The sequence below is a fragment of the Agarivorans sp. JK6 genome (genome assembly GCF_045277145.1).
In the GTDB taxonomy this organism is placed as follows: Bacteria; Pseudomonadota; Gammaproteobacteria; order Enterobacterales; family Celerinatantimonadaceae; genus Agarivorans; species Agarivorans albus.
In genome coordinates this window covers 2,393,896-2,451,566 of the sequence record NZ_CP113525.1, presented here as the reverse complement: position 1 = coordinate 2,451,566, position 57,671 = coordinate 2,393,896, and the positions used below count along the sequence as shown (strand labels likewise).

46 protein-coding genes (2 of these 46 only partly in view) are annotated in these 57,671 nt (G+C 42.4%); 29 read left to right on the top strand and 17 right to left on the bottom strand.

Features of this window, described 5'->3' with window-relative positions; genetic code table 11:
• Both nadA and OV592_RS11400 read left to right on the top strand, forming a co-directional pair.
• A protein-coding gene (gene nadA / locus OV592_RS11405) for a quinolinate synthase NadA (protein ID WP_406608662.1) crosses the window boundary here: on the top strand, nt 1-356 show its 3' portion. It extends 703 nt beyond the left edge of the window; 356 of the gene's 1,059 nt are visible here — the last part of the coding sequence; its start codon lies off the left edge, out of view; its stop codon occupies nt 354-356.
• Between the two features lie 146 nt (nt 357-502).
• The gene (locus OV592_RS11400; protein WP_406608661.1) at nt 503-1,552 is read left to right on the top strand and encodes a GMP reductase; all 1,050 of its coding nucleotides are present in this window, start codon (nt 503-505) and stop codon (nt 1,550-1,552) included.
• A gap of 54 nt (nt 1,553-1,606) precedes the next feature.
• Here the strand turns inward: OV592_RS11400 and OV592_RS11395 are convergent, their stop codons facing one another.
• Together OV592_RS11395 and gap are read right to left on the bottom strand one after the other, a co-directional pair.
• Nucleotides 1,607-2,455: a D-hexose-6-phosphate mutarotase gene (locus tag OV592_RS11395; RefSeq protein ID WP_406608660.1), complete on the bottom strand. Its 849-nt coding sequence runs from the start codon at nt 2,453-2,455 to the stop codon at nt 1,607-1,609.
• Between the two features lie 65 nt (nt 2,456-2,520).
• A complete protein-coding gene (gene gap / locus OV592_RS11390) occupies nt 2,521-3,516 on the bottom strand; it encodes a type I glyceraldehyde-3-phosphate dehydrogenase (RefSeq protein ID WP_016403289.1) in 996 nt (331 codons plus the stop codon).
• A 316-nt stretch (nt 3,517-3,832) separates the two neighbouring features.
• On the opposite strand from gap, the gene malQ reads away from it, so the two are divergent.
• The 4 genes from malQ (at nt 3,833) to msrB (ending at nt 10,949) form a co-directional block, all read left to right on the top strand.
• Nucleotides 3,833-6,031 carry a 4-alpha-glucanotransferase gene (malQ, locus tag OV592_RS11385; RefSeq protein WP_406608659.1) on the top strand — a complete coding sequence of 733 codons (2,199 nt, stop codon included), beginning with the start codon at nt 3,833-3,835 and terminating at the stop codon, nt 6,029-6,031.
• A gap of 169 nt (nt 6,032-6,200) precedes the next feature.
• Nucleotides 6,201-8,411 carry a 1,4-alpha-glucan branching protein GlgB gene (gene glgB, locus OV592_RS11380; protein ID WP_406608658.1) on the top strand — a complete coding sequence of 737 codons (2,211 nt, stop codon included), beginning with the start codon at nt 6,201-6,203 and terminating at the stop codon, nt 8,409-8,411.
• 49 nt (nt 8,412-8,460) lie between these two features.
• A complete protein-coding gene (gene glgX / locus OV592_RS11375) occupies nt 8,461-10,560 on the top strand; it encodes a glycogen debranching protein GlgX (protein WP_406608657.1) in 2,100 nt (699 codons plus the stop codon).
• On the top strand, nt 10,557-10,949 hold the full coding sequence (msrB, locus tag OV592_RS11370; protein WP_406608656.1) for a peptide-methionine (R)-S-oxide reductase MsrB: 393 nt from the start codon (nt 10,557-10,559) through the stop codon (nt 10,947-10,949). Before glgX ends, msrB begins: the two co-directional genes overlap by 4 nt.
• Before the next feature lie 8 nt (nt 10,950-10,957).
• Here the strand turns inward: msrB and OV592_RS11365 are convergent, their stop codons facing one another.
• On the bottom strand, nt 10,958-11,785 hold the full coding sequence (locus OV592_RS11365; protein WP_406608655.1) for a DUF2989 domain-containing protein: 828 nt from the start codon (nt 11,783-11,785) through the stop codon (nt 10,958-10,960).
• A gap of 168 nt (nt 11,786-11,953) precedes the next feature.
• On the opposite strand from OV592_RS11365, the gene OV592_RS11360 reads away from it, so the two are divergent.
• A complete protein-coding gene (locus OV592_RS11360; RefSeq protein ID WP_338621355.1) occupies nt 11,954-12,235 on the top strand; it encodes a DUF1315 family protein in 282 nt (93 codons plus the stop codon).
• Here the strand turns inward: OV592_RS11360 and ansA are convergent.
• The gene (ansA, locus tag OV592_RS11355) at nt 12,232-13,242 is read right to left on the bottom strand and encodes an asparaginase (protein ID WP_406608654.1); all 1,011 of its coding nucleotides are present in this window, start codon (nt 13,240-13,242) and stop codon (nt 12,232-12,234) included. The two genes, OV592_RS11360 and ansA, sit on opposite strands and share 4 nt — an antisense overlap.
• An 83-nt stretch (nt 13,243-13,325) precedes the next feature.
• On the bottom strand, nt 13,326-15,152 hold the full coding sequence (gene sppA / locus OV592_RS11350) for a signal peptide peptidase SppA (RefSeq protein WP_406608653.1): 1,827 nt from the start codon (nt 15,150-15,152) through the stop codon (nt 13,326-13,328).
• Between the two features lie 156 nt (nt 15,153-15,308).
• On the opposite strand from sppA, the gene OV592_RS11345 reads away from it, so the two are divergent.
• The 3 genes from OV592_RS11345 to OV592_RS11335 all read left to right on the top strand — a co-directional run bounded on the left by OV592_RS11345 (nt 15,309) and on the right by OV592_RS11335 (nt 18,701).
• Nucleotides 15,309-17,330 (top strand): FAD-dependent oxidoreductase, encoded by a 2,022-nt coding sequence (locus OV592_RS11345; protein WP_406608652.1) that lies wholly within the window; start codon nt 15,309-15,311, stop codon nt 17,328-17,330.
• A gap of 210 nt (nt 17,331-17,540) precedes the next feature.
• Nucleotides 17,541-18,080: an NAD(P)H nitroreductase gene (locus OV592_RS11340; RefSeq protein ID WP_016403278.1), complete on the top strand. Its 540-nt coding sequence runs from the start codon at nt 17,541-17,543 to the stop codon at nt 18,078-18,080.
• Between the two features lie 6 nt (nt 18,081-18,086).
• Complete coding sequence (locus OV592_RS11335; protein ID WP_406608651.1) at nt 18,087-18,701, top strand: DsbA family protein; 615 nt, start codon at nt 18,087-18,089, stop codon at nt 18,699-18,701.
• Here the strand turns inward: OV592_RS11335 and OV592_RS11330 are convergent.
• Together OV592_RS11330 and asnS are read right to left on the bottom strand one after the other, a co-directional pair.
• Nucleotides 18,698-19,378 (bottom strand): DUF3334 family protein, encoded by a 681-nt coding sequence (locus OV592_RS11330; RefSeq protein WP_016403276.1) that lies wholly within the window; start codon nt 19,376-19,378, stop codon nt 18,698-18,700. The two genes, OV592_RS11335 and OV592_RS11330, sit on opposite strands and share 4 nt — an antisense overlap.
• 190 nt (nt 19,379-19,568) lie before the next feature.
• Nucleotides 19,569-20,969, bottom strand: coding sequence for an asparagine--tRNA ligase (gene asnS / locus OV592_RS11325; RefSeq protein WP_016403275.1), 1,401 nt, complete (start codon nt 20,967-20,969; stop codon nt 19,569-19,571).
• Between the two features lie 154 nt (nt 20,970-21,123).
• Between asnS and OV592_RS11320 the strand changes: the two genes are divergently transcribed.
• Nucleotides 21,124-21,495, top strand: coding sequence for a hypothetical protein (locus tag OV592_RS11320; RefSeq protein ID WP_406608650.1), 372 nt, complete (start codon nt 21,124-21,126; stop codon nt 21,493-21,495).
• Here OV592_RS11320 and bioA read toward each other — a convergent pair.
• Nucleotides 21,485-22,756 carry an adenosylmethionine--8-amino-7-oxononanoate transaminase gene (gene bioA, locus OV592_RS11315; RefSeq protein WP_406608649.1) on the bottom strand — a complete coding sequence of 424 codons (1,272 nt, stop codon included), beginning with the start codon at nt 22,754-22,756 and terminating at the stop codon, nt 21,485-21,487. The two genes, OV592_RS11320 and bioA, sit on opposite strands and share 11 nt — an antisense overlap.
• A 97-nt stretch (nt 22,757-22,853) precedes the next feature.
• Between bioA and bioB the strand changes: the two genes are divergently transcribed.
• From bioB to OV592_RS11280, 7 genes are all read left to right on the top strand, one after another.
• A complete protein-coding gene (bioB, locus tag OV592_RS11310) occupies nt 22,854-23,906 on the top strand; it encodes a biotin synthase BioB (protein ID WP_016403271.1) in 1,053 nt (350 codons plus the stop codon).
• Nucleotides 23,907-25,082, top strand: coding sequence for an 8-amino-7-oxononanoate synthase (bioF, locus tag OV592_RS11305; protein ID WP_406608648.1), 1,176 nt, complete (start codon nt 23,907-23,909; stop codon nt 25,080-25,082). It begins immediately after the preceding gene.
• Nucleotides 25,069-25,845: a malonyl-ACP O-methyltransferase BioC gene (gene bioC, locus OV592_RS11300; protein ID WP_406608647.1), complete on the top strand. Its 777-nt coding sequence runs from the start codon at nt 25,069-25,071 to the stop codon at nt 25,843-25,845. The genes bioF and bioC overlap by 14 nt, the downstream gene beginning before the upstream one ends.
• Complete coding sequence (gene bioD / locus OV592_RS11295) at nt 25,838-26,527, top strand: dethiobiotin synthase (protein ID WP_406608646.1); 690 nt, start codon at nt 25,838-25,840, stop codon at nt 26,525-26,527. Before bioC ends, bioD begins: the two co-directional genes overlap by 8 nt.
• A 91-nt stretch (nt 26,528-26,618) precedes the next feature.
• The gene (gene htpX, locus OV592_RS11290; RefSeq protein ID WP_406608645.1) at nt 26,619-27,491 is read left to right on the top strand and encodes a protease HtpX; all 873 of its coding nucleotides are present in this window, start codon (nt 26,619-26,621) and stop codon (nt 27,489-27,491) included.
• A gap of 208 nt (nt 27,492-27,699) precedes the next feature.
• Entirely contained in the window at nt 27,700-28,677 is a 978-nt protein-coding gene (locus OV592_RS11285) for an ABC transporter substrate-binding protein (protein ID WP_152785016.1), read from the top strand.
• Between the two features lie 16 nt (nt 28,678-28,693).
• Nucleotides 28,694-31,156, top strand: a complete 2,463-nt coding sequence (locus OV592_RS11280; protein ID WP_406608644.1) for a putative bifunctional diguanylate cyclase/phosphodiesterase — start codon at nt 28,694-28,696, stop codon at nt 31,154-31,156.
• A 13-nt stretch (nt 31,157-31,169) separates the two neighbouring features.
• Here OV592_RS11280 and OV592_RS11275 read toward each other — a convergent pair whose 3' ends face one another.
• Both OV592_RS11275 and mobB read right to left on the bottom strand, forming a co-directional pair.
• The gene (locus tag OV592_RS11275; RefSeq protein WP_406608643.1) at nt 31,170-33,308 is read right to left on the bottom strand and encodes an FAD-dependent oxidoreductase; all 2,139 of its coding nucleotides are present in this window, start codon (nt 33,306-33,308) and stop codon (nt 31,170-31,172) included.
• A 52-nt stretch (nt 33,309-33,360) separates the two neighbouring features.
• A complete protein-coding gene (gene mobB / locus OV592_RS11270) occupies nt 33,361-33,885 on the bottom strand; it encodes a molybdopterin-guanine dinucleotide biosynthesis protein B (protein ID WP_406608642.1) in 525 nt (174 codons plus the stop codon).
• A 119-nt stretch (nt 33,886-34,004) separates the two neighbouring features.
• Between mobB and OV592_RS11265 the strand changes: the two genes are divergently transcribed.
• The 4 genes from OV592_RS11265 to OV592_RS11250 all read left to right on the top strand — a co-directional run bounded on the left by OV592_RS11265 (nt 34,005) and on the right by OV592_RS11250 (nt 41,445).
• The gene (locus OV592_RS11265; RefSeq protein WP_406608641.1) at nt 34,005-35,699 is read left to right on the top strand and encodes an autotransporter assembly complex protein TamA; all 1,695 of its coding nucleotides are present in this window, start codon (nt 34,005-34,007) and stop codon (nt 35,697-35,699) included.
• Nucleotides 35,696-39,484 (top strand): translocation/assembly module TamB domain-containing protein, encoded by a 3,789-nt coding sequence (locus OV592_RS11260; RefSeq protein ID WP_406608640.1) that lies wholly within the window; start codon nt 35,696-35,698, stop codon nt 39,482-39,484. Before OV592_RS11265 ends, OV592_RS11260 begins: the two co-directional genes overlap by 4 nt.
• A gap of 39 nt (nt 39,485-39,523) precedes the next feature.
• A complete protein-coding gene (nrtS, locus tag OV592_RS11255) occupies nt 39,524-39,856 on the top strand; it encodes a nitrate/nitrite transporter NrtS (RefSeq protein ID WP_406608639.1) in 333 nt (110 codons plus the stop codon).
• 218 nt (nt 39,857-40,074) lie between these two features.
• Entirely contained in the window at nt 40,075-41,445 is a 1,371-nt protein-coding gene (locus OV592_RS11250; RefSeq protein ID WP_338621341.1) for a glycoside-pentoside-hexuronide (GPH):cation symporter, read from the top strand.
• Between the two features lie 72 nt (nt 41,446-41,517).
• Here the strand turns inward: OV592_RS11250 and OV592_RS11245 are convergent, their stop codons facing one another.
• The gene (locus tag OV592_RS11245; RefSeq protein ID WP_221077085.1) at nt 41,518-42,375 is read right to left on the bottom strand and encodes a tetratricopeptide repeat protein; all 858 of its coding nucleotides are present in this window, start codon (nt 42,373-42,375) and stop codon (nt 41,518-41,520) included.
• A 131-nt stretch (nt 42,376-42,506) separates the two neighbouring features.
• Between OV592_RS11245 and OV592_RS11240 the strand changes: the two genes are divergently transcribed.
• Nucleotides 42,507-43,316, top strand: coding sequence for a response regulator (locus tag OV592_RS11240; RefSeq protein ID WP_249483686.1), 810 nt, complete (start codon nt 42,507-42,509; stop codon nt 43,314-43,316).
• A gap of 12 nt (nt 43,317-43,328) precedes the next feature.
• Here OV592_RS11240 and OV592_RS11235 read toward each other — a convergent pair whose 3' ends face one another.
• A complete protein-coding gene (locus tag OV592_RS11235; protein ID WP_016403255.1) occupies nt 43,329-43,613 on the bottom strand; it encodes an HlyU family transcriptional regulator in 285 nt (94 codons plus the stop codon).
• Nucleotides 43,614-43,729: 116 nt separating this feature from the next.
• Here OV592_RS11235 and OV592_RS11230 point away from each other — a divergent pair, with 116 nt between their 5' ends.
• On the top strand, nt 43,730-45,139 hold the full coding sequence (locus OV592_RS11230; RefSeq protein ID WP_406608638.1) for a DNA recombination protein RmuC: 1,410 nt from the start codon (nt 43,730-43,732) through the stop codon (nt 45,137-45,139).
• A 2-nt stretch (nt 45,140-45,141) separates the two neighbouring features.
• Here the strand turns inward: OV592_RS11230 and malZ are convergent, their stop codons facing one another.
• Entirely contained in the window at nt 45,142-46,977 is a 1,836-nt protein-coding gene (gene malZ, locus OV592_RS11225; RefSeq protein WP_406608637.1) for a maltodextrin glucosidase, read from the bottom strand.
• Between the two features lie 184 nt (nt 46,978-47,161).
• On the opposite strand from malZ, the gene OV592_RS11220 reads away from it, so the two are divergent.
• A complete protein-coding gene (locus OV592_RS11220; RefSeq protein WP_406608636.1) occupies nt 47,162-49,027 on the top strand; it encodes a diguanylate cyclase in 1,866 nt (621 codons plus the stop codon).
• Here OV592_RS11220 and OV592_RS11215 read toward each other — a convergent pair.
• Entirely contained in the window at nt 49,024-49,722 is a 699-nt protein-coding gene (locus tag OV592_RS11215; protein ID WP_406608635.1) for a pseudouridine synthase, read from the bottom strand. The two genes, OV592_RS11220 and OV592_RS11215, sit on opposite strands and share 4 nt — an antisense overlap.
• Before the next feature lie 46 nt (nt 49,723-49,768).
• On the opposite strand from OV592_RS11215, the gene OV592_RS11210 reads away from it, so the two are divergent.
• Nucleotides 49,769-50,416: a single-stranded DNA-binding protein gene (locus OV592_RS11210; protein ID WP_406608634.1), complete on the top strand. Its 648-nt coding sequence runs from the start codon at nt 49,769-49,771 to the stop codon at nt 50,414-50,416.
• Between the two features lie 33 nt (nt 50,417-50,449).
• On the opposite strand, the gene OV592_RS11205 is transcribed toward OV592_RS11210, so the two are convergent.
• The gene (locus tag OV592_RS11205) at nt 50,450-50,953 is read right to left on the bottom strand and encodes a DUF3087 family protein (RefSeq protein WP_406608633.1); all 504 of its coding nucleotides are present in this window, start codon (nt 50,951-50,953) and stop codon (nt 50,450-50,452) included.
• 209 nt (nt 50,954-51,162) lie between these two features.
• Here OV592_RS11205 and OV592_RS11200 point away from each other — a divergent pair, with 209 nt between their 5' ends.
• Both OV592_RS11200 and OV592_RS11195 read left to right on the top strand, forming a co-directional pair.
• Nucleotides 51,163-52,326, top strand: coding sequence for an efflux RND transporter periplasmic adaptor subunit (locus tag OV592_RS11200; RefSeq protein WP_016403248.1), 1,164 nt, complete (start codon nt 51,163-51,165; stop codon nt 52,324-52,326).
• Nucleotides 52,327-52,336: 10 nt separating this feature from the next.
• A complete protein-coding gene (locus OV592_RS11195; RefSeq protein WP_406608632.1) occupies nt 52,337-55,462 on the top strand; it encodes an efflux RND transporter permease subunit in 3,126 nt (1,041 codons plus the stop codon).
• Between the two features lie 70 nt (nt 55,463-55,532).
• Here the strand turns inward: OV592_RS11195 and OV592_RS11190 are convergent, their stop codons facing one another.
• A complete protein-coding gene (locus tag OV592_RS11190; RefSeq protein WP_406608631.1) occupies nt 55,533-56,762 on the bottom strand; it encodes an HD-GYP domain-containing protein in 1,230 nt (409 codons plus the stop codon).
• A 194-nt stretch (nt 56,763-56,956) separates the two neighbouring features.
• Here OV592_RS11190 and OV592_RS11185 point away from each other — a divergent pair, with 194 nt between their 5' ends.
• Entirely contained in the window at nt 56,957-57,571 is a 615-nt protein-coding gene (locus OV592_RS11185; protein WP_406608630.1) for a flavin prenyltransferase UbiX, read from the top strand.
• Between the two features lie 47 nt (nt 57,572-57,618).
• Here the strand turns inward: OV592_RS11185 and fur are convergent, their stop codons facing one another.
• Nucleotides 57,619-57,671: the final stretch of a ferric iron uptake transcriptional regulator gene (gene fur / locus OV592_RS11180; RefSeq protein WP_016403243.1), read on the bottom strand. The gene runs 379 nt beyond the window's last position; 53 of the gene's 432 nt are visible here — the last part of the coding sequence; the start codon falls outside the window, past its right edge; it ends in the stop codon at nt 57,619-57,621.

Below are 57,671 nucleotides of genomic sequence, written 5' to 3'. Positions count from 1 at the left end.
ATATTGCAGATGCTGTTGGTTCAACCAGCCAGCTTATTGCCGCAGCCAAAACGTTGCCAAACCAAAAGCTTATTGTTGCTACCGATAAAGGTATCTTTTATAAGATGCAGCAAGCTTGTCCGGATAAAGAAATGATTGAAGCGCCAACGGGTGGTAATGGCGCCACTTGTCGCTCTTGTGCACATTGTCCATGGATGGCTATGAACGGCTTGAAGGCAATAGAAGAGGCGCTAATGGATGCTAGTGGCAAAGAAGTATTTGTTGATGAAGCCTTAATTGATAAAGCTTTAGTACCGCTAAATCGAATGCTAGGTTTTGCCAAGACTAACCAAATTAAGGTTAAGGGTAACGCCTAACCGTTTCTCTCTAAAAAAGCCTGCACGAGTTGCAGGCTTTTTTGTATCTAAACGTTGCGCGCAAAAAGCTGTATTAATGTTTTTATCATCAATAAAGATTTGCTATACTTTTTGGGTTTTGTGCCTAATAACTAGCAGAGAAGTAGATGAGAGTTGAAACAGATATAAAGCTGGGTTTTAAAGACGTTTTAATCAAACCCAAGCGCTCTACCTTGAAGAGCCGTTCTCAGGTTGTACTAGAACGGAAGTTTACCTTTAAACATACTGGTAGTCAATGGGAAGGTGTGCCTGTAATTGCTGCCAATATGGATACAGTTGGGACATTTGGTTTAGCAAAAGCATTGGCCGAGCACCGAATGATGACAGCAGTTCATAAACACTACACTATCGAACAGTGGTCGCAGTTTTTAGCCAGCATGTCAGCCGATAAAATTAAGTATCTGATGGTGAGTTGCGGTACTTCAGACGCAGATTTTGAAAAAACTAAGCAGATTTTGGCGCTGAATAGTAACTTACAATTTATTTGTGTAGATGTTGCTAATGGTTACTCTGAGCACTTTGTCGGTTATGTGCGTAAAATGCGCGAAACTTTTTCTGATAAAGTTATCGTGGCTGGTAACGTAGTTACCGGTGAAATGGTTGAAGAACTAATTCTTAGTGGTGCGGACATTGTAAAAGTAGGCATCGGCCCTGGCAGTGTGTGTACAACGCGCGTTAAAACTGGAGTAGGTTACCCACAACTATCAGCTATTATCGAATGTGCAGACGCCGCACATGGTCTTGGTGGTCAAATTGTCGGTGATGGCGGTTGTACGCAGGCTGGTGATGTAGCTAAAGCATTTGGCGGTGGAGCTGATTTTGTTATGCTCGGTGGCATGTTAGCAGCGCACGAAGAAAATGGCGGCGAAGTTGTAGAAGAAAATGGCAATAAGTTCATGAAATTCTATGGAATGAGCTCTCAAACAGCTATGGACAAACACACTGGTGGTGTAGCCGAATATCGTGCTTCTGAAGGCAAAACGGTGCTGCTACCTTATAAAGGCAGTGTACAACTTACCGTTCAGGATATTCTTGGTGGTGTTCGTTCAGCATGTACTTACGTTGGCGCGTCTGAGCTTAAAGAGCTGACTAAACGCACCACTTTCATCCGTGTGCAAGAGCAAGAGAACCAAGTGTTTGGCATTACTAAAGTGTAATTCTTAATCGGTTTGAAACTAAAAGCCCTAGGTGTAATGCCTAGGGCTTTTTTGTTAAGAAATAATTTGTTGTAAGCAGTGAGATTGCTTAGGCGCTAAACAGACCGGGGATTGAGTGATAGCCGTTTCAACACAGATAAACTGGCGATAGTCGCTAACATCATCCATTTGGTTCGCTAACTGTTCACCTGGGTTCCAAACAACTACGCTGTCATTACCGCTATGATGAATGTTTAATGAACGTTCACCATTAGTGATTAAATTGCTATCTGCTGACTGCAGATAAATACGATCTGTCTCTTCACTAAGTTTAAAACCAGCTGATTCAACCGTAACTTTTTGGGTTAAAGAATCAAAATGTTGGGTTCCAAGTGATCCGATGTGTAGTTTTTTTACATCTGTAATGAAATAACTGTGCAAGGCCCCGGTGAACTCAAACTTATTGTCACTGTTGTTCTTGGTGACTAAGTCTAAACAAAGATTATCTGTAAAGGTAAACAAGCAAGTTAATGCAATGCCTGGCGTAGCGCTATGATTTAGACTCAAACGAATTGAGCAGCTATCCTCGCTGGTATTGATTTCATCTAAACACCAAAGGCTTGTTCTAGCAAAGCCGTGCTTCGGAAGGCTGTCATCACCTAAGTTGCCAAAGCGTGGCCAACAGATGGGAACTCCGCCTCTAATGGCTTTCCCTTGGGTAAACAGACTATCATCGCTTAGCCAAAGGGTTTCTTCACCTGGGTTAGGGCGGTAAGAGACAAGATGAGCGCCTTGCTGGGCGATGAGTGCTTTCGCTTTTGGGTGATCAATCCAATAAAATTCCATGCCTTCGGTATTGCTTACTTCAAACACCGCGTTATCTATTTGCTTAACAACTTTTAGTTTAAGCTTTTCTAAGATCATGATTTTTACCTATAAAAAAAGCGACCCAAAGGTCGCTTTATTATTCTAGCTAAAAGCTACATATCTTATTTAGAGATGTGAGCGATTAGGTCTAGAACTTTGTTTGAGTAACCGATTTCGTTGTCGTACCAAGATACAACTTTAACGAATTTGTCAGTTAGGGCAACACCAGCTTTTGCATCGAATACAGAAGTTTGAGTTTCGCCGATGAAGTCTTGAGAAACAACTTGGTCTTCAGTGTAACCAAGTACGCCAGCCATTTCGCCTGCAGAAGCAGCTTTCATAGCAGCACAGATTTCTTCGTAGCTAGCAGCTTCTTTTAGGTTAACTGTTAGGTCAACTACAGAAACGTTAGCAGTAGGTACGCGGAAAGCCATACCAGTTAGTTTGCCGTTTAGCTCAGGAAGTACAACACCTACAGCTTTAGCAGCACCAGTTGAAGAAGGGATGATGTTTTGAGAAGCACCACGACCACCGCGCCAGTCTTTAGCAGAAGGACCGTCAACAGTTTTCTGAGTAGCAGTAGTAGCGTGAACAGTAGTCATAAGACCAGATTCAATGCCCCACTTGTCGTTTAGTACTTTAGCGATAGGCGCTAAACAGTTAGTAGTACAAGAAGCGTTAGAAACGATGTCTTGACCAGCGTAAGACTCTTGGTTTACGCCCATTACGAACATAGGAGTAGCGTCTTTAGAAGGACCAGTTAAAACTACTTTTTTCGCGCCAGCAGTGATGTGCTTACGAGCAGTCTCGTCAGTTAGGAAGATACCAGTTGCTTCAGCAACTACATCAACACTAATTGCGTCCCACTTAAGGTCTTCTGGGTTACGCTCAGCAGTAACGCGTACAACGTTACCGTTTACTACCAAGTTACCGTCAACTACTTCTACGCTGCCGTTGAAGCGACCGTGAGTTGAGTCATACTTAAGCATGTAAGCCATGTATTCAACGTCGATTAAGTCGTTGATGCCTACTACTTCAATGTCGCTGCGCTCAACAGAAGCACGGAATACGAAACGTCCAATACGGCCAAAACCGTTAATACCAACTTTAATTGTCATAGTGATACCTAATGTTCCAAGTGTTAACAGATGTAGAAATTGGTTGTAAACTTACAACATTTTTAAAATTGGTCAAGTTCAATCGCCAATTAATTTGCGCGATATCAATTAATGGTTTAAAAATGAGCAAGCTAACATTTGCAGGAAGAAGTATTAGCTTAGAAGTAAAAAAAAACAATCAATATCACTCAATCTCAGATAAAATTAATTTAGCGAAATTTGTGCTAGATCGATAAATCGAGCGTTAGGATGAGTACAATACACGCGCTAAAAAAACAATAATTAGTTAGATAAAAGCAATAACTCGGGAAATGTTATGTCAGATCAAATCATTGAACAGTTGGTAAAGCTTCGCGGCATTGAAACCAGCTACGTAGATGCTTGGGGAAATCCGGCGCAAGTCGTACCTGAAAGCAAATCGAAACTGCTAAGAGCGTTAGGTTACCCTGTAGACGATGCAGAGCAACTAGCACAGCGCTATGAAGAAGATGTACTAAATTACTGGCAAAAAGTTATGCCAGTAGTAAAGGTAGTACGTGTCGCTTCTGAATATCCATTAGAGATCCGTGTTCCTATCGAGTTAGCTAATAAAGCATTCACTTGGAAGTTGAAAACAGAGCAGGGTGAAGAATTCAAAGGGCAGATTACGCCTGTAGATGGTGAGTTAATCGAAGCTCACGCTATTAATGATGTTGAGTACCAAGCTTACATCGTTAACTTAAGCCTAGAGTTACCTATTGGTTACCACACTTTAAGCATTTCAGTTAAAGGCGGCCGTAAAGTTTTAGCTGAAACGCGTTACATCGTTGCACCTAAAGCTGCTTACATTCAGCCACAAATTGCTAACGGCAAAAAAGTATGGGGCCCAAGTGTACAGCTTTACTGCCTACGTACAGAGACTAACTGGGGTATCGGCGACTTCTCAGACTTACAGGTTTTAGTTAAAAATATTGCCGAGCGCGGTGGCGATTTTGTTGGTCTAAATCCGATTCACTCGCTATACCCAGCTAACCCAGAAGCAGCTAGCCCATATAGTCCTTCTTCACGTCGTTGGTTAAACATTGTTTATATCGACGTTGAAGCTATTAACGAATTTGCTGAGTCAGATGCTGCAGCCTTGGTTGCTAGCGCTGCTTTCCAAAACCGTTTGGAGCAATTACGCAGCAGCGAGTGGGTAGACTACACCGGTGTAACTGAAGCAAAACTTGAAGCTCTTAAACTGGTGTTCAAGCAGTTCCAAACTATTCAGAAAGGTCGCACTAAGCGCGCGAACGCTTTCCGTACATTTATTAAAGAAGGCGGCGAAAGCTTACAAGCTCAAGCTACTTACGATGCACTACAAGCTCACTTGTACGATAGCATTGGTAACGCCTGGGGCTGGCCAGCATGGCCTGACGAGTACAAAGAGTACCACCTACCAGCGGTTGCTGAATGGGTAAAAGCTAACCAAGAGGCTGTAGATTTCTACTTGTGGTTGCAGTGGATTGCCGACGAGCAATTAGCAGCAGTAGATGCAGTGGCTAAAGAATCGGGTATGGCTATGGGCCTTTACCGTGATTTAGCTGTAGGTGTAAGTGAAGGTAGTGTTGAAATTTGGGCAAACGGCGATTTGTATTCTCTAGATGCAAGTGTTGGCGCTCCACCAGATATTCTTGGCCCACTTGGTCAAAAATGGGGCTTGCCTCCAATGGACCCTGCAGTGCTAGAAGAACAGCAATACCAGCCGATGGTTGACTTATTCCGTTCTAACATGCGCTCATGTGGTTCTTTACGTATCGATCACGCAATGGCTCTATTGCGCTTATGGCTAGTTCCTGTTGAAGATTCAGCGGATAAAGGTGCTTACCTTTACTACCCAATTCAAGATTTGCTAGGAATTTTGGCACTTGAAAGTCACCGTAACCAGTGTTTAATCATTGGTGAAGACTTAGGTACTGTTCCAGACGGCATCTTCGAAGTTCTGCAAGAAAACGGTGTTCACTCTTACCGTATTTTCTTCTTCGAACAAGCTGAAGATGGTGGCTTTATTTCACCTGCTCATTACCCAGAGCAGGCAATGTCTGCGGTAACCACTCATGATATGCCAACCCTACGCGGTTTTTGGCATTGTGATGATTTAGCGTTAGGTCGTGAGCTAGGCATTTATCCAGACGAAGAAGTGCTACAAAGCCTTTACCAAGATCGTCATGAGAACAAACAAAAGCTGTTAGATACCTTGCACGGTCACCAAAGTATTCCAGATTACATCTCTCGTGATGTTAACTGGGTAGGCATGGATAAAGGCCTTAACTACGGTATCCAAGTACACATGGCAAAAGGTAGCTGTAACTTGTTATCTGTTCAGTTAGAAGACTGGATGGAAATGGACAAGCCAGTTAACGTACCTGGTACTTCAAGCGAATATCCAAACTGGCGTCGTAAGTTAACTTGGAACCTAAGTGACCTGTTTAACAACCACGATGTACAGCACTTAATGTATTCATTAACAGACGCTCGTAACAAAGCTAGCAAGTAAATTTGATGCATTTATAAACAAGCGCTCTTCGGAGCGCTTTTTTTTGCCTATGAAAATGTTTTCTATCTCACTTTACTACTGATTAATTGAGAAAAGCTCGAAGAGTTGCGCTAACCTAAGCATTAATGACCAAATCCCCTTATTCTCAGGACGTTAAGGTAAGTACATAATGAAACAATCTTTGTCTTCTCAGGTTTCTAAATTAGTTCAACAATTGTCCAGCGTGCGTTTAAGTGAGCCATTTAATGCTCTGGGTTTAAACGCAAAAGCCAAAGGTAAAGGCTTGGTGTTAAGGGCTTGGCAACCTGATGCAAAAGCGATAACTGTGATGTCGCTAAATGGCGAAGTTTTGGGAACTATGGGCCAGTTATCTCCTCAAGGCCTTTTCGAATTAGAGTTTGATGCTGAAGAGCACTTTGCTTACCAGTTAGAAGTTGAATATGCCGACAGCAAACTAACAGTAGTAGACCCATATCAATTTACCGACCTAGCTTATGATGGCTTAGCCACAATGACTCACGCGCCGCAAAACCTTTACCAAGTGTTAGGCGCACAAGTTAAAACCATTGAAGTGGACGGCGTTCAAGTAAAAGGTGTTCGTTTTGGTGTGTATGCGCCTAGTGCATCAAGTGTGAGTTTAATTGGTGATTTTAACCATTGGGATGGTCGCCGTCTGCCTATGCAGCGTTCACTAGATGGGCATTGGGTGCTGTTTGTTCCAGGATTAGATTCTGGTACCAAGTACAAGTACGAATTAAAAGATCGCCATGGTCACTCGCTGCCACATAAAACTGATCCTGTAGGTTTTAGCTCTGAGCAGTACCCGTCATTTGCCTCTGTGGTTTGGGACCATGACCAATATCAGTGGAATGACGATGAGTGGATACGCTCTCAAAATAACGATAAGCGTCACCAACCAATGAGCATATATGAAGTGCATCTTGGTTCTTGGCGTCGTAAAGTTGAGGCCACCGGCAACAACTATTTGAGCTATCGTGAACTAGCTGTTGAGTTGGTCCAGTATGTCAAAGAAATGGGTTACACCCACATTGAAGTATTGCCTATTTCCGAGTTCCCATTCGATGGTTCTTGGGGTTACCAGCCTATCGGTTTGTTCGCTCCAACGAGCAGATTTGGCAACCCAGATGACTTTAAATTCTTAGTCGACCAATGCCACCAAAATGGCATTGGCGTTATTGTTGATTGGGTTCCTGCGCACTTCCCAAGTGATTCTCACGGCTTAGCCCAATTTGATGGCACGCATTTATACGAATATGAAGACCCACGCCGTGGTTGGCACAACGATTGGAATTCATACATCTATGACTTTGGCCGCGATACCGTACGCCAATTCTTGGTTGCCAGTGCTCTAATCTGGTTAGATAAATTCCATGTAGATGGTTTACGAGTAGATGCAGTAGCATCGATGCTTTACTGGGATTACTCACGAGAAGAAGGTGAGTGGGTACCAAACGTAGATGGCGGAAATCATAACTACGAAGCTATTAGCTTACTTAAATGGTTCAACGAAGAAGTTTATCGCCAGTACCCACATGCTATGACCATCGCAGAAGAATCAACGGCATTTGCGGGTGTTTCTCGCCCTACATTTACCGGCGGCTTAGGCTTTGGATTTAAATGGAATATGGGTTGGATGCATGACTCTTTAACTTATATGCAAAAAGATCCTGCATTCAGAAAGTATCACCACAACGAAATTACCTTCGCCATGGTTTATAACTATGACGAGAACTTTGTATTGCCTATTTCACACGATGAAGTCGTTCACGGTAAGGGCTCATTGCTAGGGAAAATGCCGGGTGATGAATGGCAACAAGCTGCTAACCTGCGTGCTTACACCGCATTTATGTATGCGCATCCGGGTAAAAAGCTAAACTTTATGGGTAACGAGATTGCACAAGCTAGCGAGTGGAATCACGATTCAAGCCTTGAGTGGAATGTACTGGAATATCCTAAACACAAAGGGCAGCAAGAGTTAGTTAAACAGCTAAACAAAGTGTATCGCGAGCACCCAGCGATGTTTGAAGGTGATTATGACACTCAAGGTTTTGAGTGGATTGATCACGACGATTGGGAAAAAAGTGTGTTGGTATTCCAGCGTAATGCCTTAAATAGCCAACAAAAAGTAATTGTTGTGAGTAACTTTACCCCGGTACCTCGTGATAACTACCGTTTGGCTGTGCCAGAGCAAGGCCGCTACCGCATCATTTTGAACTCAGATTCAGAAATGTACTGGGGCGGCAACTATGATGCAGGGATTGAATTCCAATCTGAATCAGTTGCTAGCCATGGTCGCGAAAATTCTGTGATTTTAAACTTGCCACCGCTATCAACATTGTATTTAATCAAAGTAGATTAAATACATTGTTTATACCCCCTTGCTGGAGCGAGGGGGTAATAAGGTTTGCATGTCTACAAGAAGTCAATTAAAGCCTTTGCCTTTTAGCCTGAGTCATTTTCAGGTTTCCCCTGGAAGGGATTATCCTCTCGGCGCCACTCTCGACGAAAATGGTTGTAATTTTGCCATTCATGCCGGCGATGCGAAGCATATTGAGCTGTGCTTATTCGACGAACATGAAAATGAAGTTGCGCGCCTAGTCTTACCTGGCAAGCAAGGCGGTATCCGTTTTGGTTATGTGAAAGGTATCAAGGCAAATCAATATTACGGTTATCGTGTTTTTGGTGCTTATCAACCCGAGCACGGCAATTGGTTCGATCCAAGAAAACTCATTTTAGACCCTTACGCAAAAGCCATTACTCGTCCACTAATATGGGATAGCAAAGCCTACCAAGAAGATAATGCAGACTTAATACCTAAGTGTATTGTTTGTGATGATCACTTTGATTGGCAAGGTGTGACTAAACCTAATGTAGATCGCCAAGATATGGTGTTATACGAAACCCATGTTAGAGGGTTTAGTAAGTTAAATACCCAAGTCACAGAGCAACACCGAGGTAGCTATTTAGGTGTATCTGATAGCGCCAGTATCAAGCACCTAAAAGATTTAGGTATTACCTCCGTTCAGTTGTTGCCTACAGCTGCGTTTATGTCTGAACCCAGATTAAAAGGCCTAGGTTTAAGTAACTATTGGGGGTATAACCCAATACTATTTATGGCGCCTGAGCCACGTTATGCTAAATCAAATGCCTTAATTGAGTTCAAAACCATGGTGCGCGAGCTGCACAGAAATGGGATTGAGGTGATTTTGGACGTGGTGTTTAACCACACTGCAGAGTCTGGTGATGATGGTCCAACCTTGTGTTACAGAGGTTTAGATAACAAACACTATTACCTGTTTGAACGGATTGGAGATAGCCCAGACTATAGTCATTACGCCAACAATACCGGATGTGGTAACAGCGTTAGTTTAGATCACCCGGTTAGTTTGAGGCTAGTGCTTGATAGTTTGCGCTATTGGGTTGAAGAGATGCAGGTAGACGGCTTTCGTTTCGACTTAGCTGTTAGCCTGGGCCGCGAGAATAACCATTACACCTGTCAAGCTGCATTTTTTAAAGCGGTGGCTCAAGATCCTATTTTGTCTCAAGCGAAGATGATCGCAGAACCTTGGGACATCGGCCCTAATGGTTATCAATTAGGTCACTTCCCTGAACGCTGGATGGAGTGTAATGATCGATTTAGGGATACCAGCCGTGGCTTCTGGAAAGGTGAGCATGGTTTATTGGGCGAGATGGCGACTCGTATTATGGGGTCGCGTGATCTGTTTTTAGCCAGCCGCAGAAGTATTCATACTAGCGTTAACTATATTTGTTATCACGATGGTTTTACTTTAGAAGACTTAGTTAGCTATGAGCAGCGTCATAACCATGCAAATGGTGAAGAGAACCGCGATGGCCACGGCCATAATATTTCAGCCAACTATGGAGAAGAAGGGCGAACTAAAGACAAGAAGGTTTTAGCCTTACGTCGTAAACAAAAGCGTAATTTACTTGCAACGCTAATGTTATCTCAAGGTGTACCGCATTTTCTTGGTGGTGATGAACTTAGCCGAACTCAGCAAGGCAATAACAACGCCTACTGTCAAAACAATGAAATAAGCTGGTTTGACTGGAATTTGGACCGTGATCAACAACAGTTTCTAAACTTTTGTCAGCAACTTATGGCACTGCGCAAACGTTCTCGTGTTTTTCATTATTTGCAGCTGGAAAATGACAGCTACGAAAAATGTCATTCACAATTACATGGAGTGCGCTGGTATCGTCACGATGGTGAGAACATGCACCAAGAAGACTGGCATCAATCGCACGGTTGGGCAGTAGCAGTAGAAGTAAGAAACCTTCGAGAATCCAAAGAGCGTTGGTTATGGATTATAAATGCCAGTTCTCATGAAATTGACTTTGTGATCCCAACAGCCGAGGGTAAATCAATTTGGTGTCAGCAAATGGATACCGCAAATGAGCAAGCCATATTCGAAAAGAAACTTCGGGGCGTAAGTAGTGTCAAACTTAAAGCAAAATCAATGTTATTGTTGGAACAAGTAAAATCGTGAGTAAGATTGTAAAAGACGAGCAAGAATGGCATGCCTTGTTAGGTGAAATGGCTTACCAAGTAACTCGAAAGGGAGCCACAGAGCGTCCATTTTCTGGGACTTTGCTACACAATAAACAGCAAGGTGTCTATCATTGTATTTGCTGCAATCAGGCGCTATTTAACTCTGAATCAAAGTTTGATTCAGGTTGTGGCTGGCCGAGTTTTGATAAGATTGCAGAGAGTAGAGTCGTTACTTTTGTAAGAGACCAAAGTAATAATATGGAGCGGATCGAAGTGCGCTGTAGCCAGTGTGATGCGCATTTGGGCCATGTATTTAACGATGGCCCTACCGAGACAGGAGAGCGCTACTGTATTAATTCAGTCGCTCTAGATTTTACTGCTGAGTAAACTCGCAACTATAAACGGTATTGTCTTTTTTCTATTTGCTTAAAGATAATACCGGCTTCTTCCTTCAATACTTTCTGCTGTTCTTCTGAAAGCTTTAACTTGTGGTTAAGACCGGAGTAGTCTTGCTTGCTATGATCTTCGAATAAGGCCGCAACTTGAGCCCACAAATAGGCATGTCGGTAATCTTTTAGCGTCATGTATTGAGAGGTAATCGCTTCAGCATATTTGGCAGGTATTGTTTCTTCCTCACCAAACAACTTAAAGGAATTTTGCAGGATGTTGATAGTCTTTTTAGCGTCTTTGCCACTGTAGTAAATAGCTAATGTCCACTGTAAATCGGGGTGATTAAGCTGATTTGTTCCCTCAAGGGCAAGAAAGCGTTGTCCAGCTGCTTGATCGCGAAACTGTGTCCAGTGATACATCGACAAAAATGGGTAGTTAGACTCTTTAGTTTCAGCTTCTAGGCGCTCGAGCTCTTCAAGCGAAGTTAGTAAGCCGATTACTCGTTGAGTTTTACGAGACTTGTCGTATTTAGGTTCAATGCTGGCTGCTAGCTCAATGCAAAAATTATAGTCTCGGTAGTTTTTAATGAGCTGGTATTGGTTTATTTCACTCGCTTCATTCATTTCATTGAAGCGGCTAATGATCACCCCATTGCGCTCTTTTTTACACCAGCCATCGCGATTTAAGTCTTCACACAACTCTGGGTTGTTTTTACAAATGCTTTTAACAGAGCGGCTACCAAAGCCAAATAAATCAAATCCCGAATCGCAACCACTTAGTACTAGAGGTAGTACTAAAAAAAAACTATAGCCAAATGGCTTTACTAAAGACAAATCATTTCCCTGAATTCAATTTAAACAATGCTTTATTGGGCTAAGATTACCACAAATATTTTCCATATAGCTTCTCCTAATTTGCCCAGTTAAGTTAAGTGGTCAGAATATAGCTTGGCAGTGTTGTGTCGGTTTGTTAGTGTTCCCATAACATTATAGGAGTGATAAATGGATGTAGATAAATTGTTAGCTGCAATTAGCCCTGAGATTTACCAGAATATGCTAACGGCGGTTGAAACGGGTCGCTGGCCTGATGGCAAGCTAGTAACTGATGAGCAACGAGACCATACCCAGCAAATGGTTATCTTGTATCAGTCTAAACATAACCATCAGCCCCAGCATTTTACTGTTGGAACAGATGGTGAGTTAGTAATGAAATCCAAACAAGAGTTGAAACGTCAGTACAAAGAGGACCAAACTATTATTAGTGTTCCTCAGAATGACAGTTAAATAGAGATTTCGCCTCGAATGTCTTGGCAAAGTAACTCGCGAATTCGCTGGCTAGGTAGGTTCTTACTTAGCAAGTAATGTAATTTGGCCAGTGCTGCTTCGGTAGTCATATCACCACCACTCACCACTCCAGCTTTCGCTAACGCATTGCCAGTAGCATAACCGCCCATGTTTACTTTACCGGTTAAACATTGGCTAAGGTTAATAACAATAATTCCTCTATCGCTGGCCTCTTGTAATTGCTCTAACATTGATTGATGTTGTGGGGCATTACCTACACCGTAACTTAGCAGTATTAACGCCTTAACAGGTTGAAGTAGCAAATTTCCTATAACTTCAGTTGATATGCCAGGGTAGAGGCTAACTACCCCTATAGGCTGCGGCACAATGGGACTAATTTGCAGAGCGCTAATCCCCGTTGGTCGAATTTGCCCTGTGATAACTACAATATCAATTCCAGCCTTTAACAACGGCGGGAAATTAGGCGACATAAAGGCATCGAAACCGTCCGCATGCGCTTTAGTACTTCTGTTTCCCCGTAACAATTTGTTGTTAAAGAATAAGCATACTTCATGAACCGGGTAATACGCCGCTAGGTATAAGGCATTTAGTAAGTTGGTTTGCCCATCTGATCGCAATTCACTAAGTGGAATTTGCGAACCAGTAACAATTACCGGTTTGCTTAAGTTCTCCAGCATAAAGGATAGGGCTGACGCTGTGTAAGCCATGGTGTCGGTGCCGTGCAGCACTACAAAACCATCGTATTTTTCGTAGTTGGCTTGTATATCCTCAGCAATTAGTTGCCAATGCTGCGGATCCATATCTGCGGAATCAATTAGGGGAGAAAACTCATGTACCGTGAATTCGGGCATTTCATCGCGTTTGAACTCCGGCATCGCCTCTAGGCAATCGCGCATGAACCCGGCAACTGGCACGTAGCCTCTTTCGCTACGTTGCATGCCTATGGTGCCGCCAGTATAAGCAATATATATTGATTTTCGATTCATCAGACTATAATTCAAAGAATTTGTGAAATTATAGTCTGATGTTTGTCTAAAGTAATTAGCCGATTTTGTTTATTTAGTTTGGGTTAAAATTGTTCACATACCGCACAAAAGCTGTATTGACCAAGTGGGTCGCTAAACTTGTCTATTGCAGGCGCTTGTTCAGCAACTTGGTTAAACAATTGCCAATTAGGAACAGTATTAGCTAAAGCGGCACTAATATGGCTGTCAAAGAATTGGGCAATTAAGCGCTCTCTTGGGTTAAGCGGAGGGGTTAAAGTTTCTACTTGGTAAGAATCCAACTCGTTTATACTCGCTGCGTAATCAATTGCGTCGTTTAAGTCCCCTAATTGGTCAACTAAGCCGTTGTTTAGCGCATCTTGGCCAGTCCAAATTCGTCCTTCGGCGATCTTTTCCATGTCAGATAATGGAATGTCTCGCCCCGCAGAAACCAGCGATAAAAAATCGTGATATCCATGTTCAACATTAAGTTGAATAATCTCGGCCAACTCTTTTGGTAAGGGCTGGAAAGGACTAATCTCAGCGAGTGGGCTGGTTGCATAACCATCACTGCTAATGCCTAATTTGGCTAAGGCGTTTTCTAAGGTGGCAAACATACCAAAAATACCTATAGAACCAGTAATGGTTGTAGGACTAGCAAAGATTTGATCCGCAGTTGATGATATCCAATAACCGCCGCTAGCGGCTACGCTGCCCATGGAAACAACTACAGGTATTCCTTGTTCTTGGATTTGCTGCAATTTTTCACGGATAAGCTCAGAGGCAAATGCGCTTCCTCCAGGGCTGTCTACGCGCATCACTACTGCTTTAATCTGCTCATCATCCAATACTATATTGAGCTGGGCTAATACGGTGTCGGCTGCAATTACCTTTTCTTGTCCGCGGCCTCCAACAATGGCGCCTTGGGCAACTATGAGGGCGATTTTGTTTTCACTAGAAGGTTCATCTGCCACGTTTTGCAAATATTCAGCGTAATGGCGAGCTTGATAGCTATCACCTTCGTCATTTTCACCAAAAGTATCCACTAATATTTGTTTAGCTTGAGCGCGGGTAGTTAACTGGTCAACTAAACCAAATTTTTCTGCATATCTAGCCCCGTTGCCATCTACTGTTTTTAATCGTGCTAGCAAAGCGGATGGTTCAGGCAAAAGGTGATTGACCGATAGTTGACGGTTGTTAGCAACGGTATTTAGATAAGCTGACCATAATTGGTCCATCCAGCGCGCTAAATCCTGTTTTGCTTCATCAGACATATCGTTGCGTAGGTAAGGCTCAACAAACGATTTGTGGGTTCCTACACGGAACACATGGGTGGTGATATCTAACTTGTCGATGGCATCTTTAAAAAACAAACGGCGTGAGTTCATACCACGCATCAATACAGCGCCTTTTGGATTCAGTAATAACTGATCTGCAAAACTGGCTAAATAGTATTGGTGCTGGTCATAGTAGTCGGCATAAGCAATGATGGGTTTGTCGCTGTCTTTAAATCTTTTTAAGGCTTTGCCAATAATTGCTAATTTAGTTTGGCTGGTATTTGGCATTGCACCAAGCTCTAACACTAATCCGGTAATGTTGCTATCAATCCTGGCTTCATCAATGGCCTTAACCACATTGTGCAGGTCAATTTCTTTTTCTGTGTTGTTACCTAATAATTCGTTACTTAGCTCGGCCATCGGGTTAACACGTTGGCGCTGTTCTACTATTTGCCCATCTAACACAATTCTTAGAGCTGCAGCACTCGGCGGTTCAACGGGTTCTTGACTAACACTGCTTAATGCAATGATGACCATCACAACCATAAACAACAGAAACAAATTAACTAATAGAGAGCGTATGAAGTTTAAGGTTCGCCAGAAAAAGCGAAATATGTTCTTAATTAATTTAAACACTGTGGGTCACTTAATAATGTCAACAATAACTAAACGTTACCATAGTCATATAAAACAGGCACCTGCAAATATTTAAACAAATGTTTGAAACAAAGGTTTGGTTTGTATACTCTATTAACAGTTTCATAACATTAACCATGGATTGAGGTTACACAGATGACCAAGTACCCCCATTTACTAGCGCCATTAGACTTAGGTTTTACCCAATTGCAAAGCCGGGTTTTAATGGGGTCTATGCATACTGGTTTAGAAGAAGAGAAGGGTGGTTTCGAAAAACTTGCCGCCTTTTATGCACTAAGAGCAAAAGGTGGAGTAGGTTTAATTGTTACCGGTGGTATCGCCCCTAATTTTAGAGGTCGCTTAGCGCCAAACGGCTGCCAGTTAAGTTTTCCTTGGCAAGTAAAAAAGCATCGCACTATTACCGACGCGGTGCATAAAGAGGGCGGAAAAATCGCCCTGCAAATATTGCATGCTGGTCGATACGGCTACCATCCATTTAATGTGAGTGCTAGTAAGATTAAAGCGCCCATTTCCCCCTTTAAACCTAAAGCTATGAGCGAGCGGCAAATAAAAAACACCATTAAAGATTTTGCCAACAGCGCAAAATTGGCTAAGAAAGCAGGTTACGATGGTGTTGAAATTATGGGCTCTGAAGGGTACCTAATTAATCAGTTTATTTGCGCACGTACCAACCAACGTAGTGATGGTTGGGGTGGAAGTTACCAAAATCGTATTAAATTTCCCTTAGAAATTGTTAAGAAAACACGTGCTGCAGTTGGAGACGATTTTATCATTGTATTTCGCTTGTCGATGTTAGATTTGGTTGAAAAAGGCAGCACTTATGACGAAGTTGTCACCCTAGCTAAAGCACTTGAACAAGCCGGGGTAACTATTCTAAATACTGGTATTGGTTGGCACGAAGCGCGTGTACCAACCATTGCCACAAGTGTGCCACGAGCAGCCTTTGCTTGGGTAACAGAAAAGATAAAGCAACACGTTAGTATCCCCATGGTTGCAGTAAACCGAATTAATACACCCGATGTAGCAGAGAACATATTGCGGTCAGGGCAAGCTGATATGGTTTCCATGGCTAGGCCATTGTTAGCTGATCCCATGTTTGTAGAAAAAGCCAAGAATAATCAAGCGGCTCTAATAAATACCTGTATTGGCTGTAACCAAGCGTGTTTAGATCATGTCTTTAAACAACAGCGAGCGAGTTGCTTAGTTAATCCGCAAGCCTGTTATGAAACAGAGCTTACCTTTGAAAAAGACTCAAGCAGTAAAACTATCGCTGTTGTGGGAGCAGGGCCTGCCGGACTGGCATTTTCTTGTTATGCTGCGGAACGTGGTCATACCGTTACCATCTACGATCAAGGTTCTCAGATTGGTGGCCAATTTAACTATGCCAAGCAGATTCCAGGCAAGGAAGAGTTCTACGAAACCTTACGCTATTTTGCCAATAGAATTAAACAGTTAAACATTAAGGTTGAATTAGAAACTAAGGTTGATGCGCCAATGTTAGCTGGCTTAAACGCCGATGAAGTCGTAATAGCTACCGGTATTTCTCCAAGAACCCCTCCGATAGAGGGCATTGAGCACGATAAAGTTTATAACTACTTAGATGTATTAAGAGACCATAAGGAAGTAGGAGAGCGAGTCGCGATTATTGGCGCTGGCGGAATAGGCTTCGATGTTGCCGAGTTTTTGGTTGAGCAGAAGCCTTCGCTATCAACCAATGTTGGACGTTGGCTTGATAATTGGGGAATAGATAGCAGCATGGCAGAAGCCGGCGGATTAAAAGAGCACAACAATCATCCTGCTTTACGTAAGGTGTATTTATGTCAACGTAAAGCCAGTAAAGTGGGTAAAAACTTGGGTAAAACTACCGGTTGGATCCATCGAGAAACCTTGAAGAAAAACCAAGTAGAAATGCTAGCGGGCGTTGAGTACAAAAAAGTAGATGATCAAGGCCTACATATTTCTGCCAACGGCGAAGACTCGATTCTTGAAGTTGACCATGTGGTGGTTTGCGCTGGGCAAGAGCCGTTAAGAACCTTGCATGATGATTTAACAGCGTTGGGTGTTAACTCTCACCTCATCGGTGGAGCAGATGTAGCAGCAGAGCTTGATGCCAAGCGTGCTATTCGCCAAGGTGCTGAACTAGCGGCGCTTATTTAACTTAAGCCAATGCTGAACGAGAGCAGCTGTTTGCTTGGGGTTTTGTTTTACCCAATCTTGCAACTGCTTGAGTTGCTGTTGACGTATTTTGTTTAAATGTTGATGCCGCTCTAAAACCATTTCAAAAGCGCCTAAACCTGCGGGTACTTAGCTTTACTTTTAGCATAATTCGCGCACAATGGCGCTATATTTAAGTGGTTAAGGAAAACAATGAAAGCCTTAGATTTATTACTAAATCGTCACTCTTGCGCGCGTTTAGCTGCACCAGCACCAGAAGGTGCAGAGCTGGAAACCATTTGGAACGCTGGCCTTAGAGCTCCCGACCATGGAGGCTTAAGTCCTTGGCGTTTTATTCATGTTAGCGGTGAAGGCCTATCAAAGCTTGCGGGAATTTTTGAACAAGCAGCACTCGCAGAAGAGGGCGATGCAGAAAAAGCGAAAACCATGCCGTTTCGTGCTCCGTTAATAACTATTGTCATTGCCTCACCCAAAACCCATTCAAAGGTACCTGAGATTGAACAAGTACTGTCGGCCGGTTGTGCTGTGCATGCCATGCAAATGGCAGCCTATGCCCAAGGGTATAATGGTATTTGGCGAACTGGGCCTATGGCGTATAGCTCAATTGTAAATCATGAACTTGGTTTAGCCGAACATGAATCAATTGTTGGTTTTCTCTATCTAGGTAGCCCACAAACTAAGGTAGCGAAGCCAAGGGAATTACCATTCAAAGACTATGTCACGTGGTTGTAAATACTTATGGCTAAAAACCGACTGTATTACGTTCATGACCCTATGTGCTCTTGGTGCTGGGGTTATAAGCCAACATTGCTAGAACTTGAGCAGATATTGCCTAGCAATATCGAGTTGGTGTATTTACTCGGTGGTTTAGCGCCCGACTCAGATCTTGAAATGCCTACAGAGATGCAGGCTTTTTTGCAGCAAACTTGGCGGAAAATTGCCAATCAATTGGGCACTCAATTCAATTACCAGTTTTGGGAACTAAATACCCCAAGGCGTTCTACATATCCAGCCAATCGAGCAGTTCTTGCAGCGAAGCATCAGGGTGCTGAGAAAGCAATGATAGTTGCTATTCAGCAGGCTTATTATTTAGATGCAAAAAATCCCTCAGATCTATCTGTATTAGTTGGTTTAGCTGAAGGATTAAACGTAGACCTAGAGAGGTTTAAGACTGATATTTGCAGTGAAAAACTGAATGCTAATTTACTCGAAGAAATTCAGTTTGCTCGAAGCCTGCCTATTCAAGGTTTCCCATCTTTAGTGCTAGAGAAGGATAGTCACTTTCATTCGGTAGGTTTAAATTATAAAGATGCCCAAGCAAGCCTTGAGCATATTCAACAGTTACTGGCTTAAATACCTAGCTCGTCAAGTAAGTCTTGATCAATGGTTTGCGCTACGTCTTTTGGCTCTTGCTCTGCTTTCTTCTGTGTAGCGGCTTGCTCGATAAGATCATCCGGATCAACATCGTCTTCTGTTTCAAACTCATGAAGTTTAATAAACTCAGTTTTATCCATGGCTAATTCAAGATAGAAGATGTTGTTCTTAGCAGTGGTGAAGGTTACTCGTCTAGCTTGAGGTCGGTCCAAGTTTGTATCAATTGAGATTAAAACTTGCTTGTTTAAAGCCAGCATTTTGGGTTGGTTTTGAGTGAGTGAGGTTTGTAATTCTTTACCAATAACGCCTGTAAAGTAACCCACCATCTGATTCATTAATTCACCCATTACGTTACCCACTTCGTCAGCGGTATGTTGCTGAGCGAGCTCTGATTCTGGGATCCCCATGTGAAGCATGTAATTGCGGTAAATCTCCATGGCTGCATCGGCAGTAAAGTTAATAACCACTAAACCAGAGAAGCCGCCATCAAACAGAACAAAACAGCCAATATCTGGCTTTAAACAAGTCTTGTTTATCTTTTGCACCATGGCCGAATATTTAATTTCACTGGTGGTAGCCTTGCTTAATACATTGGTTACCGAGTTACACAAGGTAAGTAATACGTCTTCAGTGGTTACAACTTTTAATTTTTTCATGTAAATCCTTTTTAACTACTTCCCGGCCGCGCCGTGGTAATGGGCTTAAGTATGGATGATGAATACAAAGCTGTATAGCTTTGATTGCTATGGTATATGCAGCAAAGAGTTCGAGTGTGAGGATGATCTAGAAATAAAAAAGCCTCAAATAAATTGAGGCTTTTAGCGATATTTAGTGATTAACTAAATATTAGTATTCGGCATTTTTAGGTGCGCGAGGGAACGGTATTACGTCACGAATATTGCTTACGCCAGTTACGTAAGATACTAAACGCTCAAAGCCTAAACCAAAGCCTGAGTGAGGTACAGTGCCGTAACGACGCAGGTCGCGGTACCAAGAGTAGTCATCTTTATTAAGGTCTAGCTCTAGTAAACGGGCGTCTAGCACGTCTAAACGCTCTTCACGTTGGCTACCGCCAATGATTTCGCCAATGCCTGGTGCTAGAACGTCCATCGCTGCTACAGTTTTACCGTCGTCATTCTGGCGCATGTAAAACGCCTTAATGTCTTTAGGGTAGTTTTTAACTACCACTGGCGCTTTAAAGTGTTCTTCTGCCAAGTAACGCTCGTGCTCTGAAGACATATCGATGCCCCATTCTACGTCGTACTCAAACTTCTTGCCGCTATCCTTAAGGATTTGAATTGCGTCGGTATAGTCTACCTGAGCAAAATCGGCACTTACAAAGTTCTCTAAACGGCTAATAGCTTCTTTGTTGATACGTTGGGCAAAGAAGTTCATGTCGTCCATACGCTCATCAAGAACCGCTTTGAATACATACTTCAACATGTCTTCTGCCAATTTTGCTACGTCTTCTAAGTCAGCAAAGGCCACTTCAGGTTCAACCATCCAGAACTCAGCTAAGTGGCGGCTAGTGTTTGAGTTTTCCGCGCGGAAAGTTGGGCCAAAGGTATACACTTTAGACAAGGCACAAGCGTAGGTTTCAGCATTCAACTGACCAGATACTGTTAAGAAGGTTTCTTTGCCAAAAAAGTCCTGTTGATAGTCAATATCGCCTTTTTCACTTAGCGGTAGGTTGTTCATGTCTAATGTAGATACACGGAACATTTCACCAGCGCCTTCGGTATCACTACCGGTAATAATTGGCGTGCTTACCCAAACATAACCTTGTTCGTGGTAAAAGCGGTGAATAGCTTGTGATAAACAGTTACGTACACGGGTTACCGCGCCAATTACATTGGTACGAGGGCGTAAGTGAGCGTGTTCACGTAAGTACTCGATGCTGTGGCGTTTTGCCGACATTGGGTAGCTGTCTGGATTTTCTACCCAACCAAGCACTTCAACTTCTGTAGCTTGAATTTCAAATGATTGGCCTTTACCTGGTGATTCAACTACTTCACCAGTTACTACAACCGAACAGCCGGCAGTTAGTTTAACGACATCATTCTCATAATTGGCTAGGGTATTAGGTGCCACAGCTTGAACGGCGTCGAAACATGAACCGTCGTGAATGGCTAAGAAAGAAAGACCTGCTTTTGAATCACGACGAGTGCGGATCCAACCCTTAATTGTTACTTGTTGACCAACGCTGAACTTTCCGCCCAAAACGTCTGTCACTGAAGAATGCGTCATAGCAAACAACTGCTCCGATTTGATAGTGCTAATATTGTAAGGTGACCAATGTTACTTCTTAGGGCTAAAGACTCAAGTAAAAATTGATAAAACTCCGGAAATCGATAACTTATGTTAAGGAATTACGCTTGTTGGAATAAAGGTGAGTGGGTAAATGCGGCAAAATAGAAAAGAACGTCGAAAAGGGCCGGATGGTCTTCAAAAGCTATTTGTGATTATCTCATTGTTAGCGTGGACAATGTTTATTGGTTCTTTGGTGGTTTATCATTATGCAAGGCCAGAGATAGCTTACAGCGCTTTTCAAAGCACCGACGGGCAAGGATATAGAGACCACTGGATAGAGGAATTAAGGCAAGTATTCGTGTTTTTACTGTGGGGCTGTTGTGGCATTACCTTAGCGGGCATTTTTGTTAACTGGAGTCGCTCTCGCCGCAAAACAGACTATTTCAAAATGAACATGGGTCTGTTAGCGGTGATAGTTATCGCTATTTTGTTGTTCTATTACCTCAAGCTGTTTAGAGGCTAGTCACTACCTTATAAATAGCATCAGTCAACTTTTTAAGCTGGTTTGCTGAAATGGTGTAGGGCGGCATGATGTAAATTAGTTTTCCAAAGGGCCTTATCCATACACCGAGTTCCACAAATTTCGCTTGAATGTCTGCTAGATTCACCGCCTGCTTTGTCTCAACCACCCCAATGGCACCTAATACCCTAACATCTATTACAGATTCTAAGCTTAGGCACTGTTTAAGTTGTGTCTTAAGTGATTGTTCTATCGTCGCAACCTTAGTTTGCCAGTCTGAAGCAATAAGCAGGTCAATGCTGGCATTTGCCACCGCGCATGCTAGTGGGTTACCCATAAATGTTGGACCATGCATAAATACGCCAGCCTCTCCACTACAAATCGTATTAGCAATAGATTTGCTGGTGATGGTCGCGGCAAGGCTCATGTAGCCGCCCGTTAAGCCTTTGCCTAGGCAAAGTATGTCGGGCTCTATCTCTGCATGCTCGCAGGCGAACAGTTTACCGGTTCGACCAAAGCCGGTGGCAATTTCGTCGGCAATTAATAATAGCTGATATTGGTCACACAGCTTTCGTAGTTCTTTAAGGTATTGAGGGTGGTAAATACGCATACCGCCAGCGCCTTGAACTACCGGTTCTAAAATCACAGCCGCTATAGACTGATGATGTTGCTCGAGCATCTTCTGCATTGGGTGGATGTCTACTGGATCCCACGTTTCCTCAAAACGAGTTTGCGGCGCTTCGCAAAACAGATGCTCGGGTAAGAACCCTTGATAGAGTTGGTGCATACCGCCATCTGGGTCACAGACCGACATAGCGCCAAAGGTGTCGCCGTGGTAGCCGTTTCTTATGGTGGCAAATTTGGCACGTTTTTCACCTTTTGCATGCCAGTACTGCAACGCCATTTTTAATGCAACTTCAACGGCAACAGAGCCTGAATCACTAATAAACACCTGCTCTAAACTTGGTGGTGTTAGCGCAACTAGCTTTTTTGCTAGCTCTACTGCTGGCTTGTGAGTGAGCCCGCCAAACATCACGTGCGACATATTGCCAAGTTGGTGAGCGGCTGCCTGGTCTAGCTCAGGCACTTTATAACCATGAATACATGCCCACCATGAAGCCATGCCATCAACGAGTCGGGTGCCGTCTTCCAATACAATCTCGCAACCTTCGGCTGAGCTCACTGGATAACAGGGCAGTGGTTTAATAGAAGACGTATAGGGGTGCCATAAATGTTGTTGGTCGTAATCTAAATCTATGCTCATTATTTAACCATTAGTAAAGTTATGGGTTTTTTAAAGTTGACAGCGGCTTGGCTGTCGCTAGACTAGCGGATTATTATTTCTAAAGAAAGCTTCTCAAATGACTCAAGCACTCCGCCACGATTGGACCGTACAGGAAGTAAACGATTTGTTTGCTTTGCCATTTAACGATTTATTGTTTCAGGCTCAATGTGCGCATCGCGCCAATTTTGATCCAAACCAAGTACAAGTTTCTACCTTGTTATCGATAAAAACTGGCGCGTGTCCTGAGGATTGTAAGTACTGTCCACAAAGTGCTCACCATAAAACCGACCTTAAAACAGAACGTCTATTAGAGGTTGAACATGTACTGAGCGAGGCTAAAAAAGCCAAAGCAAACGGTTCCACTCGCTTTTGTATGGGCGCAGCATGGAAAAACCCTAAGCAGCGCGATATGCCTTACTTAGTGAAAATGGTAGAAGGTGTGAAAGAAATGGGCATGGAAACTTGTATGACCCTAGGCATGCTAGAGAAGCAGCAAGCTGAAGAACTGGCCGACGCAGGTTTAGATTATTACAACCATAACCTTGATACTTCACGCGAGTATTACCAAGAGATTATTACCACCCGTACTTACGACCAACGTTTAGATACACTAGATAACGTGCGCTCAGCAGGTATGAAAGTGTGCTCGGGCGGTATTATGGGCATGGGCGAGACAGCTACAGACAGAAGTGGTTTATTGGTTCAGTTGGCTAATTTACCTCGCCATCCTGAGAGTGTTCCCATTAACATGCTGGTAAAAGTGAAGGGTACTTTACTTGAAGATGTTGATGATATGGACCAATTTGAGTTTATTCGCTGCATAGCGGTTGCTCGTATCATGATGCCTCGCTCACATGTGCGTTTATCGGCAGGACGTGAAGAAATGAACGAGCAGGTTCAGGCACTATGTTTTATGGCTGGCGCTAACTCTATTTTTTATGGGTGTAAGTTGCTTACTACGCCAAATCCTGATGAAAACCAGGACATGCAGTTGTTTAAAAAGCTAGGTATTCGACCAGAGCCTGCAGCGCTCAAAAATGGTACTGAAGAGCAAGAAGAAGATCTTTACAAAACTTTGGTGAAACAGCAGCAGAAAAACAGCCCTTCACAATTTTACGACGCCTCGTAAATGGCATTTGAGTTTGTAAAACAGCAAGTAGAAAAGCGCAAACAGCAACAGTTGTTTCGCCAGCGCCGATGTCAATCTAGCGCTCAAGGGCGTTTGATTGACATTAATAACCAACAGTTTGTGAATTTCTCAAGTAATGACTATCTCGGTTTATCTCATCACCCCAGGGTCATTGATGCTTGGATAAAAGGTGCCGAGCGTTATGGCGTGGGAAGTGGTGGCTCTCCGTTGGTAACCGGTTTTCAAACAGCGCACTACCAATTAGAAGAAACACTTTGTGAATGGCAGGGACGTGAAGGTGCATTGCTATTTAACAGCGGTTTTTCAGCAAACCAGAGTGTGATTAAGGCTCTACTCAAAAAAAATGATGTGCTGATCCAAGATAAACTTAACCATGCCTCGTTGATGGAGGCTGGCGTATTGTGTGATGCAAACTTTAGCCGTTTTCAACATAACTCAGTAGGTCAGCTTGCTAAACGGTTAGAAAGCCAACAAGGTGAAAACTGTTTAGTGATCACCGAAGGCGTTTTTAGCATGGACGGTGATCAAGCACCGTTAAAGCCCATTAGTGATTTATGTAAACAACACAATGCTTGGTTAATGGTTGATGATGCCCACGGTGTGGGATGCCTAGGTGATCAAGGCAGAGGTTCTTCAGACCAACAAAATTTGACACCTAGCGATGTACAAATTCAAATGCTAACTTTTGGCAAAGCACTAGGTGTTTCAGGTGCAACGATTTTATGTGACCAAGCGCTTAAAGACTATTTGGTTAATTTTGACAAAAGTTATGTTTACTCAACAGCGATGCCGGCAGCCCAAGCTTGCGCAGTAACCGAAGCTATTCGGGTGCTGCAAACGCAACCAGAATTGCAGCAACTGTTAGCTGATAATATTGCACTGTTTAGATCGTTAGCAATCGAAAACGATATTGCAGTCGCTGATTCAAATACTGCTATTCAACCGATTATTATCGGTGAGGCTGACAAAGCATTAGCAATGGCCGAGTCGTTGCAAGGCAAAGGTTTTTGGGTCTCTGCAATTCGTCCTCCTACAGTGCCGGTAAACACTGCTAGGCTGCGGGTAACCTTAAGTAGTCATCACCAAGCACAAGATATTGTTGATCTTATAAATGCGATTCATGAAGTAAGTAAAGAAAATTATGGTTATCGATAAACAGCAGGTTGCTCGTCATTTCTCCAAAGCCGCTGATACTTATAATGATTATGCCGAGTTGCAACGCAGTATTGGCGAAACCTTATTAAGCTACTTACCTAATAAGTTTTATCCTCTAGCGATAGATTTAGGCTGTGGCACTGGCTATTTTTCACGTTCTCTAAAGGCTCACTCATCTCATGTTGTGGCCTTAGATTTGTCTTTAGCAATGGCAACTAAAGCAAAGCACTATGCTCAGCCATGTGCAGCGTTGGTTAGTGATGCCGAACACTTAGGCTTAGCTGATAATAGTGTAGATTTAGTGTTTTCAAGCTTGGCATTGCAGTGGTGCAATGATCTTGCAGCTGCACTAAAAGAAATTAGAAGAGTACTTAAGCCAAATGGCGTTTTGTTATTTTCTACTCTTAGCCAAGGTACCTTATTTGAGCTTGAACAAGCGTGGTCTAGCGTCGACTCCCAACGTCATGTAAACCGGTTTTTAACTCAGGATGATATTGTACGAGCGGCTAGCGAAGCCGGCTTTAGCAATGCCAAATTTCATCATGAGCAACGAACTCTTTGGTACGAACATGCTTTTTTGTTGTTGGCCGATTTAAAAGGTATTGGCGCAAACTATGTGGTTGGGGGGGAGCCAAATTCAACAAATCGCGGTCAACTAAAGGCTATGGCTAGAAACTACAATGATATGTTCGGTCAAGCAACCAACAACATGCAAATTAGTGCCACCTATAAAGTGAGTTATGGAGTATTGATTAATGACTAAATCTGTTTTTATCACCGGCACCGATACAGAGGTAGGTAAGACAGTAGTGAGTTGTGGCTTGGTAAAAGCGCTACAGAACAAGTTCTCAATTGTTAATGGTTTTAAGCCCATTGCAGCTGGAACCGAAATGTTTGATTCAGTTGAAGGCAATGAAGATGCGCTGGCATTAATGAAGGTCAACTCCAGTGAACTCGACTATGCAGAAGTAAATCCAGTAATGCTAAAACATGCTATAGCCCCCCATATTGCTGCAAAACTTGAGAACAAGCCGGTTGATAGCGGGTTAATGGCCAGTGGATTGCAGCGTTTAGTTGGTAAATCAGATTTTGTTGTGGTTGAAGGAGCAGGCGGTTGGCATGTGCCACTTAATGAACAAGGGTTGATGATGTCTGATTGGGTTGCTGAGCAAGGTTTACCAGTAGTGTTAGTTGTTGGGGTAAAGCTTGGATGTTTAAATCATGCCTTGCTAAGTGCTGAAGCGATAAAAGCCAGTGGTTGTAACGTGGTGGCTTGGGTGGCTAATAATTTAAGTGAGCCTTCAGATATATCAAAATTGAATATCAGCTATTTACAAGATGCCATCGATGCTCCTTGTATTGCTGAACTGCCTTATAACACCAGCCTTAACGCTAACTTAGCAGCGGAATGCTTTGATATAGATACTTTGGTCAGCCAAATCTAAACGTATTTACCTTATTTAAGCCATTGAAAAATGTGAGTTATACCCCATATATTATGGTAATTGGGTAATTCCATCATAATCGAGGAAGACGATGAAACGTATATTGTTGTTTTTAGGCACTAACTTAGCTGTTGTTCTAGTGCTTGGCATTGTAATGAACATAGTGTTTTCTGCTCTTGGGATCTCCACCCAAAGCATGGGCGGCTTGTTGATTTTCTGCGCTATTTTTGGCTTCGGTGGCTCTATCATTTCGTTGCTTATTTCCAAGTGGATGGCAAAGCGTTCAACTGGTGCACAGGTTATCACAACCCCAAGAAACCAAACCGAAGCGTGGTTGGTTGATACCGTGGCAAGACAAGCTAAAGCTGCAGGCATTGGCATGCCAGAAGTTGCTATCTACAATGCTCCAGACATGAACGCATTTGCTACTGGTGCTAAGCGAGATGATGCCTTGGTGGCAGTGAGCACCGGTTTGTTAGATAACATGACTCGCGATGAGGTTGAAGCTGTTCTCGCCCACGAAGTTAGTCATATTGCTAATGGCGACATGGTTACTCTTACTTTAATCCAAGGTGTAGTAAATACCTTTGTAATGTTCTTAGCGCGAATCATCGCTAACGTTATTAGCTCTGCTATGAGTAACAATAATGAGAACGGACAAGGCATGGGCACTATTGCTTATATCGGAACAGTGTTTGTGCTAGAAATGGTGTTTGGTATTTTGGCCAGCATTATTGTTATGTGGTTTTCGCGTCAACGCGAGTACCGCGCAGACGAAGGCTCTGCCAAGTTAGTTGGTAAAGACAAAATGATTAATGCTCTACAACGATTAGGCGGAAGTAGAGAGCCAGAAATGGAAGGCTCTATGATGGCCTTTGGTATCAATGGTAAACGTGCAATGAGCGAGCTGTTTTTAAGCCACCCGCCTTTAGAAAAACGTATAGCTGCATTACGAGCGCGCTAAGCTCGGTCAGTCGACCAAAAACTTTAATAAAAGTGCCGCTTTGTCGGCACTTTTTTGATCTTGCGCTTAATTTTTGAGCGTAAACTTTTAAGTTTGTAATATCCTCATAATTTTTTAAACTGTTTGCTTTCTTTTTGCGTCTGGCGCAAGCAGAATGGATGGCTAGTTTTAGTTGTATACTCAGGAAGAGTTAAGAACTATCAGGGATATGAAATTTACCTTTTTATCAATCAACGCAAGTAAGATTGGAATACTACTTTTTTTTAGTAGTGTCTTACTCGCATGTCAAAGCCAAACTCAAGCTCTTCGTGTAGCCGTGTCTCCTTGGCTGGGCTTTGAACCTATATTCCTGTCTAAACAGCTTTCTTTCGAAGGCTCTAACGCATATATCGTAAATGAACTAACAACTCCCAGCCATGTAATGCATGCTCTTAAAAGCGGGCAGGTGGATGCTGGTTTCTTAAGTCTCACCGAAACAATTAGTTTGTTATCCGAGCGAGTAGATTTAACCGTAGTTGCAATTATCGATCGAAGTGTCGGTGGAGATGCATTAGTCACACGCCAAGATATTAAGAATATCGAACAACTAAAAGGCGAACGCATCGGCTACGAGAGCCTATCGGTAGCCTCTTTAGTTATGGATGACTGGTTACAAGACACCAAGGTTAACGCCGATGATTTTGTCTTGGTAGAAGCTAAACTTGATGAGCAATTGGCACTATTTCGCAAAGGTGAAATAAGTGCAGTGATGACCTCAGGTCCAATTCAAAGCCGTTTGGTAGATAATCTATCTGCCAACGTTTTATATAAAAGCGCTGCACAAGGCCAACCGTATTATCGCGTAATGGTGGTAAGAACTGAGGTCTTACAGAAAAAGCGAAACGGTATTTCAAATTTATTGAAAAACTTCTATAAAGCCAACACTTGGTTAGAGGAGCATTCAAGAGAAGGCTACAAGTTAATCGCTAAGCGAACCCAGCTTTACAGTAAAGAAGTTCGCCAAGCTTACGGAAATATTCAAATGCTTAATGCTCAGCAAAGCATTGCACTTTTCTCTGGTAATTTTATTTTGGGGCTTGCGCAGGAAAAAGCGCAACGTATGGCTGAGTTGGAATTGATCCACCGAGCACCTGATTTGTCGCGTAGTTTTACCAGCGAGTGGTTATTGGAGTTGAACGGTGTATAGGTTTAAGCGGATTTCATTGAGTGTAGTAATACCTATTTTGGCCTTGGTATTATTAGTTATTGCTCAAAGTTTATTATTGTTAGGAACGCTGCATGAGCAACGTAATAAAATGGCAGAACATGCTAGCCAGCGCTTGTTGCATATTGGCTATCAGCTTCAGCAAAGCCTTTCAGACAGCTTATCTCGTCATCAATGGGATATTGCTGAGCGACAGCTAACCCTTGTAGCTTTAAATCAACAATTGGACTCACTGCAGGTTATCGATCCTCAAGGTTTGGTTCAGATATCTAACAAACGTGCAGAAAAGAGCCTGTTTGCTGCAGACAATGCCAATTACTTCAATACCGAATTATTTAATCAGGTAAAGAACAAGCGTTCACCAGTATCGCAAGTATTACCGGAACATTGGCAAGTGAACTTGTATCTACCATTAGATATGGGGCCGCGAGAAGACAGCCTACGAAGAGCCGAGCAGGGCGCAATATTTGTTAGTTACAACCTGCAAAATACTTGGCTAGGAAAGCGAGAGATGATTATCGATGAAGCGATAAAGACCTTCATCTACATGTCGGTGGCTATGCTGCTGTTGGTATTAATGCTTAACCGACTATTAGTTGCACCTATTAACAAACTGGTGGGGCGTACTAAGCAAATTCAAACCCATCGAAACGCTAATATTGCTGCAAAAAGCCAAGGCGAAATCGGCGCCTTAGAGCATGCAATTGGTAAAATGGCCAATGGTATTCATAGCAGCTTTGCCCAACTGCAACGTAGTGAACAGCGCTGGCAATTCGCTTTAAGTGGCTCTGGCGACGGCATTTGGGACTGGAATTTAATCACTAACTCTGTGTATTACTCGCCACAGTGGAAAGCCATGTTGGGTTACCAAGATAGCGAAATAGGTGAAAAGATTGAGGAGTGGGAGTCTAGGATCCACCCGGAAGACTTAGACAAAACCCTTAATGAATTGCGCAAGCATTTGAAAAAGAAAAACAAAGTGTATGAGTCGATGCATCGGGTTAAGCATAAAGACGGTCACTATTTGTGGGTATTATCTCGAGGCATGGTCGTTGAGCGCAGCGAACGCGGTCTACCTTCACGAGTGATTAGCACACAGACAAACATTTCCGAAGTACGTTCAGCTCAAGAGCTAGTGCGCTTTCAGTCTTCTCATGATGACATTACTCGATTGTCTAATCGCCGTAAGCTTCTTGAAAACTTAGACCTCGAAATCGAAAGAGGGCGTAAATCTAACAAAGTTGGAGCGTTGATTTACCTCGACATTGACCACTTTAAAAATGTAAATGACATGTTAGGTCATGCTGCAGGTGATTTACTGCTTCGTTTGATCGCTCACCGTTTGCGTGAGGGGCGCACTAGCACCGAAACTGTAGCCCGCCTTGGCGGTGATGAATTTGCTTTATTAGTGCCGAATTTGTCTACCGATCGCGAAGAAGCGAAGCAGCTTGCTAGCAATATGGCAGAGCATTTAGGGCGAGTTATTCACAAAGAGTTTGTGATTAAAGGTAACCAAATATCGCTAAACTTAACCACAGGTGTAGCCTTGTTCCCTAATCACGATAGTAATGCTACTGAGATTTTACGACAGGCAGACATTGCGCTTTATCATGGTAAAGATAACGAACGATCTAGTGTTCATGTGTTCTCTGATCAAATGGCAGACGAAATTCAAGAGCGTCACCAGCTAACTAAAATGATGAGGGAAGCACTAGAAAACGAAGATATGGTTGCATATTTTCAGCCTCGTTATAACGCCAATTTTGAGATGGTGGGCGCCGAAACACTGCTTCGTTGGTTCGACACCAAATTAGGGTGGATTTCTCCTGGACGGTTTATTCCACTGGCCGAGGAAACAGGCTTAATTGTCACCCTAGGACAATGGGTTATGCGCAGTGCCTGTGAAACCCTGAAGACTTGGGAAGATAGAGGCTTACCAGAAAACTTTAAAACCTTATCAATAAACGTTAGCCCCAATCAGTTCCACCGCAATACCTTTGTGCAAGAAACGCTAGCGATTATTCAAGAAGCAGGCTGTGACCCTAAACTTATTGAGTTAGAGATTACAGAAGGTGTATTGGTAGATAACGTACAAGACACGGTAGAGAAAATTCAAGCGCTGCGTGATATCGGGGTTCGTTTCTCGGTAGATGATTTTGGTACTGGTTATTCGTCACTGGCGTACTTGAACAAGTTGCCAATTAACTGTTTAAAAATTGATAAATCCTTTGTGAGCGAATTACAAAGTGGCGGTAGTGAATGTGCCATTATTACTACCATTATCTCCATGGCGGAGAACTTAGACTTAGAAGTTATTGCAGAAGGTGTGGAGACTGAGTATCAATTAGAGTTCTTAAAGTACCGTCGTTGTACGGTTTACCAAGGGTTCTATTTTAGTGAAGCACTTGAGCCTGAAATCTTTGAGGAACGTTTGTTTATTGGTCAGGCTGAAATAGCCTGACCAATAAGGTTAGTTACGCTTTTCTCGTCCAAGCATGGAATTTCTCAAGATAGGATAGGATTTTTTCGGGAGCGTGATTACGCTTCCATTCACCCGCTACATACTTGTTAGCTTCCATCATGGTTGGGTAGGCATGTATGGTTCCTAAGATTTTGTTTAAACCTAAGCCATGTTTCATTGCTAAGGTGAACTCTGCTAATAATTCTCCAGCATGCTCACCAACAATGGTTGCACCAAGTATTTTGTCTTTTCCTGGTACGGTAAGCACTTTAATGAAGCCTTTAGTTGCACCTTCAGCAATTGCGCGGTCTAGTTCTTCTAGCTCAAACTTAGTTACTTCGTAACCAATGTCCTGTTGCTTAGCTTCTTGCTCATTTAAACCTACACGAGCAACTTCGGGATAGGTGTAGGTTGCGGCTGGAATTACCGAGTAATCGGCTTTAAACTTTTTGAATCGACCAAACAGCGCGTTTACTGCTGCATACCAGGCTTGATGAGCTGCAAAGTGGGTAAATTGATAAGGACCTGCCACATCGCCAACAGCATAAATATTGGGGAAATTGGTTTGCAAATGTTCATTTACAGCGATAGTGCCGCGCTCTGAGTTTTCTATACCAAGCTCTTCTAATCCAAAGCCCTTAGTATTTGCAACACGGCCTAATGCGAGTATCACTTTATCAAAAACAACTTCTTTTTCTTGCTCGCCTTTAATCAGTTTTACACTCTGCTGACCGTTTTGATTATGAAAACTAACCGCTTTCCAACCCAATAATAGATTGATGCCTTCTTGAGTAAACTGTTCTTCTAATAGTTTACTCACCTCTAGGTCTTCTCGAATTAATAGGTGGTCGGCCATTTCGATTTGGGTCACTTCGGCACCTAATCGAGCAAAACTTTGGGTTAATTCACAACCAATTGGGCCACCACCTAACACGAGTAGCTTCTCTGGGAGTTGTTTAAGCTGCCAAAGCGTATCAGAAGTTAAATACTCAACTTCTTGCAAACCGGGGATGCCTGGTACTAGTGGTCGAGCACCAGTAGCAACTACAATGTTTTGGGTAGTCACTGATTTACCGTCTATTTCGACTTCCCAAGGGCTAATGATTTTTGCGGTTCCTTGAACGCAGTTAACCCCTAGTTTTGTATAACGCTCCACCGAGTCATGTGGTTCAACTTGTTGAATAACATCATGTACTCGTTGCATTACCTTGGCAAAATTTGCTTGTGCATCAACTTTTTCATAACCAAATCTTTCTGCATTGCTCGCTTCATAGGCAAACTTTGCGCTGCGTATTAATGCTTTAGAGGGGACACATCCAGTGTTTAAACAGTCGCCGCCCATTAAGTGCTTTTCAACTAAGGTGACTTTTGCTTTAACAGCCGCAGCGATGTATGAACTCACTAAGCCACCTGCACCCGCTCCAATCACCAACATATTGTTATCAAATGAGCTTGGCTTTTGGTAAGGGGCGTAGACTTTGCGTTGCTTAATGCCATTTAAGATTGCCTTGCTAATGTAAGGAAGAATACCCAATAGGGTGAAGGCAATAAGAAGAGATGGTGACAATATTCCCGATAAGCTATCTAACTTTGCTAACTCGGTGCCTGCATTTACATACACTACGGTTGCGGGGAACATACCTATTTGGCTTACCCAATAAAAGGTTTTAAGAGGCAGTTTGGTTAATGCCATTACAAGGTTGATTAAAAAGAATGGAAAGACTGGTATTAGCCTTAAACTTAAAAGATAAAAAGCACCTTCTTTTTCTATACCTTTGTTAATGCTCTTTAGTTTTTCGGCATAGCGCTGCTCTAAGCTGTCTCTAACTAAGTAGCGAGCTACTATAAACGCTAAACTCGCGCCGATAGTACTGGCAAAAGAAACCATTATTACGCCGTTCACTACACCAAATAATGCGCCGGCTAGCAAAGTAAGAAGGGCGGCGCCTGGTATCGAAAATGCGGTTACAAAAACATATAAAAAGAAATAAGCAACAATAGACACTAAGAAGTGATTTTCTACAGTGCTTTGTAAATCAGCTTGGCTTTGTTTAATGGTTTCGAAGTTAAGCCATTGGCCTAAGTCGAACCACAGGATAAGACCGACAATAACAGCGAGCACTGCTACAACAATCAGTTTATTTGGTTTCATATTTTGTTCTCTAAACAGTAGTGACAGTTTATAGACCGATAAGCTTATGATTCTATTTCACAATTTTTACGTTGTTAGTATAGGCTAATATGAAATCACTGATTAGCTTAGGCTTATTTAAATCTAACAAAGGTAAGTCTGTATTAAGATTATCGGGGCTAGCCACAGCGATGACATGCTTGTCATTTGGGAACAGCAAAGGCTTACCAAGATCGCTTCGATGAATTTCTATTTTTGCCACTGCGCTATGTCGATAGCCTTCAACGATCACTAAATCGCATAGTTGCCAGTTTATCCAAGACAACTGTTCGTTTAAGTCGTCATGTTGCTGCTGAAGACTAAAGTGGTACCTTTTATGAGGGCAGGAAAGTATCACCTGTTCGGCGCCAGCCTCTGCAAACTTATGGCTGTCTTTACCCGGTTTATCTAACTCTATTGCGTGATGGCTATGTTTTATAACCGCAACACTTAAGCCCTGTGCCTTTAGCAAAGGAATAAGTTGGCTTAGTAAGGTGGTTTTTCCGCTGCCGCTATAGCCAGCCAAGGCGATGATTGGTTTTGGCCAGTTTCTAGTCATTTTATCTCCAAGTTAGTTATTTTTTACCAATTTAACAAAGCCTAAGCAGATAAGTGGTTTTAAACTTACAAAAAAACATTAAACTGAGCGCTTAAAGGATTTTCTAAGGATTTGTGCATTTGTTTTTTCGCTTGTGGCCGGTGTTGCTTGTTTTGTTTACCACTTCGGTAGCAGCGATAGATTTTGATTACCAAGGCATTTCTGGGGAGTCAAAAGATAATGTAAAAGTCTACCTAGAAGCACAAACCTTTCCCGATAACAGTAGTGCCCGCCGTATAATCAGCGCCAGTAGTGAACAAACCAAACGCGCTCTGCGTGCCCTAGGCTATTACCAAAGCGAAATTACCATAACAGAAACCGCAGAAAAAAAGTTCCTGGTGGAGGTAGAGCTAGGTGAGAGGCTGCGGGTAAACAACTTTGAACTGGATTTTGTTGGCGCAGCAACAAAAGACAGTCGTTATACAGGCGCTATAGCTCGCAGTGGCTTAGCAGAAGGACAAGTGTTTACCCATGCCGCCTACGACGGCCTTAAATCGGAATTCGACCGCTTAGCTTCTCGTTATGGCTACTTCGATGCGGTTTACCATAAAGCAGAAGTTCAGATCAGTATTGTAAACAATACCGCCGACATTTATTTAAGTTATGACTCTGGCGAGCGATATCGCTTTGGCGACATCGTGTTTACAAATCCTGAATTACCACGAACCATGTTTGCTAATTTGGCTGAGTTTAATAAGCAAGATCGTTACGATTCACAAAAGGTAGGCGAGTTTAACCAGCGATTAGGTGAAACGGACTACTTCCAAGTCATTTCTGTACGACCGGATATTGGCAATCGACATGACGGTGAAATTGATTTACTGGTTGGTTTGCAATTAAAGCCGCGCGATACCTTTGAGGTGGGTGGCGGTATCACTACCGATATTGGCCCTAGAGTTAGGTTAAAATGGACTCGACCGTGGGTGAACGAAAATGGCCATAGTATTACTTTTGAGATTGAAGCCGCAGAGCCAAAGCAAAGCGCTCAGTTTGTTTACCGGATCCCCATAGATAATCCAGTGGACGATTACGTGGATATTCAAACCGGTTATATTCGAGAAAAAACCAATGACACCGAAAGTGAAAAGACTATTTTGTCTACCACCCGTCAATGGCGTTTAGATAACGAATGGAAACCTTCTTTGTTTTTAAAGTGGCAACACGAAGAATACCGACAGGCAGATCAGTATTCGGTATCTGATTTGGTGCTGCCTGGCGCTAACTTTGCTCGTTTGCGCACCCGTGGTGGTTTAGACCCATACTGGGGCGATAACTTACAAGCTAGCTTAGAAGTGGGTCATCCTTACTGGGGATCAGATGTAGAAATGTTGCGCTTAGCGGGTTTGGGTAAATGGCTACGTTCTTATCAAAATCATCGCATCTTACTTAGAGCCGATCTTGGTGGCATTCTAGTTGATGATATTACCGACGTACCTGCATCTATGCGTTTCTTTGCCGGTGGTGACCAAAGTATTCGTGGATATGATTATAAAACCATTAGCCCAAAAAATGACGACGGCCAATTGATTGGTGGTAAATATCTCACCGTGGGTAGCGTGGAGTATAACTATCAATTTGCTGAAAAGTGGCGTTGGGCTACCTTCGTAGATGCCGGTACAGCAACGAATGATTTTTCTGAGCCCGTTTCTGTTGGTGTTGGTATGGGTATTCGTTGGCTAACGCTAATTGGCCCTCTACGTTTAGATGTTGCGAAGGGTTTACAAAATGAGTCTGATCCGTGGCGTATTCATTTTTCTCTAGGGCCTGATTTATGATTTTTCGGGCTGTTAAATACACGCTAATTTCTATAAGCGCATTACTATTTTGTTTGATACTTGCGTTATCGTTTACGCCAAGTACCCAATGGATACTAACTAAGGTTAGTGACTTAGTTGATGGTCTAAGCATCGTTGAGCCCGATGGTAATCTGTATAAGGGCATAAAGGCGCAACAGCTGAGCTGGCAGCAAGCTGGCTTGTTGGTTGAGTTAAATGATTTAGAGCTTGCTTTAGACTGGGTGTGTATTAGTCAAACTAAACTCTGTGTCGAAAAGCTGGTTAGCTCAACGCTTACTGTTGAGGTAGATACTCAAGCTATGGCCCAAGCCTCAACAAGCGAGCCAGAACCTCTTGAGCCAGAGGAAGACACCGGCCCTTGGCAACCTCCATTTCCATTTGTGGTTAATCTACTCAATGTGAGTAACGCTTCTATCATCATTGATGGGATAGATATTTCTTGGCAGAAAGTGCTTATTCAAGCAAATTGGGCAGAAGACAATATTCAAGTAGAGCAGTTGCATTTAAACAACTGGCAAGTTGCGCTATCAGCAGGTAGTGAGCAGGAAGAGCAAGCCAAGACAAGCAGTGAAGAATCTAAGCCACTATTGCCACTGCTCATCGAAGTACCACAGATCACCATGCCATATCGGGTAAATGTTAGCGATCTTCAATTAATAGAAGGTAAGTTAAAGCTGGATACCCAAGAGCTAGAATTTCCTGTCGCTAAACTACGTGGAGTCTTAGGTTTTGCAGAACTAGAGTTAGCGAACTTATACGTAGAAAGCCCATGGGGAAATCTGCAACTTAGTGGTAAGCAGGCATTTCAAAACCGGTATGCATCTCTGCTAGAAGGCGCTTGGGAGATGCCACTGGCTGACCAACAATTGCGCACCAACTTTCGCTTAAACGGCGATGGTGACGAGCTAAATGCTGAAATTACCACATCCGGATTGATTGAAAGCCAATTAGATAGCCAAATTGCTTGGCTACAAACAAACCTGCCTTTTGAATTAAGAGCTGACCTAAACAAAGCGTTTAGCTTGGTTGATGAACAGCTCACGTTGACCAGTCTAAGTCTTAACACCAGTGGTGACCTAACTGGTTATCAATTACAACTGCAAAGTGACTTAGCTGGTGTTCAAGACCTTTGGTTAAACGCACAATTACAAGGTGACTTGAACGAGCTACAAGCATTTGACATTCAAGGTGAGTTACTTGAGAAACTCGTCATAGATGAAAGCAGCGAAGATCAATTGCTCGATCAGAATAAGTTAAATGGTACTGAGTTTAATGAGTCAACCCGCAAGGTGGTTGGTGGATTTCAATTTAGCGGTACTGCAGCTTGGGCGCCTACCTTAAGTGCTCAACTAAATGCTGACATAGATAATTTGCAGCTTAGTCATTGGCTAGATCTCGGCGAAGATATGGCCCTGCCGGACTTAGATGGCAAACTTGTTGCTAACATCGAAGATCAAGTGTGGTCGTTAGATAACGCGGATATTACAGGTGAGTGGTTAAAGCTTCCTTTGAGTATTCAGGCATCAGCAAGTGGAGACTTAGCAAAACAAACTAATCAAGTTGATGCATTAATCGCTCTAGCAAATACTCAAATTGATAGCAGTGTGCAGTTAAACGAACAAACCATTTCAGTAAATGCCAATTTAACAGCAACTCAATTAGCAGAGTTACCTTGGTTAGAAAGTGGGGCAGCAACAGCGCAAGTTAAAGTAACTGGCGAGCTCAATCAGCCCACAGTCAATTGGCAAATTAAAGCCGAGCAGATTGCAAACAAGCAAATAGCACTTGATGCCGTAACCAGTAAAGGAAACCTGAGCTTAGACGAAAGCTTTTCTGGTCAGCTTAATCTTGCTCTAGCTAATCTTAAAGTCGCTGGTGAAACAGTAAACGAAGCAACGCTTAAGTATATGAGTAAGAATCAAAATCAAACGCTTAATCTGGCGGTTGAACAATCTACTCGTAATCTACATTTGGATTTAACAGGTGGAGGCACCTTATCTTCTTGGCAAGGTCAGTTGTTAAAAGCTGATTTAACTGCAGAATTGGGCACTTGGTTCTTATCAAATCCAATCAATCTTGCTTATCAAGACTCGGTCGCAAGTGTTGGGGAGCACTGCTGGTCTCGCGACGACAGTGAGTTGTGTTTGTTATCGCCATTTTCTACTGACGGCAATAGTAAGCTGGACTTGCGGGTAAAAGACTTTGATTTTCTGGCATTAAATCACCTTCTGCCAGAGGGAACTGAGTTGCAGGGGCAAGCATCTGCAGAAGTTAACGCGCAGTTTAGTCAATGGGTTCCAGAAACAGCAAAAATAAACTTACATCTAAATCCGGGTTCAGTTATACAAAAAACTGAACTCAATGAAGTAACCTTAAGTTATCAAGTATTAAGCCTAGACGCTGATCTAGAAGGTGATACCTTGCAGTGGCAAGCCTTATTTGAGTCAGAAGAGTTAGGTGCCTTACGTTCATCGGGAGTAACTTCGATTGATAAAGAAGGACAAATAGACGGCAAATTAGATATCGACAATATTCGTCTCTCACCTTTGCTTCCATTTGTAACTGTTCTCGATAACTTAGAAGGTCGAATAGACGGTGAAGTTGTAGTTAAAGGGCAGGTAATTTCACCTAAGTTAGATGGAGAAATAAATCTAACTGAAGGATATGTATCTGGGCCCGATGTGCCCTTGAGTATTGAGCAACTAGAAACGCAAATCTTGCTAGACAACCAGCAAGCCAATATCTCCGGTAAATTTAATAGTGAAGGAAGAACAGCTCAATGGCAGGGCGAATTTGCGTGGCCCAATAATAACTTAGAGGGTGAGTTGGATATAAATGCCAAGTTGCTTCCAATTATCGTTGATCCTTACGCTACCTTAGCCGTTTCGCCAGATATTAAAATTAAGTTAATCGACGATCTTATCGACATTGGCGGCACGGTAGCCGTAGAAGAGGGCGCGATAAAAGTTAAGTCTTTGCCAGAGTCTGCAGTTTCAGAGTCTTCGGATGCGATTGTCATTGAAGAGCAAAGCGAAGCTGTTGCTTCTCAGCGTACAAAGATAGATGTAACAGTGACCTTAGCCGAGGAGATTACCCTTGAGGCCTTAGGCTTGAACACCAACTTAAAAGGTCATTTAAACTTAAAACAACAACCTAGCGAGCCCTTGCTGGCAGATGGACGTATCGAGTTGGTCGATGGGCGCTTTAGAGCTTACGGGCAAAACCTACTTATTGAGAAAGGTTGGATCATGTTTACTGGTCCTTTAGAGCAACCTTATCTTGATATTCAAGCAGTACGTAATCCAGATACGATTTCTGATGATGTCACCGTTGGGGTGCAAGTTGTTGGTTTAGCCGATGCGCCTCAGGTTAGTTTGTTTTCCGAGCCATCGATGTCGCAAAATGAAATGTTATCTTACCTACTACGGGGGCGGGCATTAAGTGATAGCGAGCAAGATGACAATGCCTTGTCTTCTATGTTACTTAGTGCTGGTCTCGGCAGAGCAGAAGGGCTAGTGGGTAATGTAGGTAATACTCTTGGCTTAAATGATTTGTCACTAAGTACCGCTGGTTCTGGCAGTTCCACTCAAGTAGAAGTGAGTGCCTATGTATTACCTGGGGTCCAAGTAAGATATGGCATGGGAGTTTTTGACCCAGTTAACGAACTAACCATTAAATATGAGATCTTGCCCAAATTGTTTATTGAGGCATTCTCTGGCTTAAATAGCGCACTAGATGTTTATTACGAGTTTTACCTAGAATAAACCATGTGTTTGGTTTGCAATGTATAGATAAGGATCATCATGAATAAACAAATCATGGCAAGAGCTATAGTTGTTGCTGTCATCGTTGGTTCGATCTTAAACCTAATAAACCAATGGGATATTGTTAACGGTGCGAGCCCTAAGTGGGGCGCGCTATTATTCACCTACTGTGTTCCGTTTTTAGTATCTTATTTTAGTGGTGCGATGGCTAACGGCAATAAGTCAGCTAGCAATAGCAATGATGAGTTAATCGAACAGCTTAACCAAGAGGTACTAAATCTAGAATCAACACTAGAACCACTCACTCCATTACCTGCAAGCACTAAACAAAGCCTGCTTAGCATTAAATCGCTGTTAAAATCTAACGTTTAATTGTCTACAAATAGCCCACTAAGTTTGATTGTTGTTTAACATCTCACTCATTCCACTTGTTACAAAATTACGTTTTAGTATTTAGTTATATATGTTGCTTATGAGCTGTGTCGCATATGATGGATATCGTAAATAAGGTTAACTATAAAATAATAGCCTGAATAAACTTGTTGAACCAAAATTGTTTCCGAAAAATATAAGATGATTTCGGAGATCAAATGAGCACAATTAACCTAACGGTTAAGGAAAAAGTAGCCTACGGTTTGGGCGACATGGGATGTAATTTTGTTTGGCAAACGGTGATGCTGTTCTTAGCTTACTATTACACCGACGTATATGGCCTATCCCCGGTACACATGGGTACCATGTTTTTGTTAGTTCGTTTTATCGATGCGATAACCGATCCAATAATGGGATCGTTAGTAGACAGAACACGTACTAAGCATGGTCAATTTAGACCTTATATTTTGTGGATGGCCATCCCATTTGGCATCGCCTGTATGGTGACATTCTATACTCCCGATTTAGGTTCTACCGGCAAGGTTATTTATGCCTATGCTTCATACATCTTGCTAACACTAATGTATACCGCCATAAACGTACCTTATTGTGCGATGGCAAATGCCATGACCAACGATCCTAAACAACGTGTGTCCTTGCAATCTTATCGTTTTGCTTTAAGCACCGCAGGCGGTTTAGTGGTAGCTCTGGTAGCTCTTCCTTTGGTTCAATACATCGGACAAGGTGATGAACAAAAAGGCTATCTTGGTGCGATGGTTGTGATGGGTATTGGCGCAATGTTGCTGTTCTTTTATTGTTTCGCAAATACCAAAGAGCACCATACTGCTGAGCTTAGTCCAAGCAAAAAAGGTTCTACCTTTAGTGATGTGAAGTTATTGTGGAAAAACACCCAGTGGCGGGTATTGTTTATCCTAAATATTGTTTTGCTCACTGGTGTTGTTTTAAAAGCAGCTTCGACCATGTACTACGTAAACACAGTTATGGGGCGCGCCGATCTAGCCACTATGATGATGGTGGCAGGAATGCTGGCTAATATTGTTGGTGCAATGGCGTCTTCGCCAGTGCTTGGCCGTTTTGACAAGATTAAAACCTATAAAGTGCTGATTGGGATTTCTGGGGCTCTATCAGCTGCAATGTTCTTTATTGATCCTAGCAATGTGATTTTAGTGTTTGTTGTAATGATAGTGCTAAGCGTTGTGCAAATGAGCACTACACCGTTGTTGTGGAGCATGATGAGCGATGTGGTTGATTATGAAAAATCACGCAGCGGTCGTTCGTTAAGTGGCATGGTGTTTTCTACCAATCTGTTTGCAATTAAAGCTGGCATCGCTATTGGTGGCGCTATGGTGGGTTGGATTTTAGCTGGTGCAGGTTATGTTGGTGGTGCTGAGCTCCAATCAACCCAGGCAACTACTTGGATTAACCTCTTGTACACCTTTATCCCTGGAGTGTTTTTCTTCTCCTTGGTATTTGTAATGCATTTCTATCGCTTAGATGCGAATACCTTAGAACTGGCAAAACAACAAAGCCCAGAGCAAGCTAACAAGCTAGCTGCCGATGCAGTGTAAGCCAAATAGCATTTAATAAAAAAGCCAACATCAGCGATGTTGGCTTTTTTGCATTAGGCTTTAGCTTTACTGCTAGTACAAAAGGCTGAAGTACTTTCTGCGGTACTGAGAAGATAAAGGGTCGCCATTTAGAGTGGCTAACATATCTAAAAAGTTCTTTTTAATCTGGCCGTCTAGGCACTCTAAGTCTTTTTGAAGTATCGCTAGCAGCAGTTCAAGAGCTTCTTGATTACGACCTGCTTGAGAATACTGAATAGCTAAGCTTAAGCGCAGCTCAGCGCTATCTTCAGCTGTGTTCAGTTTGCTTTCAAGTGCTTTAATCTCAGGGCTTTCGGCTGCTGCTTTTAGAAGTTCCAGCTGGCTTTTTAACTCATGAAAATCGGCTTGTTGGTCCTCAAGTGGTAAGCCGTTTAACAGTGTTTCGGCCTCGTCTGCGATTTGGTTATTAAGCAAGGCTCTAATCAATACCAAGATAATGTCGTTACGTTGAGGGGCTAGATTATGAGCTTCACGTATCACGTTTAATGCTTCTACCGATTGGTCTTCTGCTAGTAGCTCTTTAGCTTTTGCTAACAGTTGCTCCTCAGGTGCAGGTAAATGACGAACAATGGTTTCTGTAACTTGCTCCGGAGAAGGAATGTCGGCAAAACCATCAACTGGGCGACCTTCTTTTAGGATTACTACAGCTGGGGCTTGTGCAACACCAAGTTGCTGAGCAAGCGGTGCTAACTCATCCATATTAACCCGAGCTAAGGTAAAGCTTCCGCCGGTTTGTTGATGGATTTGTTGCAGTAAAGAAAACAGTGGCTCGCACTGAGGGCTAGAAGGCGACCAAAAATGCACCACTACTGGCAGGTTCATTGAACCTTCAATTAACACTTGTTGGGCGTTCTCAAAACTAATATCGATAACAGACGTTGTGGGCTGCATAGCGTTTTCCGTTGGTTGTTTAGCCTTAATTTGGTGACTAAAAGCATGTTTTTCAAGTAAGAATGCTAGATTAGCAAATTAGCGATAAAAATGGATAGCTTAAAGCGGTACTATGGACATTCCTATTGTTAGTGAAACAGGATGTTATGGATACACTGTCGTTAGCTGATCTTACGATCTTATTAGTAGAACCTTCAAATATGCAACGCAACATCATTCGAACGCGATTGCATGAAGCGGGTATTGATAATTTTTTAATGGCAGAGAACTGTCAACAGGCCCTGGACCTCGCAATTAAAACTGCACCAGATTTGGTGGTTAGCTCTATGTATTTCAGCGACGGTACTGCTACCGATTTAGTGCAACAGTTACGAGCTAATGACTTAAGCCGTGATGTGGCCTTTATGTTGATTTCTAGTGAAGCCTGTCACCACACCTTAGACGCAATTAAGCAAGCGGGTGTTATTGCTATTTTGCCTAAGCCTTTCGAATTCACACACTTATTGTCTGCGCTGCAAGCAACCATTAGTTATATAGAGCCAGATAGTGAAGTTATCGATAACTTAGATTTTTCTGATAAAACGGTACTGGTTGTAGATGACAGCCAAACAGCTCGCCGTCATATTTCAAAAGTATTAGAAAACATTGGTTTAACTAAACTGATTTTGGCAGAAAATGGTCAGGAAGCGTTGTCGTTGATGGTTAACAATCAAGTAGATTTGGTGATTACCGATTACAACATGCCAATAATGGATGGGGCGGCATTGATTGAAGCATTGCGCCAACATCCAACCTTTTGTGAGATCCCAGCTCTAATGGTTACGTCTGAAAATAATTGCGCCAAGCTTGATGGTGTAAGGCAAAGCGGCGTATCCGCTTTAGTCGACAAGCCTTTTGATATTGACGCGGTAAAACAGGTGCTAACCCGGTTGTTTGATTAGCACCGCTGTTGCTTAATCGAAAATTTGATCACCCATTTGATCAATAAAGGTTTTACATTTGTGCATGGCTAGTTCGGCGGCGTCGTCTGAGCTAGCGCATGTATCAGAGCGGATAAACATGTGCTCTTTCAATTCACCATTTACAGTTTTACTGATTTGAGCCGCCACACGGTATTGCCCATTTGCAGATTGTGGCTGAGGGGCAATGGTGAACTCGTTGTAAACTTCCGCTGGATAGCTTTTGGGGGTAACTGGCGCAGCTTGGAACATTTTCTTTAAAGCTGAAAAGATACTCATCTTAATGATTTTCCTAAATTTAAGCTAAAACATGTACTACAGCTTTAAGATTGGCGAGCTGCATACTGTATGATGCATGATAACGAGCAATTCAACATAATCGCAATGGATTTACTGTGAACTTAGAGACTATTTTTTCTCAATTTAACCAAATGAGTGCTGCTATTACTTTTTCCTTACTTTTTTTACTAATTGTAAGCCTGTTGGTAATTAGCATAAAAGGTAAAGCTTTTTCCAAAAAAAACGATGAGTTTACGCTGTTAAAAAAACAGTTAGAAACTGAATTGCTAGAGCAAAACCAAGCTAATCAACAATTACAGCAGCAAGACCATGACAAAGACATCTCACTAGCCGAATTACATACCGAACTGCAACACCTGCGAGAGCTTAAGGAAGAATTAGTTATCTGCCAGCAATTGTTACAACGTGAACAGCAACGCTGTGCTTTATTGCAACAAAAAGACATTGCGCTACAAGAACGAATCAGCTATTTGGAAAAAAGCGAAGAGCGAGTCAACAACCAGTTTGAGTTGTTAGCTAATCGAATATTCTCAGAGAAAGGCCTAGAACTACAACAACAAAGTAAACAGAGTATTGAGTCGGTATTACTGCCTTTAAAGCAGCAACTGGATGGTTTTAAGCAGCAGGTTCAACAAAGCTACGAAAACGAAGCCAAGCAGCGCCATTCCTTAAAAGACCAAATTGTTACTTTGCAATCGCTTAATCAGCAGATTAGTGAAGACGCAGTGCGCTTAACTAAAGCGTTAAAAGGCGATAATAAACAACAAGGTGACTGGGGAGAGCTGATATTAGAGCAAATTTTGCAATCTTCAGGTCTTAGAGCTGGGCACGAGTATCAAACTCAGGTAGTAGGGGTTAATCAACATGGTCAAACCATTAAACCCGATGTTGTAGTTAAACTGCCGGACAATAAATCAGTTATTGTTGACTCAAAAGTAAACCTAGTTGCCTATGAGCGTTATTACAACAGCGAAGATAGTGAAGCTCAGTTAACTGCCTTAAAAGAGCATGCTAAAAGCTTACGCCAACAAATTATTGGTTTATCCAAAAAGGATTACCATACCTTGTATCAATTACCATCCTTAGATTATGTATTGTTATTTATCCCAATTGAAGGTGCTTACCTCAGCGCTTTAGAGCAAGATCCTTCGCTAATTAACTTTGCGCTAGAGTCCAATATATTGCTGGTGAGCCCAAGTAGTTTGATGGTGGCGCTTAGAACAATTCAGAACTTATGGAAAACTGAGCACCAACAACAAAATGCCCAAGTGATCGCACAACGGGCAGGGAAGTTATTCGATAAGTTTGTTGCGTTCACGGAAGATTTAAAAAGTCATGGCCAACAACTGCAGCGATCTAATGATAGCTATCAAAATGCCATGAACAAACTCAGCACTGGTAAAGGAAACTTGGTTAGGCAAGCCCAGCAACTAAAAGACTTGCAAGTAAACGCTAACAAGTCTTTAGATGCGCAATTACTGACAGATAGCCAGTATGAGGAATAAGCCTATTGGCTAATTAATACCATGGAAGATTGAGCAGCTAGTGATAGCGCCAATTTTCCATCTGAATCGGCGACCAACTCTTCACTGCTATCAAATACTTTGTAAGGAACCTTGTCTTGCAGGTGGGCTAGGTTTAAGTCTAGCTCTTGAGACTCTCCTCGATTAATTACCACAATACTCTGTTGCTCTGGAAGCCAACGCATAAACACCCATACGTCGTCATTCTCAAGCAGGCTTATAAGGTCACCTTGTTGTAATTCACTACGCTGTTTGCGCAGCGAAATTAGTTGCTGGTAATGGTTAAGCAAAGCGTGTTTCCATTGCTTCTCATCCCAAGGGAAGCAACGGCGACAGTCTGGATCATTAGCGCCAGTTAAGCCTACTTCATCACCGTAGTAAATTGACGGCACACCGATATATGTAAGCAGCATAGTAGCTGCAATTTTTGTAAGCTCTTCACTTTCGTTCACTAAGTGAGAAAAACGCGGCGTGTCATGGCTATCTAATAGGTTGTATTGCGCTAACTGATTGGCGAAGGGGATAGAACCGCGCGCTTCGGCCAGCCAGGTCGCTAAATCAGCTGCGTTAAGTTTAAGAGGTACGTAGCGCGGAACATCAACACCCGCCAAGAACGCAACTATGGGTTGGTTAAAACCGTAGTAGTTCATGGCTGCGTCTTCTTGGTCACCTTGCAGCCATTGAGTTGCCTCTGCAAAGTGTTCTCCTATCATGTAGGCTTCGCTGTTTGTTTGCTTGATAGACTCTCTAAACTTAGCCACATAATGGGCATTGTTTTGTGCGCTATTATGTTCACCAAGCATGTGAATGACATCGAAGCGCCAAGCGTCGATAGAGAAGGGCGGCTTTAACCAGTGTTTTAGTACGGATTGCTCACCTTCATAGATAGCTTGTTGCACCTCAACGTTGGCAAAGTTTAACTTGGGCAAGGTTTCAACGCCTTTCCATGACCAATAGTTGCCGCTTTCATCAAAGTGATACCAATCTTTAAACAGTGAATCTTGGTTATGGTAAGCGCCGCCTTGATGCTGCTGATAGTAATCCATCCAGTGATGTTGATTAGACGTATGGTTAACTACCGCATCTAGCATTAGCTTCATCCCACGGATTTTCATATTTTCTGATAGGCTTATTAAAGCCTCGTCACCACCGAAGTGGGGTTCAACCTTGAAGTAGTTGGTACAGTCGTACTTATGGTTACTTGGAGAACAAAAAATGGGGTTAAGGTAGAGCGCGGTTATACCCAGCTCTTGCAGGTAATCTAGCTTTTGTTCAATACCAATTAAATCACCGCCATAAAACTCTGTTGCGCCGGTACCAGAATGAGATTTTGCGACCGGCTCTCCCCATTGTTTTTGAACAATTTTTCTACCATCTTCTTGGTAGCTGTAATTGTCTTTGTTCGGCGTTAAGCTTGGGTCGCCATTAGCAAAGCGTTCCGGGAATATCTGATAGAAAACTTGCTGCTTCGCCCACTCCGGCGGTTTAGCTTGGCTGTTAATTCTAAAGTGAAAATGTTTTTGTGGTAGACGAGAAGATTCACCCGCTGCATGTAAATAGCATTGGTTGTCTTTGCTTAAAAACTTAAAGCAATAAAGTGTTAGCGGAGAGTGCGGGCTAACAGGAATGCTGATTTGCCACTTAAGCCAATTACCTTCAATGCTCGGCTTGGTCATTTCCATTAACCATTCTTCGTGGTCTGGTTCTACTCGTACAAACACCTTGTGGTAGTTGTGATTAATGGCGGTATAGAGAGTAATTAAATAGCTGTCTTGCTGCTGTATAACCTGACTTTGTGGATGAAAGCGAAAATCAGTCATGTATTTACCTTTTTGTTTTTTGCTAAGTATCCTAGCAGCAGGGCAAGCATTCAAGTATGAATATTGAATTTCACATTATTTGATTTAGCCTTTGCTTTTTTAACTTTAACGGCAGTTTTAAAGAGCAAAAACGCTTCAGTTGTTTAATAATAGTTTGTATCTAAATAGATTTTAAAGTGCACAATTGAATTCACGTTTTCTTAAAAACAACATTTCTTGGCAAAAAAAGGCAGGCTTTTGGGCGCTGTTGGTCACCTTATTGTTTGCTGCGGTGCTTTCTCATCGCTACCAAACCATAAAGCATCAAATTGTAGAAGAAGTTGAATTGTCTTTTGGTGGTTTTAAGACAGCTAACAAGCATTTAATAAGCCTGTTGTCGCAACGATTATCACTGTTAACCCGCACGCTAGGCCTACTTAACTACGTTAATGATGAATCTGAGTTAACACTGGTCACGCTCGCTACCGAGTGGCAGCGAATTGCTCGCGATGTGAATTTAGAGGGTAACTTTTACTACGTTCACCGTGATGGACGCGTTGACCTTGCTCTAAATCAAAGCAAAGAGGGCCACACTTTGGAGTGGAGCTCTGGTATTAACCCAATCATTAAAAACTATTTTAAAGGCCTCTCGTGGAGAGATGAGGGCGTTATATCCACCAAGGTTATCTACGATAAGTCTAACCAACAAACTTACTATGTTTTGTATATACCGGTATTTGATAAGTGGTCAAAACTGGTGGGTTGGATGGTTAATGAGTACGACCAGCAGGCGATTAATCAAACTGTACACTTCGTTGGTCGTCCGATGTTAGTCGAGCGCGCGGTTATTGTAACTAGCGACGATATCGTTATAGAAGGCGACTTTAGCCAAGATACCACCAAGAAGTTATTGAACTTGGTTGGCAAACTAGATTATTCATCACTTAGTGACTATTTCGATGACAAGCCTTATCGAGATGCTGCTTCGCCCTATGATGTAGGCAGCGGCTTAATGTTTACCTCAGTACTTGATGAATACGAAGATTCAAACCCTAACACTGCGTTTTTGTATATCTCTTATAAAGACTTAGCCACAGATAGCCGACACTGGTTAATATTTATCGCAGTTGTCTATCTGGTATCAATTGTTGGATGCTTCTTTGCCGCTTATTTAACCGAGATGATTCGCCGTGAAAAAGCAGTTGTTGAAGAACTTAACGCGCTACGAGAAGCTGCTTTTGAAGGAGAGTTTTCACAAGTTATTATTAACCCTACGGGGAAGGTAATGCAGGCGAATCAATACTTAGCAAAAAAAGTAGGTGTAGATGCTGAACAAATGATTGGCACTAAGCTTACGGATTTTGGCCAATCTGACCCTGGATTTGATGAAGTACTTAAAATTGCTGCTGAAGAAGGCAGTTGGTTAGGAGAGGTTTCTATACTTGGTAATAATGGCCTCAATACTATTCAACAAATGACCGTAACGGCTGTTTATTGGCAAGGTAAACTGCATAACTTTGTTTGCTCTAGTATTGATATTAGTGCTCAAAAAACGCTTGAAGACAAGCTTATGCAGCTGGCCAATACAGATCCTTTAACCGGTGCGGCAAATCGTCGTCATTTTGAAGACAGTGTATTCCTGGAGCAAAGCCGTAGCGATCGCAATGGTTCTCGTTTTTCAATATTAATGATTGATGTTGACCACTTCAAACAGCTCAATGATCAATATGGTCACGATACGGGTGATTTGTGTTTGATTCGTTTAGTAGAAACAATTACTAAGTTAAAACGAGAAACTGACTTACTCGCCCGTTGGGGCGGAGAAGAGTTTATTATGCTACTGCCCGAAACCGACCTTACACAGGCAATAAATTTGGCTGAGCGACTGCGACTTGCCTTCGAGCAAGATAAAGCTGTGCCTAGTTTTACTTGTAGTTTTGGTATTACTCAAAGCGAAAAAGACTGTAGCTTTGCTAAACTTTACAAGCAGGCTGATAAGGCTCTGTACACGGCTAAAAATAACGGGCGAAATCAGGTAGTTGAGTATGCATCTATGATGGAAATGGATTAGTTGAAGTTCGCTATTTCTGTTTGTGTTAGCTCTCGATACTCACCGGCTTGCAATTCAATATCTAGTACTATGCCGCCAATTTTTTCCCGGTGTAAGGCGATTACTTTATTGCCTATCGCCGCGCACATTCGCTTAACCTGATGGTAACGACCTTCACTAATACTCAAAATGAACTGCTTTTCATTGATACGTTTAGTTACGGCGGGGAGAGTGGGTTTATCTTCACCTCGCAGCAAAAGGCCTCTTGCAAGTAGCTGAAGGTCATTATCGCTAATTGCATCGGCAAGGCTAACTCTGTAATCCTTAAACTTTTTGCTATTGGGGCTCGTGACTTTATGTGACCATTGGCCATCACTGGTCAAAAGCAATAAACCTGATGTGTCTACATCCAAGCGTCCGGCAGCATGTATTTTAAGTGGTGAGTCTATTAATGACATGGCGCTGGGGTGGTTAGCTTCAGCTTCAGTGCTTAAATAGCCTATTGGTTTATTTAACATGAAATACTGATGTTCGATTAGCTTCAATTCTTTGCTATCTAAACCAACGTTGTCACTCTCACCAACAGCAAATTGTGCATTTGTTTGGAGTTGACTATTCACTGTCACACGTTTGTTTTTGATATACTTTTTAGCATCGCTTCGTGATATGTGCCCGGCTTTAGATAGGAATTTGTCTAATCGGCAAGGGTATTTCATAATGGGGTTCTGTTGCTACTTTGCTGTGGCACAAGTTTACTAAACTATGCCGTTAAAGGCTTCAAGTGGAGAAAAGTTTTTGCAAGTAATCTGTCGCTCATCGGTAGAGATTCTAGGCAACATTGTGTCTAAGGAGATTACTCTACGCTACTTTAGTGATGGCACTGCCATTACCCAGTTTGAAGTGTTGTTCAAGCGAAAGCCTAAAGGAAGTGGCAAGGAGCAAGTAGAAGTATTTCAGCTTAATGCTCGAGGAGAGCAGGCGGAAAGAATTAAACAGTATGCAAAAGCCGGCGATGGTGTGGTGATCAGTGGCCACTTAAAAAACCAAAAAGACAGCAAAGGTACTATCACTAGTGCCATTGAGGTAGAACAAGTGAGTTTCGTTGGCGCACCTTCTCAACTCTATTGGAATAAAGTTACTTTGGTTGGTGAAATTGTCGGAAAGTCTTCTTTGCGAAAAAGTATAAACAATCAAAGCTATTTAAAGTTGCAAATTTCTACTGATCAATCTGATCAACAACATGTAGTTAATTGCAATCTATGGGCTTATCCCGCAGAACTAATTGATAAACAGGCAAATATAGGTGACAAGTTAGTCCTTGAGGGGGCGCTTAAAAAGGCTTTTGCTGAAGATAAAGCCATTTCTCCGATCCTAGTAGACGGTCATACTTGTCTTCATTTAAAAGCCTGATTTTTAGCTTTCAATTTGCTTAGTAAAGCGAACTTAGTACTTTTCTAATGCGCTGGTGGAGTAGTTGTTGGCATTAATGTTTAGATTAAACTGTGCTGCTTGTTGCTCAAGTTTGTTCTCAGAAATTGTTAACTCGTTGAGCATAAGGGTATTGTCATCTAACTCCCAAATTTGACGACTACCTAAATACGAAAACTTAACGATCTCAAAAGCCGTTTCATCCGCTTTATTCATGGCTTTGGCTAAAGCTGCCATTTTGCGATTAATTTTGTTGAGTTCTTGCTTTAAGCGCCAAACATACATGACCTCATAAAACCATTCTCTGTCTTTCAACGTTAATACCACTGGGACAATGCTAATAACAGCTGCTACCACTCCCAGTAAGTTTAGATAGAAATTATCAGGACCCTTGGAAAACAGCGCGATAAATAGGCTCGACCAAAATAGGGTGAACAAAATCAACAAACCTGAAATACCGATATAGGTATAGCGAGAACGTTGTTGATAAACGGTTTTGTTAATCTTTTGAAACTGCATGTTTAGGCCAAAGAGTTTAGTTTGGTTTAGATGGTATCAAAATCAGGCTTTTCCAGGAAATGGAAAGCAACTCTGAGCATAAAGTAAGCTGTTGTTTAATATTTAGAAAAATGTTGGTTAAAAGTAAGTACTTTAGTTTTCATGCTTCCACATAACGACTATGATTAGTTATGGTTTACTCGGTACACAAAAATATACAAGGAATGTTTATGAACCGCACACCTGTTGTAGCTCGTGTGGCAAAGGCTTTGGGCCTAACAATTGCCTCACTTTCGTTTTTAAGTGCGTGTGACACAGCACCACCTCCACCTCCTGCTGTTAAAGCAAATGTGAAAGTTCTTGAAGTTGCTATGAAAGAAGTAACGCCAAGTAATGATTTTGTTGGCAGAACTGAAGCAACCCAAGATATCACTATCAAATCTAAAGTGCGTGGTAACTTGTTAAAAACCAACTTCGAAGAAGGTAGCATTGTAGAGGAGGGCGCTTTACTGTTCGAAATAGACCCTGCGCAATACGATGCTGCAGTTAAGGCTTCTAAAGCCCTAGTTGCACAAGCAAAAGCTGCCTACGATACAGCTGTTTTAAACTTTAAGCGTGGTGAAGGCCTTATTAAGGATAACTTCATTAGCCAGTCTGACTATGACAACTTACTATCACGTAAATTACAAACAGCAGCATCTTTACAAAGCGCGAATGCCGAATTAGATAACGCAAAACTTGAGCTTGGCTACACCAAAATTTATGCGCCGTTTACTGGCCGTATTAGCCGAGCGGCTGTTTTTACCGGTGATTTGATTTCACCTGATCAAACCGAGCTGGCCGATCTAGTTCAAATGGAGCCTGTTTGGGTTAACTTCCAACTACCAGAAAAGGTGCTTATTGAGGCTCAACGTGCTCATAAGTCTGTTACTACTCCTTTTAAACTTAGCGACTTCCCGGTAAAAATTAAATTTCCTGACGGCACCATGTTCGATGAAGTCGGCAAAATGGATTTTGTTGATAACCGAGTTGATGCCACCACAGGTACCTTAGCAATTCGTGCCGAATTCCCTAACAAAGAACACATCATCGTTCCTGGCCTATATGTAACCGTAATTATTGAATCGCCAGAAATGCAAGAGGTGATGTTAATTCCTCAACGTGCGGTACAAGAAGACCAACAAGGTCGTTATGTGCTAACCGTTGATAAAAAGAACATGGTTGGTCGTCGTAATGTTGAACTTGGCCAGCGCTATGGTATCGACTGGGAAGTAGAGAAAGGCTTAGAAAAAGGCGACTTGGTTATCACTGAAGGTTTACAAAAAGCCCGAGTTGGCGCTGAAGTAGACCACGAAATGGATACTGTTCAACCATTCTCTGATACCCAATCTTAAGGAGTCGGTGATGATTAGTAAGTTTTTTATTCATCGACCCAAGTTTGCCTTTGTTATTTCTATTGTTTTAACTTTGGCTGGCTTTTTGTCGATACCGGTATTGCCGGTAGCAGAGTTCCCCAATATTTCTCCGCCAATGGTCTCGGTAACCACCAGTTACCCAGGGGCTAGTGCAGAGGTAGTTGCAGATACCGTCGCTAAGGTAGTTGAAGCCGAAGTAAACGGTGTAGAAAACATGATCTACATGGAATCAAAAGGTGCGAATGATGGTAGTTATACCCTCAACGTAACTTTTGAAGTGGGCAGTAATGTTGACATGGCACAGGTCAACGTACAAAACCGTGTTCAACAAGCAATGCCCCGTCTTCCTTCCGAGGTGCAACGAAATGGTGTGAAAGTAGAGAAACAAGATCCAAGTATTCTGATGATGCTTAACCTTGTTTCTCCTAACGAATCTCTAGATAACCTGTTCCTAAATAACTATATGGGGATCAACATTAAAGATAACCTTGCTAGGGTTAACGGGGTATCTAAAGTAAGCATTATCGGTGGCATGGACTATTCGATGCGTATTTGGTTAAACCCAGACCGCATGGCCAGTTTAGGTGTTACCGTAGATGATGCTATTGCATCGATTCAAGAACAGAATATACAAGTTGCAGCAGGTCGAATTGGTGCAGCACCAGTTCCGCGCGATCAACAATTCCAGTACACCTTATCTACTAAAGGTCGTTTAAGCCATCCAGAAGAGTTTGAAGAAATTATTATTCGTTCAAACCCTGATGGCAGTGCAGTATATCTTAAAGATATTTCACGAATAGAGCTTGGCGCTGCGAGTTATGACGCAGAAGCGATGTTAGATAACAAAGCGTCTGCGTTATTGTTCATCTATCAAGCGAGTGGTGCAAACGCTTTAGAAGTGGCTAAAGGTGTTCGTGAGGAGTTGTCTCGTTTAGAAGAACAATTCCCAGAAGATATGGACTACAAAGTGTTGTACGACACTACCCAGTTCGTTGAAACTTCAATTGACGAAATGCTTGAAACACTACTTATAGCAATCGCACTGGTAATCTTTGTTGTTTACATCTTCTTGCAAGATGTAAGGCAAACCTTGATTCCTGCTATTGCAATTCCGGTGTCTCTTGTAGGTACCTTTGCGTTTTTGCTTGCTACCGGTATGAGCATTAACACAGTATCTTTGTTCGCCTTGATTCTTGCGATTGGTATCGTGGTCGATGACGCTATTGTTGTGGTAGAAAACACCACACGTTTAATGCAGGACGAAGGGTTAAATGCTGTTGAAGCGACCACTAAGTCTATGCAAGAGGTTACAGGCCCTGTTGTTGCTACTACATTGGTGCTATTAGCTGTATTCGCACCAACCGCCGTAATGCCCGGTATTACTGGTCAAATGTATGCTCAGTTCTCTATCACCATTTGTATTTCGGTACTTATTTCGTCAATTAACGCACTGACGTTGAGTCCTGCTTTATGTGCTTCATTGTTGAAGAAACCTAAAGTTCACGAAAAAGGTTTTCATGCCTTTTTTAACAAGCACTTTGACAAAGCGACCGGCAAATACACAGGTTTTGTAAGTGGCATGGTACGAAAACTCTCTATCGTTGGCATCGTTTATGTATTGCTAATTGGTGCTACCGGTTACTTAGCTACCTCACTTCCTTCTGGCTTTGTGCCAACCGAAGATAAAAAAGCCTTCTTTATTGATGTGCAGCTACCAAATGGCGCATCCATTAACCGTACTAAAGAAGTTGTTTCAAGGATGGTCGATGAGCTAAATGAGCTTGAGGGGGTAACTAACGTTATTTCAGCTAGTGGTTATTCGATTATCTCTGGCGCCGTTTCTTCAAATGCAGGCTTAATGGTAGTGATTCTATCTCACTGGGATGAACGTAAAGACCCTGCTTTAGTTGAATCTAATATCGTTCAGCGAGCGAATGGCGTGTTAGCCAGCTACAACGAAGCCCAGGCAGTTGGCTTCTCGCTACCTGCGCTTCCAGGGGTTGGTACGGTTGCGGGTGTGGAGTTCTTTATTCAAGACACGCTAGGTCGTACCCCTGCTAGTCTAGCAAGCGTGATGCGTGCGACAGCTGTTGAAGCGGGTAGTGCACCTGAATTAGCTGCTGCATTTAGTACTTATCGTGCAGATGTGCCGCAATTGTTCGTAGACGTCGACCGACAGAAAGCTAAGGTTCAAGGAGTGCAGTTAAGCAGCATTTTCATGACCTTACAGACTATGTTAGGTTCAATGTATGTGAATGACTTCAACCGCTTTGGTAAAGTTTTCCGGGTAAACATGCAAGCCGAAACTGAATTTCGAAATTCAGAGCAAGACATTGCTCGTTTCTATATTAGAAATAAGTTTGATGAAATGGTTCCTCTCAATACTTTAGTTCAAGTAGAGCCTAAGTTAGGGCCTGAATACATCAACCAGTTCAACTTGTATGGCGCCGTTAAGATGAATGCTTTCCCTGCACCAGGGTTTAGTTCAGGCCAAGCGATTGATGCAGTGAAGCGGATTGCCGAAACCACCTTCCCAGCAGGTTATACCTATGAATGGTCGGGTCAAACCTACCAAGAACTTAAAGCGGGTAACTTAGCGCCATTTATTTTTAGTTTGGCCTTAATATTTACCTACTTATTCTTAGTTGCTCAGTATGAAAGCTGGACGGTTCCTATCTCCGTAATGCTGGCGGTTCCAATCGCTATCTTAGGTGCATTTGTATACATTTGGATCATGGGTTCAGATGTAAACTTGTATACCCAAATTGGCTTAGTATTGTTGATAGGCTTAGCGTGTAAGAACGCGATCCTTATCGTGGAGTTTGCTAAGCAATTACGCGAAGGCGGAATGAGCATTCGAGACGCTGCTGTTAAAGCTGCACGCTTACGCTTTCGAGCAGTATTGATGACAGCGTTCTCTTTCATTCTTGGCGTTATTCCTCTAGTGATTGCGACTGGTGCTGGTGCAGCTAGCCGTATTTCTCTAGGTTACGCCGTAATGGGTGGGATGATAGCTGCAACTATTGTTGGTACCTGTTTAGTGCCTGTTTTCTATGTAATGCTGCAAGGCTTACGAGAAAAAGTAAAAGGCGTTAAGGATGCTGAAGACCAATAGTTAACAAAGGTTTAAATGCAAAAAAAGCCCGAAATATCGGGCTTTTTTATTGATTAGAACTGATGGAATCTTACTGTTCAGGGTCGAAAAAGTAACAACAGCGTAGTTTCGGATCGAAGTTTTTTACTAAGCTTGCCGGCACATCTTCCCATCTAACGGTTTTGTTTATCTTCAGCTCTTCTTTAGTCAAATCCATAATATTTGCGTTTGCAAAGTTTTTACCTTTCTCTAGTAGCAATACTCTTGGTTTCAACTTCTCTTTTGGATTACTCGACATCACCATTGCAAAGCCGTTATTCGATAAACTCACTATTGAGCCAGGCGGATAAATACCCAATGTATTCATGAGTTGCTCTAAGTAGAGCTTGTTGTATTTTGTTTCGGCATTCTTGTAGAGAGAAGCGAAGGCTTCTTGGGGAGTCATACGTTTTTGATTGGGCAAGGGGGCACACAAATGCTCAAACGCATCCACAATCGCTAAAAGTTGAGTGGCTTTGCTTAGTTCCTTAGCTTTTAAACCCTGAGGGTAGCCTGAACCATCAAGGCGCTCATGGTGATTAACGACTATTGGCAATACTTCTTCGGGAAAAGAACCGGCCTTCTTTATAAGCTCAGCGCTAAATTTGGGGTGAGTTTGATAGAAGTTTTGTTCTGCTTGAGTCCATTCGCTTGGTTTTCTACGAATCTGTTGAGGTACTTTCAACTCGCCGATATCGTGAATCATCGCTGCAATACACAAGTGTTGGCATTCTTTTTCGGTAAACCCAAGGTTTTTGGCAACTAAGATTGAGAGCACAGCTACGTTTACGCTATGAAAGAAAATGTCTTCATCGCTACTAGGTTCTAAGCTTACATAAACACTATGAGCCGACGATGATTTGAACATCATTTGCAATGTAATGTTCACTTGTTCAAAGATACTGTAATAAGCCTCTTCGGGTTTGCTGGTAAACTTGGTTAAGGCTAAGCGGAAGTTTTCTGCATTTTGTAAGTAGGCTTTGTTTGCTCGCTTCTGTCCATCCCTAAGCTCATCTAGCCATGCTTGATCTGGGTCTACCTCTGCTACTTCTGCTTTATCCTCTTCCAGTGCGTCATTTAGGTTAACTTCAGGAGTCGCTATTTTAGACTTACTAGGGACAACTTCTATGAGGTCTAATCCTAAGGATTTTACAACTGTTAGCTGCTCGTCATTTTTGATGAGAAAGTTGTTACGCATGAATGGATGCGCTGTCCAACCTAGAGGAAGGCTGATGTAATGTCCGACTTGTAAGAACTGAGTGGGTATTTCCGTTTTAGACATAGGCCTAGATTTATTAATCCTTTGAGTAATTGTAGTAAATAGTCACAGATTTATAAATGCTTGATTGTTCATAACTAGTCGCTTAGCACACTTATTACCGCTACAATCACCTTTAAGTATATTTGCTAGGTTAAACAATTTGATTTCTCGAATGAGTTAGAGTTTTCAATAACGAGATAATCATCATTAAAATCATGAATAATAAAGAGATTACTTTAGCTATTACTGGCGCTTCAGGCGCGCCTTATGTGCTGTGTTTATTAGAACAACTAGTCAAAAAGCAGTTTACTATTCACCTGTTAGTTTCTAGTGCTGCAAAAGTAGTGTTAGCTACGGAAGTTGATGAACAGTGGCCGAGTAGTCCAGAGAAAGCACAAGCATTCTTGCAAGGAAGGTTTAGTGCTAAGCCCGGACAAATTGTTGTACCAGGTAAAAATGATTGGTTTTCACCAGTTGCTTCTGGATCTGCTGCTCCAAAAACAATGGTTGTGTGCCCTTGTAGTATGGGGACGTTGGCCTCTATTGCTATGGGGCTTTCAGATAACCTTATTGAACGAGCGGCCGATGTTGTAATCAAAGAGAAAGGTAAGTTGATAATGGTGCCTAGAGAAATGCCTTTCTCGGCGATCCATTTAGAAAACATGCTTAAGTTAGCTAAGTTGGGGGTGGATATACTGCCGGCCAACCCTGGTTTTTATCATAAGCCAGAGACCATTCAAGATTTAGTTGAACATGTAACTGCGCGGATTCTTGACCATATAGGCATAGAAAATGACTTAGTAGTGCGTTGGGGATATTCAGCTAAATAAATAGGGGAGGTAAATACAGGTGATTAGATCACCTGTATTTTTAGAAACTAATCTTCGCGGCTTTCGCAGTCTGCTTTGGTGCAGTTGCCGTACAAGTACA

Coding starts and splice junctions, on each gene's coding strand:
- OV592_RS11285 (WP_152785016.1), top strand. CDS start 27,700: ATGAAATTTACCTTTTTATCAATCAACGCAAGTAAGATTGGAATACTA.
- bioB (WP_016403271.1), top strand. CDS start 22,854: ATGACTCAAGCACTCCGCCACGATTGGACCGTACAGGAAGTAAACGAT.
- OV592_RS11245 (WP_221077085.1), bottom strand. CDS start 42,375: ATGCAGCCCACAACGTCTGTTATCGATATTAGTTTTGAGAACGCCCAA.
- OV592_RS11205 (WP_406608633.1), bottom strand. CDS start 50,953: ATGCAGTTTCAAAAGATTAACAAAACCGTTTATCAACAACGTTCTCGC.
- OV592_RS11330 (WP_016403276.1), bottom strand. CDS start 19,378: ATGAAAAAATTAAAAGTTGTAACCACTGAAGACGTATTACTTACCTTG.
- OV592_RS11275 (WP_406608643.1), bottom strand. CDS start 33,308: ATGAAACCAAATAAACTGATTGTTGTAGCAGTGCTCGCTGTTATTGTC.
- OV592_RS11320 (WP_406608650.1), top strand. CDS start 21,124: ATGCGGCAAAATAGAAAAGAACGTCGAAAAGGGCCGGATGGTCTTCAA.
- gap (WP_016403289.1), bottom strand. CDS start 3,516: ATGACAATTAAAGTTGGTATTAACGGTTTTGGCCGTATTGGACGTTTC.
- OV592_RS11200 (WP_016403248.1), top strand. CDS start 51,163: ATGAACCGCACACCTGTTGTAGCTCGTGTGGCAAAGGCTTTGGGCCTA.
- asnS (WP_016403275.1), bottom strand. CDS start 20,969: ATGACGCATTCTTCAGTGACAGACGTTTTGGGCGGAAAGTTCAGCGTT.
- malQ (WP_406608659.1), top strand. CDS start 3,833: ATGTCAGATCAAATCATTGAACAGTTGGTAAAGCTTCGCGGCATTGAA.
- OV592_RS11335 (WP_406608651.1), top strand. CDS start 18,087: ATGGCTAAAAACCGACTGTATTACGTTCATGACCCTATGTGCTCTTGG.
- OV592_RS11215 (WP_406608635.1), bottom strand. CDS start 49,722: ATGAAATACCCTTGCCGATTAGACAAATTCCTATCTAAAGCCGGGCAC.
- OV592_RS11260 (WP_406608640.1), top strand. CDS start 35,696: ATGATTTTTCGGGCTGTTAAATACACGCTAATTTCTATAAGCGCATTA.
- ansA (WP_406608654.1), bottom strand. CDS start 13,242: ATGAATCGAAAATCAATATATATTGCTTATACTGGCGGCACCATAGGC.
- mobB (WP_406608642.1), bottom strand. CDS start 33,885: ATGACTAGAAACTGGCCAAAACCAATCATCGCCTTGGCTGGCTATAGC.
- bioC (WP_406608647.1), top strand. CDS start 25,069: ATGGTTATCGATAAACAGCAGGTTGCTCGTCATTTCTCCAAAGCCGCT.
- bioF (WP_406608648.1), top strand. CDS start 23,907: ATGGCATTTGAGTTTGTAAAACAGCAAGTAGAAAAGCGCAAACAGCAA.
- bioD (WP_406608646.1), top strand. CDS start 25,838: ATGACTAAATCTGTTTTTATCACCGGCACCGATACAGAGGTAGGTAAG.
- glgB (WP_406608658.1), top strand. CDS start 6,201: ATGAAACAATCTTTGTCTTCTCAGGTTTCTAAATTAGTTCAACAATTG.
- OV592_RS11235 (WP_016403255.1), bottom strand. CDS start 43,613: ATGAGTATCTTTTCAGCTTTAAAGAAAATGTTCCAAGCTGCGCCAGTT.
- OV592_RS11185 (WP_406608630.1), top strand. CDS start 56,957: ATGAATAATAAAGAGATTACTTTAGCTATTACTGGCGCTTCAGGCGCG.
- OV592_RS11400 (WP_406608661.1), top strand. CDS start 503: ATGAGAGTTGAAACAGATATAAAGCTGGGTTTTAAAGACGTTTTAATC.
- OV592_RS11210 (WP_406608634.1), top strand. CDS start 49,769: ATGCCGTTAAAGGCTTCAAGTGGAGAAAAGTTTTTGCAAGTAATCTGT.
- OV592_RS11395 (WP_406608660.1), bottom strand. CDS start 2,455: ATGATCTTAGAAAAGCTTAAACTAAAAGTTGTTAAGCAAATAGATAAC.
- OV592_RS11360 (WP_338621355.1), top strand. CDS start 11,954: ATGGATGTAGATAAATTGTTAGCTGCAATTAGCCCTGAGATTTACCAG.
- OV592_RS11250 (WP_338621341.1), top strand. CDS start 40,075: ATGAGCACAATTAACCTAACGGTTAAGGAAAAAGTAGCCTACGGTTTG.
- glgX (WP_406608657.1), top strand. CDS start 8,461: ATGTCTACAAGAAGTCAATTAAAGCCTTTGCCTTTTAGCCTGAGTCAT.
- htpX (WP_406608645.1), top strand. CDS start 26,619: ATGAAACGTATATTGTTGTTTTTAGGCACTAACTTAGCTGTTGTTCTA.
- OV592_RS11195 (WP_406608632.1), top strand. CDS start 52,337: ATGATTAGTAAGTTTTTTATTCATCGACCCAAGTTTGCCTTTGTTATT.
- nrtS (WP_406608639.1), top strand. CDS start 39,524: ATGAATAAACAAATCATGGCAAGAGCTATAGTTGTTGCTGTCATCGTT.
- bioA (WP_406608649.1), bottom strand. CDS start 22,756: ATGAGCATAGATTTAGATTACGACCAACAACATTTATGGCACCCCTAT.
- malZ (WP_406608637.1), bottom strand. CDS start 46,977: ATGACTGATTTTCGCTTTCATCCACAAAGTCAGGTTATACAGCAGCAA.
- OV592_RS11340 (WP_016403278.1), top strand. CDS start 17,541: ATGAAAGCCTTAGATTTATTACTAAATCGTCACTCTTGCGCGCGTTTA.
- OV592_RS11190 (WP_406608631.1), bottom strand. CDS start 56,762: ATGTCTAAAACGGAAATACCCACTCAGTTCTTACAAGTCGGACATTAC.
- OV592_RS11345 (WP_406608652.1), top strand. CDS start 15,309: ATGACCAAGTACCCCCATTTACTAGCGCCATTAGACTTAGGTTTTACC.